This window comes from Pseudomonas sp. 15C (assembly GCF_055484735.1).
The window spans coordinates 1-52,373 of the sequence record NZ_JBUDGD010000041.1; the positions used below are offsets into that span (position 1 = coordinate 1).

Genomic DNA, 52,373 nt, shown 5'->3' on the forward strand with positions numbered 1-52,373 from the left:
CGATTCCGTAACGAAGGAACCCCGAGCCCCAGCGAGGGGCCGAACGCCGGGGCAAAGCCTTTTGGTTCCTTTTTGGCGTCTGAAAAAGGGACTCGCTGTAAGAGCGAAACCGTAAGAAGCCGTTACCGCAGCAACGGATATGCCCCCACTCCCCCCCAAAACCCCCAAACAAAAACGGCCTCTATATAAGAGGCCGTTCCTGACACACCACTAAATCATCAAAACAAGAAGCCCTTACTTACGGTCTTCCAGCTTGATGATGTCACGCGACTCGTAACCCGTGTACAGCTGGCGCGGACGGCCAATCTTGTACGGGCTCGAGAGCATTTCCTTCCAGTGCGAAATCCAGCCAACAGTACGTGCCAGGGCGAAGATCACGGTGAACATGCTGGTTGGAATGCCGATCGCCTTGAGGATGATCCCCGAGTAGAAGTCGACGTTCGGGTACAGCGAGCGTTCGATGAAGTACGGGTCGGTCAGGGCGATCTCTTCCAGGCGCATGGCCAGTTCGAGTTGCGGATCGTTGTTGATGCCCAGTTCCTTCAATACTTCGTCGCAGGTCTGCTTCATTACAGTCGCGCGAGGGTCGCGGTTCTTGTAGACGCGGTGACCGAAGCCCATCAGCTTGAACGGATCGTTCTTGTCCTTGGCCTTGGCGATGAATTTGTCGATGTTCGAGACATCGCCGATTTCATCGAGCATGGTCAGTACGGCTTCGTTCGCACCGCCGTGGGCAGGGCCCCACAGTGCGGCGATACCGGCGGCGATACAGGCGAACGGGTTGGCACCCGAAGAACCGGCCAGACGCACGGTAGAGGTCGACGCGTTCTGCTCGTGGTCGGCGTGGAGGATAAAGATCCGGTCCATGGCCTTGGCGAGCACCGGGCTGATCGGTTTGATCTCGCACGGAGTGTTGAACATCATGTGCAGGAAGTTTTCCGCGTACGTCAGGTCGTTGCGCGGGTACATCATGGGTTGGCCCATGGAGTACTTGTAAACCATCGCTGCCAGGGTCGGCATCTTGGCAACCAGACGGATCGCGGAGATTTCGCGATGCTGCGGGTTATTGATGTCCAGGGAGTCGTGGTAGAAGGCCGAGAGGGCGCCGACTACACCGCACATGACGGCCATCGGGTGGGCGTCGCGACGGAAACCGTTGAAGAAGGTTTTCAGCTGCTCGTGAACCATGGTGTGGTTTTTCACGGTGCTGACGAACTGGGCCTTCTGTTCTGCCGTCGGCAATTCGCCGTTGAGCAGCAGGTAGCAGGTTTCCAGGTAGTCCGACTTTTCAGCCAGCTGTTCGATCGGGTAGCCGCGGTGCAGCAGAATGCCGTTGTCGCCGTCGATATAGGTGATTTTCGACTCGCACGAGGCGGTCGACATGAAACCCGGGTCGAACGTGAAGCGGCCCGTGGCCGTCAGGCTCCGAACATCGATTACATCGGGACCAACGGTGCCGGTTAAAATGGGCAGCTCGACGGGGGCTGCGCCCTCGATGATCAACTGCGCTTTTTTGTCAGCCATGTGGCCTCCTATTTATGCTTGAACCATCAGACAGACCCCCCACGCAGGGCCCGCACCACTATAGTGAGATAAATTCGAATGTCAATTTGCCTAAAGTCTTGCTCCAGAAGGCTTTAAGCGCACTTTTTCCTCGAAATTGACTGCCATTTACGCCTTTTATGCGACTTGTGCAATCCGCTATTGGGGGTAGGTGAACGCGTTGTCATTAGTAGCCTAACTGTCTATACTCGGCCACCGACCGCCAAGGGCTTTTGGGCTTGCTTTCATTGGGGGTCGCATCCCTGGGTGGTGGTTACCTGACCAGTGCACTCCCCAACAACTTTGCCCTGATTGTTAGGGGCTCTTCAGTGTGAAAAAAAAGCCGTGAAAAGCCAACGACCTGTAAACCTAGACCTAAGGACCATCAAACTCCCAGTCACTGCTTACACGTCCATTCTTCACCGTATCTCCGGTGTCATCCTCTTCGTGTGCCTTGCCATCATGCTTTATGCATTGGACAAGTCGCTGAGCTCCGAGGAAGGCTTCGGTCAGGTGAAAGCGTGTCTGACCAGTCCGCTAGCCAAGCTAGTGATTTGGGGCATCCTGTCCGCTCTGCTGTATCACCTGGTAGCCGGTGTGCGCCACTTGATCATGGACATGGGCATCGGTGAGACGCTGGAAGGCGGCAAACTGGGCTCGAAAATCGTTATCGCCGTTTCCGTGGTGGTAATCGTTCTGGCAGGAGTCTGGATATGGTAACTAACGTCACTAACCTGTCGCGTTCGGGCCTCTATGACTGGATGGCGCAACGTGTGTCTGCGGTCGTTCTCGCGGCTTACTTCATCTTTCTGATCGGATACATCGTCGCCAACCCTGGCCTCGAGTATGCCCAGTGGCATGAACTGTTCGCCCACAACGGAATGCGTATTTTCAGCCTGCTGGCCCTTGTTGCTCTGGGCGCTCACGCCTGGGTCGGCATGTGGACCATCGCGACCGACTACCTGACGCCGATGGCGTTCGGCAAGTCCGCAACGGCAATACGTTTCCTTTTCCAGGCAGTTTGCGGCGTTGCGATGTTCGCTTACTTCGTCTGGGGTGTGCAGATTCTCTGGGGTATCTGAGTCATGGCTAACATTCCAACGATTTCTTTCGACGCCATCATTATTGGTGGTGGCGGTGCCGGCATGCGCGCTGCGCTGCAGCTGGCACAGGGCGGGCACAAGACTGCGGTGATCACCAAGGTTTTCCCGACCCGTTCGCACACTGTTTCCGCCCAGGGCGGCATCACTTGCGCCATCGCGTCCGCTGACCCGAACGATGACTGGCGCTGGCACATGTACGATACCGTCAAGGGTTCCGACTACATCGGTGACCAGGACGCGATCGAATACATGTGTCAGGAAGGCCCGGCTGCGGTGTTCGAGCTGGACCACATGGGTCTGCCGTTCTCGCGTACCGAACAAGGCCGTATCTACCAGCGTCCGTTCGGCGGTCAGTCCAAGGACTACGGCAAGGGCGGTCAGGCTGCACGTACTTGCGCCGCTTCCGACCGTACCGGTCACGCGCTGCTGCACACCCTTTATCAGGGCAACCTGAAAGCTGGCACCACGTTCCTCAATGAGTACTACGCTGTCGATCTGGTGAAAAACCAGGAAGGCGAGTTCGTGGGTGTGATCGCGATCTGCATCGAAACCGGCGAAACTTCGTACATCCGCGCCAAGGCCACCGTATTGGCCACTGGCGGTGCAGGCCGTATCTACGCCTCCACCACCAATGCCCTGATCAACACCGGTGACGGCGTTGGCATGGCCCTGCGTGCCGGCGTGCCGGTGCAGGACATCGAAATGTGGCAGTTCCACCCGACCGGCATCGCCGGCGCCGGTGTACTGGTGACCGAAGGTTGCCGTGGTGAAGGTGGATACCTGATCAACAAGCACGGCGAGCGTTTCATGGAGCGTTATGCTCCGAACGCCAAAGACCTTGCCGGTCGTGACGTGGTTGCCCGTTCGATGGTTAAGGAAATCATCGCCGGCAACGGCTGCGGTCCGAATGGCGACCACGTAATGCTCAAACTCGACCACCTGGGCGAGGAAGTGCTGCACAGCCGTCTGCCAGGCATCTGCGAACTGTCGAAGACGTTTGCACACGTTGACCCGGTGGTTGCGCCGGTTCCGGTTGTTCCGACCTGCCACTACATGATGGGCGGCGTTGCCACCAACATTCATGGCCAGGCGATCACCCAGAACGCCGAAGGTCAGGACCAGATCATTCCTGGCCTGTTCGCGGTCGGTGAAGTGGCTTGCGTATCGGTTCACGGTGCCAACCGTCTGGGCGGCAACTCGCTGCTCGACCTGGTGGTATTCGGTCGCGCTGCCGGCCTGCACCTGGAAAAGGCCCTGACCGACGGCATCGAATACGACGACGCTACCGAGTCCGACATCGAAGCTGCCCTGTCGCGCCTGAACGCGCTGAACAACCGTACCGACGGTGAAGACGTTGCGACCCTGCGTCGCGAGCTGCAAAGCTGCATGCAGAACTACTTCGGCGTATTCCGTACCGGCGAGTACATGCAGAAAGGCATCGCTCAGCTTGCTGACCTGCGTGCCCGCATCGCCAACGTGAAGATCAACGACAAGTCGCAGGCGTTCAACACTGCACGAATCGAAGCGCTGGAGCTGCAAAACCTGCTGGAAGTGGCTGAAGCTACCGCCATCGCGGCCGAAGTACGTAAAGAGTCCCGCGGCGCGCACGCCCGTGAAGACTTTGAAGACCGTGACGACGAAAACTGGCTGTGCCACACCCTGTACTTCCCGGGTGACAAGCGCGTCACCAAGCGTGCCGTCAACTTCTCGCCGAAGACTGTTCCGACTTTCGAACCTAAAGTCCGGACTTATTAAGGGGTGACCGCCATGTTGCAAGTCAGTGTTTATCGCTACAACCCTGATCAGGACGCTGCGCCGTTCATGCAGGACTTCCAGGTCGATACCGGTGGTAAAGACCTGATGGTGCTCGACGTGCTGGCCCTGATCAAAGAGCAGGACGAGGGTTTCTCCTATCGTCGCTCTTGCCGTGAAGGCGTCTGCGGCTCCGACGGCATGAACATCAACGGCAAGAACGGCCTGGCGTGCATCACGCCGCTGTCCGCCGTTGTAAAAGGTAACAAGTTGATCGTTCGTCCATTGCCAGGTCTGCCGGTTATCCGTGACCTGGTCGTCGATATGAGCATCTTCTACAAGCAATACGAGAAGGTGAAGCCTTACCTGCAGAACGACACGCCGGCTCCGGCCATCGAACGTCTGCAGTCGCCGGAAGAACGTGAAAAGCTCGACGGTCTGTACGAGTGCATCCTGTGCGCCTGCTGCTCGACTTCTTGCCCATCGTTCTGGTGGAACCCTGACAAGTTCCTCGGTCCTGCTGCACTGCTGCAAGCCTACCGCTTCCTGGCTGACAGCCGTGACACCAAGACCAGCGAGCGTCTGGCTTCGCTCGATGACCCGTTCAGCGTTTTCCGCTGCCGGGGCATCATGAACTGCGTCAACGTATGTCCGAAAGGCCTGAACCCGACTAAGGCCATCGGTCACATCCGTAACATGTTGCTCTCGAGCGGCGTGTGATTCAGCTGCTGTAACGTTGCACCGTAGAGGCTGTGGCGCGGGCTTCAACCCGCGTCATGGCTATAACCAGAGCAGTAGCCACAAGCTGCCGCTCTTATTTTGAAGAAATGAGACAAGCAGGGGCATCCGGGCTGGTACCCGGACTATCAGTGTGATCCTAAGTGGCTTGTTTTAGTCGCTGCATTCGGACTTCTGCAAGTTTGCTCGGTGTCGACGCCGATGGTGTTCCCCTAACCGAGGGTGACCAAGCATGCAAGAAAGCGTGATGCAGCGCATGTGGAACAGCGCCTACCTTTCAGGTGGAAACGCTGCCTATGTGGAAGAGCTTTATGAGCTCTACCTGCACGACCCTAACGCTGTGCCAGAAGAGTGGCGCACCTACTTTCAGAAGTTGCCAGCCGACGGCAACTCTGCCACTGATGTTTCGCACTCCACGATTCGCGATCATTTCGTGCTGCTGGCAAAGAACCAGCGCCGCGCCCAACCGGTTTCCGCCGGCAGCGTGAGCAGTGAGCACGAGAAGAAGCAAGTTGAAGTGTTGCGATTGATCCAGGCCTACCGTATGCGTGGCCACCAGGCAGCCCAGCTTGACCCGCTGGGACTGTGGCAGCGTCCTGCACCTGCAGACCTGTCGATCAATCATTACGGCTTGACCAATGCCGATCTTGATACGACCTTCCGTGCCGGCGACCTGTTCATCGGCAAAGAGGAAGCGAGCCTACGCGAAATTCACGAAGCGTTGCAGCAGACATATTGCCGCACCATCGGCGCTGAATTCACGCACATCACCGATTCCGAGCAGCGCCAGTGGTTCCAGCAGCGTCTGGAAAGCGTGCGTGGTCGTCCGACGTACTCCGCCGACATCAAGAGCCACCTGCTTGAGCGCGTGACCGCCGGTGAAGGCCTGGAAAAATACCTCGGTACCAAATACCCGGGCACCAAGCGTTTCGGTCTGGAAGGCGGCGAAAGCCTGATTCCGATGCTCGACGAACTGATCCAGCGTTCCGGCTCGTACGGCACCAAGGAAGTCGTCATCGGCATGGCCCACCGTGGCCGTCTGAACGTGCTGGTCAACACCTTCGGCAAGAACCCGCGCGAGCTGTTCGACGAGTTCGAAGGCAAGAAGAAGGTCGAGCTGGGTTCCGGTGACGTGAAATACCACCAGGGTTTCTCGTCCAACGTGATGACCGCCGGCGGTGAAGTTCACCTGGCCATGGCGTTCAACCCGTCCCACCTGGAGATCGTTTCTCCGGTGGTCGAAGGTTCGGTGCGTGCCCGTCAGGACCGTCGTAACGACGCGACCGGCGAGAAAGTGCTGCCGATCTCCATCCACGGTGACGCGGCATTCGCCGGTCAGGGCGTGGTCATGGAAACCTTCCAGATGTCGCAGACCCGCGGTTTCAAGACCGGCGGTACCGTGCACATCGTAATCAACAACCAGGTGGGTTTCACCATCAGCAACCCGCTGGACTCGCGCTCCACCGAGTACGCCACCGACGTTGCCAAGATGATCCAGGCGCCGATCCTCCATGTAAATGGCGATGATCCGGAAGCCGTGCTGTTCGTAACCCAGCTCGCCATCGACTACCGCATGCAGTTCAAGCGTGACGTGGTGATCGATCTGGTCTGCTACCGTCGTCGCGGCCACAACGAGGCCGACGAGCCAAGCGGCACCCAGCCACTGATGTATCAGCAGATCACCAAGCAGCGCACCACCCGTGAGCTGTACGCCGATCGTCTGACCCAGGCCGGTGTCCTCGACGCTGAACGTGTTCAGGCCAAGGTCGACGAATACCGCAACGCGCTTGACAACGGTCTGCACGTGGTGAAATCGCTGGTCAAAGAGCCGAACAAAGAGCTGTTCGTCGACTGGCGTCCGTATCTGGGCCACGCCTGGACTGCGCGTCATGACACGCGTTTCGATCTGAAAACCCTGCAAGAGCTGTCCGCCAAGCTGCTGGAAATCCCGGAAGGCTTCGTGGTCCAGCGTCAGGTCGCGAAGATCTACGAAGACCGTCAGAAGATGCAAGCCGGCGGCCTGCCGATCAACTGGGGTTACGCCGAAACCATGGCGTACGCGACCCTGGCGTTCGAAGGTCACCCGATTCGCATGACCGGTCAGGACATCGGCCGCGGTACGTTCTCGCACCGTCACGCTGTGCTGCACAACCAGAAAGACGCGGGCACCTACATTCCGCTGCAGAACCTGTACGACGGTCAGCCACGCTTCGACCTGTACGACTCGTTCCTCTCGGAAGAAGCGGTACTGGCCTTCGAATATGGCTACTCGACCACCACGCCAAACGCGCTGGTGATCTGGGAAGCACAGTTCGGCGACTTCGCCAACGGTGCGCAGGTCGTGATCGACCAGTTCATCACCAGCGGTGAGCACAAGTGGGGCCGTCTCTGCGGTCTGACCATGTTGCTGCCACACGGTTATGAAGGTCAGGGCCCTGAGCACAGCTCGGCACGTCTTGAGCGTTACCTGCAGCTGTGCGCCGAGCACAACATTCAGGTGTGCATGCCGACCACGCCGGCACAGATCTACCACTTGCTGCGCCGCCAGGTGATCCGCCCGCTGCGCAAGCCGCTGGTCGTGCTGACGCCGAAGTCGCTGCTGCGCCACAAGCTGGCCATCTCGACGCTGGAAGATCTGGCCGAAGGTTCGTTCCAGACCGTGATCCCGGAAATCGACGCACTGGACCCGAAAAAGGTCGAGCGCGTGGTTCTGTGCAGCGGCAAGGTCTACTACGACCTGCTGGAAAAACGCCGTGCCGAAGGCCGCGAAGATATCGCCATCGTGCGTATCGAGCAGCTGTATCCGTTCCCTGAGGACGACTTGAAGGAAGTCCTGGCTCCGTACACCAACGTCAAGCATGCCGTGTGGTGCCAGGAAGAGCCGATGAATCAGGGTGCCTGGTACTGCAGCCAGCATCACTTGCGTCGCAGCATCGCAAACCTCGACAGGACTCTCGTACTTGAGTACGCGGGCCGTGAGGCTTCGGCTGCACCTGCTTGTGGTTACGCATCGATGCACGCCGAGCAGCAGGAAAAACTGCTGCAAGACGCGTTTACCGTTTAACGCCTTCGCGCTGACTGAAACCGAATTTTAAGGACCCACAGATAATGGCTATCGAAATCAAAGCCCCGTCATTCCCGGAATCGGTTGCCGATGGCACCGTTGCCACCTGGCACAAGAAACCAGGCGAGGCCGTCAAGCGTGACGACCTGATCGTCGACATCGAGACCGACAAGGTCGTGCTCGAAGTATTGGCCGAAGCCGACGGCGTGCTGGGCGCAATCGTTGCCGAAGAGGGCGCTACCGTTCTGTCGAACCAGGTCCTGGGCTCGATCGAAGAGGGCAGCGCTGCTGCCGCTGCTCCAGCCGCCGCTGCTCCGGCCGCTACTGCCGCTGCCGCACCGGCTGCTGCCGATGGCGAAGACGACCCGATCGCGGCTCCCGCTGCACGCAAGCTGGCTGAAGAGAACGGCATCAACATCGCTTCCGTTGCCGGCACCGGCAAGGGCGGTCGTGTGACCAAGGAAGACGTGGTTGCCGCTGTTGCCGCGAAGAAAGCCGCTCCGGCTGCCGCGCCTGCCAAGGCTGCTGCTCCTTCGGCCGCTGCGCCAGTGTTCGCCGCTGGCGACCGCGTCGAGAAGCGCGTTCCGATGACCCGCGTTCGCGCCACCGTGGCCAAGCGTCTGGTCGAAGCGCAATCGAACATGGCCATGCTGACCACCTTCAACGAAGTCGACATGACCGAAGTCATGGCCCTGCGTTCGAAGTACAAGGACCTGTTCGAGAAGTCCCACAACGGCGTGCGACTGGGCTTCATGTCGTTCTTCGTCAAAGCAGCTACCGAGGCGCTGAAGCGCTTCCCGGCTGTCAACGCTTCGATCGACGGCGGCGACATCGTTTACCACGGCTACGCGGACATCGGCGTTGCCGTTTCCAGCGACCGTGGCCTGGTTGTTCCGGTTCTGCGTAACGCCGAGCTGATGAGCCTGGCGGAAATCGAAGGCGGCATCGCCACGTTCGGCAAGAAAGCCCGTGACGGCAAACTGTCGATGGACGAGATGACCGGTGGTACCTTCACCATCACCAACGGTGGTACCTTCGGTTCGATGATGTCGACGCCGATCGTCAACCCGCCGCAGGCAGCGATTCTGGGCATGCACAACATCATCCAGCGTCCTATGGCCATCAACGGTCAGGTCGTGATCCGTCCGATGATGTACCTGGCACTGTCCTACGATCACCGTCTGATCGATGGCAAAGAAGCTGTGACCTTCCTGGTGACCATCAAGAACCTGCTGGAAGATCCGGCTCGTCTGTTGCTGGATATCTAAGAAACAGCTGCAAGCTTTCAGCTACAAGCCTCAAGCTCAAGACGAGCCGGTGGGCTTGCAGCTTGAAGCTTGCGGCTTGTAGCTTTATTGCTAAAGAGGATTTTTTGAATGTCGCAGAAATTTGACGTAGTAGTGATCGGTGCTGGCCCTGGTGGCTACGTAGCCGCCATCAAGGCCGCGCAACTGGGCCTGAGCACTGCCTGCATCGAGAAGTACACCGACGCTGAAGGCAAGCAAGCCCTGGGCGGCACCTGCCTGAACGTGGGTTGCATTCCGTCCAAGGCACTGCTCGACAGCTCCTGGAAGTACAAGGAAGCGAAAGAAAGCTTCAACGTTCACGGCATCTCGACTGGCGAAGTCAAAATGGACGTCGCTGCGATGGTTGGCCGCAAGGCTGGCATCGTCAAGAACCTGACCGGCGGTGTTGCCACCCTGTTCAAGGCCAACGGCGTTACCTCGATCCAGGGCCACGGCAAGCTGCTGGCTGGCAAGAAAGTCGAAGTCACCAAGCCGGACGGCTCGGTTGAAGTCATCGAAGCGGAAAACGTCATCCTCGCGCCAGGTTCGCGTCCGATCGACATTCCACCGGCTCCGGTTGACCAGAAAGTCATCGTCGATTCGACCGGTGCTCTGGAATTCCAGTCCGTACCTAAACGTCTGGGCGTAATCGGCGCTGGCGTGATCGGTCTCGAGCTGGGTTCGGTATGGTCGCGTCTGGGTGCAGAAGTGACTGTGCTCGAAGCGCTGGATACCTTCCTGATGGCAGCGGACACCGCGGTTTCCAAGGAAGCGCTGAAAACCCTGACCAAACAGGGTCTGGACATCAAGCTGGGCGCTCGCGTGACCGGTTCGAAAGTCAACGGCGAAGAAGTCGTGGTGAACTACACCGACGCCAACGGCGAGCAGACCATTACGTTCGACAAGCTGATCGTAGCCGTTGGTCGCCGTCCAGTGACCACTGATCTGCTCGCAGCCGACAGCGGCGTAGCCCTCGACGAGCGCGGTTTCATCGCCGTCGACGAGCACTGCGTGACCGCCGTACCGGGCGTATTCGCCATCGGTGACGTGGTTCGCGGCATGATGCTGGCGCACAAGGCGTCCGAAGAAGGCATCATGGTCGTCGAGCGCATCAAGGGCCACAAGGCTCAGATGAACTATGATTTGATCCCTTCGGTTATTTATACTCACCCGGAAATCGCGTGGGTTGGCAAAACCGAGCAGGCGCTGAAGGCCGAAGGCGTTGAAGTCAACGTCGGTACCTTCCCGTTCGCAGCTTCCGGCCGTGCCATGGCCGCGAACGATACCGGTGGTTTCGTCAAGGTCATCGCCGATGCCAAGACCGACCGCGTATTGGGCGTGCACGTGATTGGCCCGAGCGCTGCAGAACTGGTTCAGCAGGGCGCGATCGGTATGGAATTCGGCACCAGCGCTGAAGACCTGGGCATGATGGTCTTCTCCCATCCGACCCTGTCAGAAGCCTTGCACGAAGCTGCTCTGGCAGTGAATGGCGGTGCCATCCACGTTGCCAACCGCAAGAAGCGTTAACTGAATAATAAGAAACCACGGCGGTAGCGGCCCGTCGTGAGCCTTGCGAGCAAGACTCACCGCGGAATGTCCGCCGGACGCAGTCTTGCGTAGCGCAGCTACGCAAGCAGCAGTCACAGGTGGCGCGGCACTCAAACGAGCGCAGCGCCGAATGCGCAGTACCTAACGAAGACGGTAAAAAGCATGAATCTTCACGAGTATCAGGGTAAGCAGCTGTTCGCTGAATACGGCCTGCCAGTTTCCACTGGTTATGCAGTAGACACCCCGGAAGCAGCAGCAGAAGCTTGCGACAAAATCGGCGGCAGCGAGTGGGTTGTCAAAGCCCAGGTCCACGCCGGTGGTCGCGGTAAAGCGGGCGGCGTAAAGCTGGTTCGCAGCAAAGAAGACGCCAAAGCCTTCGCACAGCAGTGGCTGGGCAAGCGTCTGGTGACTTACCAGACTGACGCCAACGGCCAGCCAGTCACCAAGATCCTGGTTGAATCGTGCACTGATATCGCTAAAGAGCTGTACCTGGGCGCTGTCGTTGACCGTTCGAGCCGTCGCATCGTGTTCATGGCTTCCACCGAAGGTGGCGTGGACATCGAGAAAATCGCTCACGACACGCCAGAAAAAATTCTCAAGGCCACTATCGATCCACTGGTTGGCGCTCAGCCATCCCAGGGTCGCGAGCTGGCATTCCAGCTGGGTCTGGAAGGCAAGCAGGTCACTCAGTTCGCCAAGATCTTCGTTGGTCTGGCCAAGCTGTTCAAAGACCACGATCTGGCTCTGCTGGAAGTGAACCCGCTGGTGATCAAGGCTGACGGCGATCTGCACTGCCTGGACGCGAAGATCAACATCGACGCCAACGCCATGTACCGTCAGCCTAAGCTGAAGGCTTTCCACGATCCGTCGCAGGACGATCCGCGCGAAGCGCACGCTGCCAAGTTCGAACTGAACTACGTAGCACTGGAAGGCAACATCGGCTGCATGGTCAACGGTGCCGGTCTGGCCATGGGTACCATGGACATCGTCAACCTGCACGGCGGCAAGCCAGCCAACTTCCTCGACGTAGGCGGTGGTGCTACCAAAGAACGCGTGACCGAAGCATTCAAGATCATCCTGTCCGACAGCAATGTCGCTGCAGTACTGGTCAACATCTTCGGCGGCATCGTTCGCTGCGACATGATTGCCGAAGGCATCATCGGCGCTGTGAAAGAAGTCGGCGTGAAAATCCCGGTTGTTGTTCGTCTTGAAGGCAACAACGCTGAACTGGGCGCTAAAGTACTGGCAGAAAGCGGTTTGAACATCATCGCTGCTACCAGCCTGACCGACGCTGCTCAACAAGTCGTTAAAGCTGCGGAGGGCAAGTAATGAGCGTCCTGATCAATAAAGACACCAAAGTCATCTGCCAGGGTTTCACCGGCGCGCAGGGTACTTTCCACTCCGAACAAGCCATTGCCTACGGCACTAAAATGGTTGGCGGCGTGACTCCGGGCAAGGGTGGTACCACTCACCTGAACCTGCCAGTGTTCAACACTGTGAAAGAAGCCGTAGAAGCCACTGGCGCCACCGCCAGCGTGATCTACGTACCGGCTCCTTTCTGCAAGGACTCGATCCTGGAAGCGGCATTCGGCGGCATCAAGCTGATCGTGTGCATCACCGAAGGCATTCCTACCCTGGACATGCTGGATGCCAAAGTTAAGTGCGACGAGCTGGGTGTAGTCCTGATCGGCCCTAACTGCCCAGGCGTGATCACCCCAGGCGAATGCAAGATCGGCATCATGCCAGGTCACATTCACTTGCCAGGCAAGGTCGGTATCGTTTCGCGTTCCGGCACCCTGACCTACGAAGCTGTGAAGCAGACCACTGACGCCGGTTTCGGTCAGTCGACTTGCGTCGGCATCGGTGGTGACCCGATCCCGGGTTCGAACTTCATCGACATCCTGAAGCTGTTCCAGGAAGACCCGCAGACCGAAGCGATCGTGATGATCGGTGAAATCGGCGGTTCGGCTGAAGAAGAAGCGGCTGCCTACATCAAGGCTAACGTGACCAAGCCGGTTGTTTCCTACATCGCAGGTGTGACTGCTCCTCCGGGCAAGCGCATGGGCCATGCTGGCGCAATCATCTCTGGCGGCAAAGGCACTGCAGACGAGAAATTCGCTGCTCTGCAAGACGCAGGCGTGAAAACCGTGCGTTCGCTGGCAGACATCGGCAAGGCCCTGGCCGAGCTGACTGGCTGGGAAGTGAAGAAGTAAGCTTCGGCTGACTTTTTAGCTCCAGCAACAAAGGCCACCTTCGGGTGGCCTTTGTCGTTCAAGAGCAGCGGCAAGCTGCAAGTTTTCAACGGCAAGCGCTCGTCTCGCAGCTGAAAACTTGTAGCTTGCCGCTGCTTTTATTATGTAAATGCGACACGGAAACGTCGCGTATCGGATAGTTCGCCCTCTAACAGTGCGTTTTCGTGCCGGATTCGTTAGGCTGGCGGCCATTTTGCAGTGCGTCGCCCACAAGGCAGCCACGCAGCTTTACAGGTCAGTCCCATACGGATCGACAGCATTTCCCTAATCCCACAGGGCAATCCCCCTCTAAATTCCGATTTCAGTAGTGTGGTATTACCTTAATGAAAGTTTTGAAAGGTCAGGACATCCTGGCACTTGGTTTTATGACGTTTGCCCTGTTCGTAGGGGCCGGTAACATCATCTTCCCGCCGATCGTCGGCTTGCAGGCCGGACCTCACGTCTGGATGGCTGCACTGGGCTTTCTGATCACCGCAGTCGGTCTGCCGGTGATTACTGTTGTTGCGCTGGCCAAGGTCGGTGGTGCGATGGATGCGTTGAGCAGCCCGATCGGCAAGATCGCCGGTGGCATTCTTGCGGCGGCGTGCTATCTGGCCGTCGGCCCACTATTCGCCACGCCGCGTACCGCTACGGTGTCGTTCGAAGTGGGTCTGGCGCCACTGACCGGCGAAAGCCCGTTGGCGCTGTTCCTGTACAGCTCGGTGTACTTCCTGCTGGTGTTCTTCATTTCCCTGTACCCGGGGCGTTTGCTGGACACCGTTGGCCGTTTCCTCGCGCCGCTGAAGATCATTGCGCTCGCGGTACTCGGTATCGCCGCGTTCGCCTTGCCGGCCGGTGATATCGGCCACGGCACGCCCGAGTATGTTGCCGCGCCGTTCTCCCAGGGTTTCATCAATGGTTATCTGACCATGGATACCCTTGGTGCACTGGTGTTCGGCATCGTCATCGTCAACGCGATCCGTTCTCGTGGCGTCGAGTCGCCCAAGCTGATCACCCGTTACGCGATCATCGCCGGGCTGATTGCCGGTGTCGGTCTGGCGCTGGTGTATGTCAGCCTGTTCCGTCTTGGTTCCGGCAGCCATGAAGTAGCGGTCGGTGCGACCAACGGCGCGGCGGTCTTGCACGCTTATGTGCAACACACTTTTGGCTCGCTGGGCAGCGGTTTCCTCGCCGTGCTGATTTCGCTGGCGTGTCTGGTGACTGCGGTCGGCCTGACCTGCGCCTGTGCCGAATACTTCAGCCGCGTGTTGCCGCTGTCGTACAAGACGCTGGTGATCATCCTCGCGGCGTTCTCGCTGCTGGTGTCCAACCTGGGCCTGACCAAACTGATCGCCTTCTCGATCCCGGTACTGACCGCGATCTACCCGCCGTGCATCGTGCTGGTGGCGCTGAGCTTCTGCAAAGACTTCTGGCATGAGCATGGCCGCATTCTTGGCCCGGTGATGTTGGTGTCGTTCGTCTTCGGCAGCATCGACGCGCTGAAAGGCGCCGGTCTGGCTGACTGGCTGCCAACCCAGCTCAGCCACCTGCCGCTGAGCGAGCAGGGGCTGGCCTGGCTGGTGCCGTGCGTGATGACGCTGGTGGTTGCTGTGGTGTGCGATCGCCTGCTGGGCAAGCGCAGCGAAGCGGTTGCCTGACCTGTTCTGATCCGCCACAAGCGGATCCCGCAGGATTAAACGGAAATGCCCCGTATCAATCGATACGGGGCATTTTTTATGCGCAGGAGGCAGTGTCTTTTTGGCTGAGCTAACGTCGAAGGGTTGCGTCGCTTTTATGCAGGAGTGAGCCTGCTCGCGATAGCGGTATGTCAGTCACCGTTAAAGTTGCCTGACATACCGCTATCGCGAGCAGGCTCACTCCTACAGGTACAGCATCTATATTCACAGGGATTTGCATGTCGTTCATCCAAGCCAATCTGATCCATCTGCTCGCCGCGCTCTGGTTTGTCATCTGCTGGGGCGGTTACACCCGTTATGCCACCTGGAAGGCCCGCGACACGGCATGTCTGGCCAGCGTGTTGCACCTGTATCGCGAAGACTGGATGCGCCGCATGCTGCTGCGTGACAACCGTATTGCCGACGCCAGCGTGATTGGCAACCTGGAACGCAACGCCTCGTTCTTCGCCTCCAGCACGTTGATCATCCTCGCCGGTATTCTCACGGTGCTCGGTGCGTCTGACCGGGCTGTGTCGCTGTTGGCGGACATTCCCATGGTCCAGCAGGCGTCGCAGGGCATGTCGGAAATCAAGTTGCTGTGCCTGGCGCTGGTGTTCGTCTATGCCTTTTTCACCTTCAGTTGGTGCATGCGCCAGTACAACTTTGCGGCGATTCTGGTCGGTTCGGCGCCGATGGTCGGTGAGCGGCATGTTTCCGAGCAGGAGCGCAAAGCCTTCGCCTCGCGTGCGGCACGGGTGATTTCGATGGCGGCCAACCAGTTCAACTTCGGTTTGCGCTCGTATTACTTCGGCATGAGCATGCTGGCCTGGTTCGTCAGCCCGTGGCTGTTCATGTTGATGAGCGCGGGTGTGGTGGTGGTGTTGTATCGCCGCGAATTTCATTCCGACGTACTCGACGTCATGGTCTATACCCCTACCGAGGCACCTGTGCCTGACACCAATAAAGAGGCCGCTTGATGAGTATTCCGTTCTGGTGTGTGTTTATCAGCGCATTGCTGATTTATATCGCGCGTTTGCCCGTGGGCAAGGCGATGAAAGAGCAGGGCGGGTATGACAATCACCTGCCGCGCCAGCAACAGGCGCAATTGACCGGTTACGGCGCACGCGCATTGGCGGCGCATCAGAACAGTATCGAAGCGTTCATCCTGTTCGCGGCCGGCGTACTGATGGCGCATACCACGCAAACGGCGGGATGGTTGATCAATGCATTGGCGATCATCTTCGTGATCGCGCGGGTTCTGTACTTGTGGTTCTACCTGGCGGATCTGCCGAAGTTGCGCAGTCTGGTCTGGCTGGTCGGCTTAGTGTCTTCGTTGTTGCTGATGATTAGTCCGACTTTTAGAACGGTTCTGTTGTAAGCGGCCATTGCCCCGAATCCCGGACAAAAGAAAACCCGCACTTGGCGGGTTTTCTTTTACTGCGTCAAAAGCGCTTTATTGCTTCTTGGCAGCTTCGTCTTGTGCGGCAGCGTTCGATTCAGCCTGAGCTTTGGCAGCTTCGGCGTTTTCTTTCGCAGCGTCGTTCACTTTATCCTGAGCTTTGTTCATGTCCTGCTGAGCTTGCTCAGCGTGCTGGTTGGCATCTTGAGCTTTGTCCTCGGATTTTTTATCGCAGGCAGCGAGACCGAGGGAAGCGGTCAACATCAAGGCAATAGCTAAAGTCTTACGCATGGGGTGTTTCTCCTTATGGAAAATAACTACTGGCCTTAAGAACTCGGGGCTGCGGGTTAAGTTCCTCATTTGTTTCAGATATATAAGTTTGTTTTATCACGGAACTTTTGCCGCTTTTCCCACTACTGGCAAAAGGCTTTAACGCGAGTAATGATCAAATGGCTGAAAACAGCGTTTTTGAGCGCGCGACGCGGTTTCTCTCGGCGTTGCGCCACTGTCAGGTGCTGGGGTTAAAGGTGCAGAGCGCCTCCAGCGAAGGCCTGACGGTGATCCTGCCCTACAGTGCGCAGATCGTCGGTAACCCGCAAACCGGGGTGATTCATGGCGGCGCGATTACCTCGCTGATGGACACGGCCTGCGGCATGTCGACCTTGTGCGTGCTGCCGGAATTCGAAGTCTGCCCAACCCTCGATCTGCGCATCGATTACATGCACGCCGCCGAGCCGCATAAAGATGTCTATGGCTTTGCCCAGTGCTACCGAGTCACCACTGACGTGATTTTCGCCCGCGGATTCGCCTACCAGGACGATCCCGAACAACCCATTGCCCACGTTGTCGGCACGTTCATGCGGATGGGCAAGGCGCTCAAAGGCACTCAGGGCTTTGGCGGCGCAATCAAGGGAGTCAAGCCGTGAGCGATGATCTCAAGCAGCAATTGCAGCTGGCCCATGCGCAAGGCGACTATGGGCCGTTGCTGAAGCTGATCCCCTACGCCGGCCTGATCGGCATCGAGTGCTCGCGGGTAGGCGATGAGCTGCTGTTCAAGCTGCCGGCGAACAAGGACAACATTGGTAACCCTTTATTGCCGGCGATCCATGGCGGGGTGATTGCCGGGTTCATGGAGCTGGCGGCCGCCCTGCATCTGCTGATTTTCACTGGCGCCCCGGGCGTGCCGAAGATCATCGACTTTTCCCTCGACTACCTGCGCGCCGGGCAGTTTCGCGACACATGGGCCAAATGCCAGGTCTGCCGGCAGGGGCGTCGGGTTGCCAATGTGGCGATCACCGCCTGGCAAACGACCGAGGCTGAACCGATTGCCACTGCGCGTGCGCACTTCAAAATCGATGAACCCTTGAAATCCTGAACGGCGCCCCAAACTCAGATGACAACCCGCCGCCGACCATTCGGGTCACGGCCACTGCCATCTGATTGGAGTTTGATGACCATGAGTGTGGAAACTCAAAAGGAAACCCTGGGCTTCCAGACCGAGGTAAAGCAGCTGCTGCACCTCATGATCCATTCGCTGTATTCGAACAAGGAAATCTTCCTGCGCGAATTGATCTCGAACGCCTCTGACGCTGTCGACAAGCTGCGCTTCGAAGCGCTGGCCAAGCCAGAGTTGCTCGAGGGCGGCGCTGACCTGAAAATCCGTGTGAGCTTCGACAAGGACGCCAAGACCGTCACTCTCGAAGACAACGGTATCGGCATGAACCGTGACGATGTGATCACCCACCTGGGGACCATCGCCAAGTCCGGCACTGCCGATTTCATGAAAAACCTGTCCGGCGATCAGAAGAAGGATTCGCACCTGATCGGTCAGTTCGGCGTGGGTTTCTACTCCGCGTTCATCGTTGCCGACAAGGTTGACGTCTACAGCCGTCGCGCCGGCACTGCTGCCAGCGAAGGCGTGCACTGGTCGTCGAAAGGCGAGGGCGAGTTCGAAGTCGCCAACATCGACAAGCCAGAGCGCGGTACCCGCATCGTCCTGCATCTGAAATCCGGTGAAGACGAGTTCGCCGATGGCTGGCGTCTGCGCAACATCATCAAAAAGTATTCCGACCACATCGCGCTGCCGATCGAGCTGCCGAAAGAAGTCACCGCGGCTGAAGGCGAAGAGGCTCCTGCCGTCGAGTGGGAAACTGTCAACCGCGCCAGCGCCCTGTGGACCCGTCCGCGCACTGAAGTGAAGGACGAGGAATACCAGGAGTTCTACAAGCACATCGCGCATGACTTCGAGAACCCACTGTCGTGGAGTCACAACAAGGTCGAAGGCAAGCTCGAGTACAGCTCGCTGCTCTACGTGCCGGCCCGCGCCCCGTTCGATCTGTACCAGCGTGAAGCGCCAAAAGGCCTGAAGCTGTACGTGCAGCGTGTGTTTGTCATGGATCAGGCCGAGTCGTTCCTGCCGCTGTACCTGCGCTTCATCAAAGGTGTGGTCGATTCCAACGATCTGTCGCTGAACGTGTCGCGTGAAATCCTGCAGAAAGACCCGATCATCGATTCGATGAAGACTGCGCTGACCAAGCGCGTACTGGACATGCTGGAAAAACTGGCGAAGAACGAGCCAGAGCAATACAAGGGCTTCTGGAAAAACTTCGGTCAGGTCATGAAAGAAGGCCCGGCAGAAGATTTCGCCAACAAAGAGAAAATTGCCGGTCTGCTGCGCTTCGCATCGACTCAGGGTGACGACGGCGAGCAGATCGTCGGTCTGACCGACTACCTGGCCCGCGCCAAGGAAGGTCAGGACAAGATCTACTACCTCACCGGTGAGACCTACGCGCAGGTCAAGAACAGCCCGCACCTGGAAGTCTTCCGCAAGAAAGGCATCGAAGTGCTGCTGCTGACCGACCGCATTGACGAGTGGCTGATGAGCTACCTCAGCGAGTTCGACGGCAAGACCTTCGTCGACGTGGCACGCGGTGACCTCGATCTGGGCAATCTGGACTCGGAAGAGGACAAGAAGGCTGCAGAAGAAGTCGCCAAGTCCAAGGAAGGTCTGGTCGAGCGCCTGAAGACCGCGCTGGGCGAGTCCGTTGCGGAAGTTCGTGTGTCGCATCGCCTGACGGATTCGCCAGCCATTCTGGCCATTGGCGAGCAGGACCTGGGGCTGCAAATGCGCCAGATCCTCGAGGCGAGCGGGCAGAAGGTGCCGGATTCGAAGCCGATCTTCGAATTCAACCCGAACCACCCGCTGATCGAGAAACTCGATGGCGAGCAGAACGAAGAGCGTTTCGGCGACCTGTCGCACATTCTCTTCGATCAGGCCGCGCTGGCTGCTGGCGACAGCTTGAAAGACCCGGCCGCTTATGTGCGCCGTCTGAACAAGCTGCTGGTTGAACTGTCGGTTTGATCACGTTGTAGGAAAAACCCGCTTCGGCGGGTTTTTTCATTCTGGTGTTTAACGAATCAGGAGTCAGAAATGAGCCAAGTCACTGTACGTTCCGTGATCTACCAGATTGACGGCCAGCCTTATGAAGGTCGTTTGGCCTTCGATGCCGAGCACAAGGGTGCGCTGCCGGGTTTGTTGATGGCGCCGAACTGGATGGGCGTCAGCGCCGGTGCCGAAGACATCGCCAAAGCGGTAGCGGCCAAGGGTTATGTGGTATTGATCGCTGACGTCTACGGTCAAAGCGTACGTCCACAGAATGCCGATCAGGCGCTGGCGGCGATGATGCCACTCAAGGACGACCGCGCTCTGCTGCGCAAACGTCTGCAAGTGGCTTTCGAGCAGTTGCAGAGCCAGGGTGAAGCGGCGGTCGATACGTCGAAACTGGCGGTGTTCGGTTTCTGCTTCGGCGGCTGCTGTGCACTGGATCTGGCCCGCACTGGCGCGCCGGTGAAAGCGGCGGTGTCGTTCCACGGCACGCTGGACTCGCCGAACCCGGCGGATGCGCAGAACATAAAGGGCTCAGTGCTGGTGCTGCACGGCGCGTCCGATCCGCTGGTGCCGAAAGAGCAATTGCCAGCGTTTGAAGACGAAATGAACGCCGCCGGCGTGGACTGGCAGTTGCTCAGCTATGGCGGCGCGGTGCACTCGTTTACCGACCCGCATGCGAACGTGCCGGGCAAGATGATGTACGACGAGAAGACCGCGAAGCGGGCGTTCAAAGCGATGCATGATTTGCTGGATGAAGTGTTCAAGGGCTGATTCAGTTGTCAGGCAACCATTCTGTGGTGGCTGATAGGGCCTCATCGCGAGCAGGCTCACTCCTACAGTTGGAATGCGTTCCCCTGTAGGAGTGAGCCTGCTCGCGATAGCAATTTTCCAGGCGATATAAATCTCAGGGTAACTCGATCCGCTCTACTTCCCCCGGCACCGTCGGCCAATCCCCGGCCGCCCATTTGCGCCGTGCTTCATCGATCGCCGCCGGATCACTGGCGACGAAATTCCAGTTGATCCGTCGCGGCCCGTCCAGCGCCGCACCGCCGAATATCACCGCGTGCACATCACTTTCGGCAAACAGACTCATCTCTTCCCCGGCCGGCAGCACCACCAACGCGTGGGCCTCGATGGCTTCGCCGTTCAGTTGCGCATCGCCACTCAGCACATACACCGCCCGCTCTGCATGCTCGCTCGGAATCAGCAGCGTCGTTGCGCTCTGCATCTGTACTTCGGCATACAGCGTAGGAGAAAGCACCGGCACCGGCGATTCGAGGCAAAAGCCTGACCCGGCAATCATGCGGATCTGCACGCCGAGGTTATCGCTGACCGGCAAGCTCGCCGCCGGATGATGGCTGTAGTGTCCCGGCCCCTGTTCGTGTTCCCTGGGCGAGGCCAGCCAGACCTGCAACCCATGCAAAGTAAAGCTTTGCGCCAATAACGGCGCCGGTGTGCGCTCGACATGGGCGATCGCACTGCCGGCAGTCATCCAGCTGACATCACCAGCGCTGACTACTTGATCCGAGCCAAGGCTGTCCTTGTGTTGCAGTTGGCCTTCGAACAGATAGGTCAGGGTCGACAGACCGATGTGCGGATGCTGTCGGATGTCCATGCCTTTGCCGGTCGGATAAACCGTCTCGAGCATGTGGTCGAAAAACACGAAAGGCCCGACGCTGCGGCATTTGGCTGACGGCAGCGGGCGCAGGATCGGCTGGCCTTCGACGTCTTCGGCGCGCGGGCGGATGATCAGGGGTTGCGTATCCATGGGGATATTCCAGGCTGAGCGGGCGATGCCAGAAGCATAACCCGCCGCTGGCCATGGGAGGTTTATTGGCTGTCGAAGCCTTGCGGGGTGTGGGTTTCGATCGTCACGTCACTGGTGGTCATCAGTTTGTGAATCGGGCAACGGTCGGCGACCCGCAACAGTTCGTCGCGTTGCGCGTCGGTGAGTACGCCTTTGAGGGTCAGGGTGACATGCAGGACGTATTTGCCTTTCTGCTCTTCGCTGTTGTCGCGTTTGACGTCGACGCCAACGCCGGTCAGCGGGATGTCCTTCTTCTTCGCATACATCTTCAGCGTCAGCGCTTTGCAGGCGCCAAGTGCGGCATCGAAATAATCGTGTGGCTCAGGCGCCGAACCTTCACCGCCAGCCGTTTTCGGCACGTCGGCAAACAGTTCGTGGTCATCGATTTGTACGGTGTGACGATAGCCTTCAGCGGAGACGGTATTGACGGTAACAGTCATGAGAACCTCACAGGCAGCAGGAAAAATCGTTGGATCAGGCAAGACCTTGCAGTTATAGAACATTCCCACCGGTACGCGTTCCGCTTTCCGTGAGGGCTGAACCCTTGTCCTTCGGGCGGGGTCTAGGCTATGCCCACTTGCCGGAGATTACTTGTGTTTTTGTCTCGTCTGATTGTCGTCTGCCTTCTGGCTCTTGCCGGGACTGCCCATGCCCGCGAATACACCTACAGCGATGCGCACCTGCATTACGTGGATTTTTTCCAGGAAAGCGCCGGCATGGCGAAACTGCTGGCAGCCATGAAGGAAAACTCCATCGAGCATGTGATGATTTCCGGCATTCCCGTGGCGAAGAAGTGGCACGAGGACGAACCCAAGCGCCCGCGCTATTACGCCGGTGATGACGCCGACGCCTACTGGTACAGCGCCACCGACGTGATCATTGCCGATGCGGTGCAAAAGCTGTCGCCGGAACAGCGCCAGTACTTCCATCCGTTCTTGTCAGGTTTCAATCCCAACGACAAAAACTCCGCCGCGCACATCCAGCGCATGCTCGACCTGTATCCGGGGCTGTGGCAGGGCATTGGCGAAGTGTTTACCCGGCACGACGATCTGACAGCGCTCACCGCGGGCGACACCCCGCGAGCCAACAACGAAGCGATGACGAAGATCTATCACCTTGCTGCGGAAAATGATCTGCCAGTGATGCTGCATTCCAACATCACCTCCAAACGTGAGAAAAATCCGCTGTATCTGCAGGAAGTCGAAGAGTCGCTGCGTAATCATCCGCACACTCGCTTCATCTGGGCGCATGCGGGCACCAGTGCGGAAATCCATCGGCATCAGAAGCAGCTGCCGTTTTTGCTGCCGACCCTGACGCGCATGCTTGAGGCTTATCCGAATCTGTTCGTCGATCTGTCGTGGAGCATGCTCACGCCTTACCTGCTGGATGAGCAGGGAAAACCTCGGCCGGAGTGGCTGGCGCTGGTGGAAAAGTACCCTGATCGCTTTATGCTCGGCTCTGACGTGGTAGGACGATTCAACAAACTCGGTCGGGAAATGCACAGCTATCGTCCGTTTCTGGATGCACTGCCGGAGGCGGTGGCCCGGAAGGTTGCGCGGGATAACTTCCTGGCGATACTGCCGCGCGATACGCTCAAAAGCCCTGACCAGCGCTGAAACATTAAGCCCAGCGCTTCGAACTAGCCGCTCGTCTGCCTATCGCCTTTTCGTCTTACGCAATTTCAAGGCAATGCCGATACCTTCTAAAGCAACCCGCTGCAGGCTGATGCAGCGCTTTTGGAAGGAGCCAGTGTCATGAACATCCGTAATTTCAATATCGCCCCGCGCGCCGGCGTGGGGTTTGGCTTGTTGGCGGTGATGGTATTTGCCCTTGGGGCGTTTGCCTTGCTGCAAATGTCGAACATGCGCGCGCAGTCCGATGAGGTCGACAACAACTGGCTGCCGAGCGTGATGGCGGTCGGCGACATGAGTCAGGACATGCTGCGCCTGCGCGCCTTGACCATGCGCCTGCTGCTCAATCGAGACCCCAGGGCGCTTGAGCAGAACGTCGCCAAGCTCAACGAGCTGCGCAATGGTCTGACCGAGACGCAGCGGCGCTATGAGGGGCTTATCGCCCTGCCTGAAGAACGGGCGTTGTTCGATCGCTTCAAGGTCGCCGAACACAAGTACCTTGAGCTTCAGGCGCAGGTTGTGCAGCTGTCGGGGCAGAATCGGGTAGCCGAAGCTTCAACGATTCTCAACGAGCAGATGAGCGCACTGGCCGACGAGATCGCCGTCACCCTGCGCGAACTGGTCGATCTGAACAAGCACAATGCGAATCTGGCCACCGAGGCGGCACGTCAGGTGTTCAACCATTCACGGGTCTGGGTTGCCGCGATGATTGCGTTGACCGCGCTGATCACCATTGGCCTGGCGTGGCTGTTGACCCGCAGCATCGTCGTGCCATTGACTCAGTCGCTCAGCGTGGCTGAAGTCGTCGCCGGCGGTGATTTGACCGGCGATATTCACATCGCTGGCAAAGACGAGCCGGCGCGGCTGTTGCAGGCACTCAAGAGCATGCAGCACAACCTCCGTGACACGATCCGGCGGATCTCCGAGTCGTCTACGCAACTGGCCTCGGCTTCCGAAGAACTGAGCAGCGTCACCGAAGACGCCACCCGCGGCTTGCATCAGCAAAGTCAGGAAATCGAGCAGGCGGCCACGGCGGTCAACCAGATGACCGCGGCGGTGGAGGAGGTGGCGAATAACGCCGTGGCCACGTCCGAAGCGTCGCGTGAATCCGATCGCATCGCCCGCCAGGGTCGCGAGCAAGTGCAGCAGACCGTGACATCCATCGAATTTCTCGCCGGCGACGTGACCCAGAACGCGGCCAAGGTCGAAGATCTGGCGCAGAAGATTCATGGCATCAGCAAGGTGCTGGATGTGATTCGTTCGATTGCCGAGCAGACCAATCTGCTGGCCTTGAACGCCGCGATCGAGGCCGCGCGCGCGGGTGATGCCGGACGTGGCTTTGCGGTGGTCGCCGATGAAGTGCGGGCCTTGGCCCATCGCACCCAGCAATCGACGCAGGAAATCGAACAGATGATTGGCGGGATTCAGCAGGGCACTGATTCGGCGGTCAGTTCGATGCAGCAGAGCAATACGCGGGCGCGTTCGACGCTGGAACTGGCCAAGTCTGCCGGTATGGCGCTGGAAGAGATCGCCTCGGCGTTTACCCTGATCAACGAACGCAACCTGGTGATTGCCAGTGCTTCGGAGGAGCAGGCCGCGGTGGCGCGGGAGGTGGACCGTAACCTGATGAACATTCGCGATCTGGCGATGCAGACGTCGGCCGGGGCCAATCAAACCAGTGCGGCGAGTCAGGAGTTGTCGCGGTTGGCGGTGGATTTGAACGGGATGGTGACGCGGTTTTCGGTTTGAGTGTGTTATTTCGAAAAGCCCCTCACCCTAACCCTCTCCCGGAGGGAGAGGGGACTAATCGTGCGATGCTTTGGAATCCATATTCGACTCGGTTTCTCAGGTCGATGGTTAGCGGCAGACACCTCGGTCGGCTCCCTCTCCCTCGGGAGAGGGCTGGGGTGAGGGGTAGGGCCGCCGCGCAGTATCATCGAACAGATAAACAAAAGCCCCGCATTCCGCGGGGCTCTTTGTTCTGCTATGAATCAGCTGCCTTTGACAGCCTTGCCGTTGACCGTACCGTCCTGGAGCATGATGTTGTACTCCTTGCCGTCGGTCTCGACCTGCTGCAGACGCACCAGCAGATAATCCCAGTCCTTGGCGAACCACAGCACGGTGATGCGCTTGCTTTGTGTCGGGTCGCGCACGCGTTCGACTTTGATCGCGTCGATCTTGCCGGCCTTGGTCTCGACTTTTTCCGAGCCCAGCACGCGGAAGTCATAGGTATCGACTTCGCCATCATCGACCACTTGATAACTCATGGTCTTCTTGCCGGCGGCCACGTCATGCTGCAGCGCCAGTTGATAGGTGGACTTGTCGACCATGCCACGGTTCAGCGGGATCTTCACCGCGTCGCCACGGTCGGTGCCGGTGACCAGTTTGTTGTTCCAGTCGAAATCCAGATCAGCCTTTTTGGCTTTGCCCAGACCACCGCGTTCGAAGTGATAGGACTGTGGCAGCAAGGTGTCCTTGTCCAGCGTCAGGGTGCTTTCTTCAGTCAGGCTGGCGATCATCATCGAGGCCTTGAAGCTGAGCTTCCAGACGCCGTTGGCTTCCTTGGCCAGGCTGCGCTCGGCGGTGCCGCTCATGGGCAGTTGCTTCCAGTCGGCGGTGTAGCTGGCGGAGAACGGTTGAAGGTCCGCTGCCTGCGCGAAGGGCAGGGCGAGCAGAGCGCAAGCGAAGAGCAGGGCGCGACGCATAATATCTCCTAGATTCGAATCAAGTGGCCGCTGGCGGCGAGTAACTGCCCGTCCAGCAAAGCACCGTGCTCCCCGAGTGCCAGCCTGCCTTCGGCAAACCAGCGTACCGCCATCGGGTAAATCCGGTGTTCCTGAACGTGGACGCGCTGCGCCAGACTCTGCGGCGTGTCGTGCAACTCTACCGGTAATACTGCCTGTACGACCAGTGGCCCGCCATCGAGTTCCTCAGTGACAAAGTGCACCGAGCAGCCGTGTTCCGTGTCGCCGGCCTCCAGCGCACGCTGATGAGTGTGTAACCCTTTGTATTTAGGCAGCAACGACGGATGGATATTGAGCAGACGACCCTGGTAATGACGGACGAAATCAGCGCTGAGAATGCGCATGAAGCCGGCCAGTACCACGAGTTTCGGTTGGAATTCGTCGATCAGTTCGATCAGTGCAGCATCGAAGGCCTCGCGGCCTTCGAATGCCTTGTGATCCAGCGAGCGGGTGGCGATACCCGCGTCGCTGGCGCGCTGCAGGCCGTAGGCGTCGGCGCGATTGGAAATCACTGCAGCGATGCGGACCGGGCTGTCGCCGGTCCGCGTGCTGTCGATCAGAGCCTGCAAGTTACTGCCGGTGCCGGACAACAGCACCACGACATCACAGGGTGCGGACATCAATGAGCCTTAAGGTTCTGCAGATCGACCTGGGCAGCGCCTTCGGCAGCCGCGGCGATCTGACCGATGACCCAAGGCTGCTCGCCCGCGTCACGCAGGGTGTTCAGGGCCACTTCAACGTGCTCCTGAGCCACGCAGATGACCATGCCGACGCCGCAGTTCAGCACGCGGTGCATCTCGGTTTCGTCAACGTTGCCTTGCGCTTGCAGCCAGTCGAACACCGCAGGACGGGTCCAGCTGGCGACGTCAACCACCGCTTGAGCGCCTTTTGGCAGCACGCGCGGGATGTTGTCGAGCAGGCCACCACCGGTGATGTGGGCCATGGCCTTGACCGCGCCGGTGTCCTTGATCAGCTTGAGCAGTGGCTTGACGTAGATGCGGGTCGGGGCCATCAGCAGGTCGGTCAGCGGTTTGCCGTCGAGCTGGATGGTTTCGATGTCGGCGCCGGAGACTTCGATGATCTTGCGGATCAGCGAGTAGCCGTTGGAGTGCGGACCGGACGATGGCAGGGCGATCAGCGCGTCACCGGTGGCGACTTTCGAGCCATCGATGATTTCGGCTTTTTCCACGACGCCGACGCAGAAGCCGGCCAGGTCGTAGTCTTCGCCTTCGTACATGCCTGGCATTTCAGCGGTTTCGCCGCCCACCAGCGAGCAACCCGACAGTTCGCAGCCGGCGCCGATACCGGTCACCACCTGGGCTGCGGTGTCGACGTTGAGTTTGCCGGTGGCGTAGTAGTCGAGGAAGAACAGCGGCTCGGCGCCGCACACCACCAGATCGTTGACGCACATGGCGACCAGGTCGATGCCGATGCTGTCGTGCTTGTTCAGGTTCAGCGCCAGACGCAGCTTGGTGCCGACGCCGTCGGTGCCGGACACCAGCACGGGCTGCTTGTAGCCGGCCGGGATTTCGCAGAGGGCGCCGAAACCGCCCAGGCCGCCCATGACTTCCGGGCGCGCAGTGCGCTTGGCGACGCTCTTGATGCGTTCGACCAATGCTTCACCGGCGTCGATGTCTACACCGGCGTCCTTGTAGCTCAGGGAGGGTTGCTTGCTCATGATCCAGGCCTTTAGGGGAGGGGATTCAGGGGGTAACGACCGAGTTCAGCGGGAACATCGAAATCGAGGTGGCGGTGGCCTCACGCGAGTTTCGGGGTGCCCGGCTGTTGCCGGTCTGCGAAGGCGCGCGATTTTATCAGGCTTGAGGGGCAGCGGCCATCCTCGCACCGACGGGCAGGGCCATATCCGCGGAATTTTTTTACAATCCAGCGCCCTGAACGTCTGTATAAGGTGTGGCCATTAACCGTCTATCGTTATCACTGTGCAAAAACTTACCGCCGCCGTGTGAATGTTTTGCGCAGGCCTGGGGTCACAGCCTTGCTCAAACGGTTCACGCGGCCTGTTCCAGCCGCTCCTGTCGACGGGAATTCTCCATGCGTTTTGTAAAATTTTTGTTTGTAGGCTGTCTGTCGCTGCTCAGCCTGGCGAGTCATGCCGAAAATCTCAAAGGTCTTTATCAGGTACGCCAGCCAGTCACCGGCCAGGCGCCGGAAGAGCGCGATCGCGCCACGCAGGCGGCGCTCGACACGCTGGTGCTGCGTCTGACCGGCGACCCGAAAGCCCCGCAAAGTCCTGGTTTGGCGGCGATCCGCAAGGATCCGCAGCAGATCATCAGCCAATTCGGTTTCGATGCCGGGCCGCCGGAAGTGCTGAAGGTCGATTTCGACCCGGGGACCAGCGAGCAGGCGCTGCGTCGCGCCGGGTTATCCTTGTGGGGCGCCAATCGGCCGTCGATTCTCGGTTGGTGGCTGAACGATTCGACCGAAGGCTCGAGTCTGGTCGGCGATGGTCAGGCCGCTGCAGCACCACTGCGCGCGGCGGCGCAACATCGCGGCTTGCCGCTGCGCCTGCCGCTGGCCGACCTGAGCGAGCAGTTGGTCGCCACCGCGCCGACACTCGAGGGCGCCGATGCCGCGCCGTTGCGCAGTGCCTCCGAACGCTACAACGCCGACGCCTTGCTGGCCGTGCATGCCCGTGAAGAAGGCGGGCAGTGGCAGGCCAAGTGGCGTCTGTGGCTGGGCGATCAGAAAGAAGCTGGCAGCGTGCAGGGTGCCGATCAGGCCGCTGTGGCCGATGCGGTGATGCTGGCTGTGGCCGAGCGCCTGGCGCCGCGCTTTGTGGTCAAGCCCGGTGTGTCAGGGCAGCAGACCCTCGAAGTGCAGGGCATGAATCTGGAGCATTACGCGGCGTTGTTGCGGTTACTCGAACCGTTCGGCGTGCGTCTGCAGACTGTTGACGGCGATCGTATCGTCTACCGGGTCAACGGCAGCGCCGAGCAGTTGCGTGCGCAACTCTCGCTGGCGAAGTTGCAGGAGTTGCCGCCAGAAGCGCCGGCTCCGGTGCCTGCGCCGCAGACTGTGGAGGGCGGTGTTGCACCGGTGGCAGCGCCGGCTCCGGTAGCGGCGGCGCCGTCGTTACGCTTTCGTTGGTAAATCTTTCTTTATATAGAAGCAGGAGTGGTAAATGGCCGATACGCGGCGTTGGTTCTGGCTCGGTGGGGTAGTCCTGCTTTGCGCGTTTGTATGGTTGCTGCACCCGATCCTCACGCCGTTCCTGGTTGCGCTGCTACTGGCTTATCTGTTCGATCCGATGGTGGATCGGCTGGAGCGCGCGGGTCTGTCGCGCACCTGGGGAGTCATCGCGGTGTTCGCCTTGTTCACCTTGATCGTTACTGCGCTGTTACTGGTGCTGGTGCCGATGCTCGCCAAGCAGTTGCTGCGTCTGTACGAATTGGCGCCACAGATGCTCGACTGGTTGCAGCACACCGCGGTGCCGTGGGCGCAGGCGAAGCTGGGGCTGTCGGACGGTTTCTGGAAGTTCGACAAGGTCAAGGCGGCAATCAGTGAACACATGGGCCAGACCACCGACATCGTCGGCGTGGTGCTGAGCCAGGCGACGGCGTCGAGTCTGGCGCTGATTGGCTGGCTGGCGAATCTGGTGCTGATTCCGGTGGTGAGCTTTTACCTGCTGCGCGATTGGGACGTGATGATGGCGAAGATCCGCAGCCTGCTGCCGCGTGATCGCGAAGAGCGCGTGGTGGCGCTGGCGGGCGAATGCCATGAAGTGCTCGGCGCGTTCGTGCGCGGGCAGTTGCTGGTGATGCTGGCGCTGGGCGTGATCTACGCGGCGGGGCTGATGATCGTCGGTCTCGAGCTGGGCCTGTTGATCGGCCTGATCGCAGGTCTGGCGGCGATCGTGCCTTATATGGGCTTCGTGATCGGTATCGGCGCGGCGCTGATCGCCGGGTTGTTCCAGTTCGGTGGCGATCTGTACCCGATGGTTGGCATCGTCGCAGTATTCATGGTCGGGCAGGCGCTGGAAGGCATGGTGCTGACACCGCTTTTGGTGGGCGACCGCATCGGCCTGCATCCGGTGGCGGTGATTTTCGCCATTCTCGCCGGTGGCGAGTTGTTCGGTTTTACCGGTGTGCTGCTGGCGCTGCCGGTGGCGGCGGTAATCATGGTCCTGGTGCGCCATGTGCACGACCTGTACAAGGATTCCGACATCTATAGTGGTGTGAACGAGCCGGAGTTGTAAGGGCGAAGGGCGGCCCGGCGAACCGCCGGGTTGCCGCGTTTTCCACAGGCGCTGGCGCCAAAGAATCTGTCAGGAAACCAAGGCGTTAACGCAAACCTTTGATTTTGCTTGGACTCTGTCGCATTGTGCGCTCAGCGTCACGGGTATAAACTTCGCCAACTTTACACAGAGGCCACTAACGGTTCCTTGGTAACCGTTCAGTCAGCATGAAACCGATTCAGCTGCCCCTAGGTGTGCGTCTGCGTGACGACGCCACCTTCATCAACTACTACCCAGGCGCCAATGCCGCTGCACTCGGCTATGTCGAGCGTCTGTGCGAAGCCGACGCCGGCTGGACAGAGAGCCTGATCTACCTGTGGGGCAAACACGGCGTAGGGCGTACGCATCTGTTGCAGGCCGCGTGCTTGCGTTTCGAGCAGATGGGCGAGCCGGCGGTGTACCTGCCGCTGGCCGAGTTGATGGACCGCGGCGTCGAAATCCTCGACAACCTCGAACAATACGAGTTGGTCTGTCTCGACGACTTGCAGGTGATTGCCGGCAAGGCGGACTGGGAAGAGGCGATGTTTCACCTGTTCAATCGTCTGCGTGACAGCGGTCGGCGTCTGCTGATCGCCGCGTCGACGTCCCCGCGCGAACTGCCAGTGAAACTGGCCGACCTGAAATCGCGCCTGACCCTGGCGCTGATCTTCCAGATGCGCCCACTCTCCGATGAAGACAAGTTGCGTGCGCTGCAATTGCGCGCCTCGCGTCGTGGTTTGCACCTGACCGATGAGGTCGGGCACTTCATCCTGACTCGCGGCACGCGCAGCATGAGCGCGTTGTTCGATCTGCTCGAACAGCTCGACCAGGCCTCGTTGCAGGCCCAGCGCAAGCTGACCATTCCATTCCTCAAAGAAACCTTGGGCTGGTAAGCCGAGCCTGTTGTTCTAAAGGTTTCAAGGGGAGGGCGGCATCTTTCAGGCGCCAGAAAATCCGCATTCCTGCAGGGGTTGCAAGTCGCGTATCGGGTCAAATGGGCTTAAGCGCTTAGATGTAAACGCGAAACCGCCAAGTCACATAAAGTTCGATTGAATTTGCAAATGAGGACGATAGCGGGCATAGTCTCGGCTTCTTTACAACTATCAGCCACGGTCGTGCCCATGCTAAAGCGCTTCGCACCCCTCGTGCCTCTCGCACTTGTCACCCTGTTGTACGGTTGTGCTGCTCACTCTCCAGTTCAAGAGCAGCCTCAACAGGTTAAAAATTCCGCCACGGCCCAGTCTTCCGTTATTTACCAGGAAGAGCTGGACACCGAAAAAGAACTCAATGAATTCAACGGCAAGAAGCCTTATCAGCTTCCTGTGCTGGCCGACAGCATTCTCGAACGCGGCATGTCCCTGATCGGGACCCGTTACCGTTTCGGCGGTACCTCTGAAGCCGGTTTCGATTGCAGCGGTTTCATCGGCTACCTGTTTCGCGAAGAAGCCGGTATGAACCTGCCGCGCTCCACCCGCGAAATGATCAACGTTGATGCGCCGCTGGTTGCGCGCAGCAACCTTGAGCCGGGCGATCTGTTGTTCTTCGCCACCAACGGCCGTCGCGGCCGGGTCAGTCACGCCGGGATCTACCTGGGCGACAACCAGTTCATCCACTCCAGCAGTCGTCGCAGCGGCGGTGTTCGCATCGACAGCCTGGGTGACAGCTACTGGAGCAAGACCTTCATCGAAGCGAAACGCGCCCTGGCGAACGCTCCGACCGTGGTCACCGCGCGCAAGTAATTCCCTGATGTCGCTGCTTCGTGGCGACACGCCAGGCTACCGGCAAACAGAGTAGACACAAACTTTACAAGGTGAAGTTAAAGTCTTACTTGAAGTTTGCCGCGTAGCCGCTAGAATCCTGAATCATATTGATGGCAAACCGCCTGCGTACAGACGCAGGCGGTTTTGTTTCTGTCCATTCGGCAGAGAAAGCCGCAGCCTGATCAGGATGTTCCGCTTATGACGATGTCGGCCCGCCTCACCTTGATCCTCTGCGCCGCGCTGCTCAGCGCCTGCGCCAGTCGTACACCGCCGCCAGCCCCCGTGGTTCGCGCGCCGATTGTGTTCGGTCCCTCCCAGGCTTTTTCACCGGTTGCTGAAGACGTGCTTTTTCGCGCGCTCGGCCTCGTCGGCACGCCTTATCGCTGGGGCGGCAACACGCCGGATTCGGGTTTCGATTGCAGCGGCCTGATCGGTTTCGTCTACCGCGATGCCGCGGGAATCTCGCTGCCACGTTCCACCCGCGAAATGATCGTCATGCAGGCACCGAACGTCGGCAAGGAAGGCTTGCAGACCGGCGACCTGATTTTCTTCGCCACCAACGGCGGCTCGCAGGTCAGCCATGCCGGCATTTATGTCGGCGAAGGGCGGTTTGTGCATGCACCGGCAACGGGCGGCACGGTCAAGCTCGACAGTCTGTCAAAGGCGTATTGGCAGAAGGCCTATCTGAGCGCCAAGCGGGTGCTGCAGCCGGGGCAGTTGGCGCATAACCCGTAAATCCAATCGCACACAATCCCTGTAGGAGTGAGCCTGCTCGCGATAGCGGTCTTTCAGTCACCGATGATGTCGACTGACAAGGCGCTATCGCGAGCAGGCTCACTCCTACAGTTGTTTGTGTCAGGTGAAAGTTATTTGGCAGAAGACACGCGCCACACTTTGTTGCCGACATCATCCGCCACCAGCAACCCGCCTTGCGGGTCGATCACCACGCCCACCGGGCGGCCCAGTGCGTTCTCGTCCTTGTCGAGGAAGCCGGTCAGTACATCCACCGGTTGTCCAGTCGGTTTACCGCCACTGAACGGCACGAAAATCACTTTATAGCCACTGTGCGGTTTGCGGTTCCACGAGCCGTGCTGGCCGATGAAGGCACCTTCCTTGAATTGCGCCGGTAGCGTGTTGCCCTCGGCGAAGGTCAGGCCCAGCGAGGCGGTGTGCGGGCCGACCGCGTAATCCGGGACGATGGCCTTGGCCACCAGATCGAGGTTCTGCGGCTTGACTCGCACGTCGACGTGCTGGCCGTAATAGCTGAACGGCCAGCCATAAAAGCCGCCGTCCTTGACCGAGGTGATGTAGTCCGGCACCAGATCGCTGCCGATCTCGTCACGCTCGTTGACCGCCGTCCACAGCGCGCCACTGCTGGGCTCCCACGCCAGGCCATTGGGATTACGGATGCCAGAGGCGAAGATCCGGTGATTACCGGTCGCCCGATCGACTTCCCAGATCGCCGCGCGACCCTCTTCCTGATCCAGGCCGTTTTCGCCGACGTTGCTGTTCGAACCGACGGTGACGTAGAGCTTGCTGCCGTCCTTGCTGGCAATGACGTTCTTGGTCCAGTGATGGTTCAGCGTGCCGCCCGGCAGATCGACGACCTTGATCGGCTGGGTCTTGATCTCGGTGGCGCCGGGCTCGTAGTTGAAGCGCAACAGGCGATCGGTATCGGCCACGTACAGATCGTTGCCGACCAGGGTCATGCCGAACGGCGAGTTGAGGTTTTGTAGAAATACCGTTCGGGTCTCGGCCACACCGTCCTTGTCGGCATCGCGCAGCAAGGTGATGCGATTCGGGCTCGGTACGCCGGCGCCGGCCTTGCCCATGACCTTTTTCATCACCCAGCCACGAATGCCTTTACTGTCATCCGGTTTCGGTGGCGCATTGGTTTCGGCCACCAGCACGTCACCGTTGGGCAGCACGTACAGCCAGCGCGGATGATCGAGGCCTTCGGCGAACGCGGCGACCTGAGTGCCGGCCGCGGCCGTCGGTTTTGCCCCCTCGGGCCAGCCGATCGCGGGGGCGATGTTCACCGTCGGGATCAGGGTCTTGTTCGGTTCCGGCAGTTTCGGCGACGGGCCAGTGCCGTCGGAGACCTGCAGGCTGGAGGTTTCGCCGCAGGCGCTGAGCCCGCCGGCGAGGGCGATGACGAAAACGAGGTGGGGCTTGCGCATTGCTGATCTTCCCTATGAATGCATTCCTAACCATAGAGGAGGGCGCAAGCCCGATGGTTCAACTGCTCAACCGCGGGCTTCCTTGAACAGCACGGCGATGCCCGGGTGATAGTTGCCCGCGTCGCTGTGCAATTTGCGGTAGGCGTAGGGGAAATACCAGGCCACGGCGCAGGTGTGTTCCTTTTGCAGGTCGTCGACCATGTCCTGCAATTCTTCGGGGCTGGCGCTGTGCTGGGCCTTTTGCGGGGCGACGAACAGGCAGCCGAGCTTGAGATCGCTGGCGTAACTGATGCGTTTGGCGTCAGAGGTTATATCGGCCAGGGGTTGGGTCAGGTTGAGGTTGTTCGCCCTTGGCCAGCGTTGTGTGGCCTGAATGAAGGCGCGGTCTTCGCTGCCGGCGATAAACAGATCGGCGCGGGCATTGCGCTCGCCGTCTTCGTTCTGTTTACGGGTGACGGTGTCGTTCAAGGTCACCAGTTCGGCCATCCAGGCGGCGGCCGAGAGCAGGCCGAGGTTGGCTTTCTCATCATGCCAGTACGGCGTATCGCCGTCGCCGCGCACGGTGTTGTAGCGGTCGATACAGTCAAACCAGCGTTCAAGCACCGGGCGCAGGAATTCCAGGCGCGGGTTGCTGATGATCATGCCTTGCATCGTCATCGTCCTTATTGTTGTGGTGTGCTTTTTCGAGAAAAGCATGGCTCTTTGATATCACTTGTCACAGTCTGGCACAAGATTGCCGGCAGATAATTGATTGAGGGCAGTTTCTCGCCCGTTGGCCGCCTCTTTAATTGACGCTCCACCCCCAACCCTCTAACCTTCGCCGCTTGTTTCAGGTGCTCTGTGACCTGCGTCGACAGAGTGAAACAGGGAAGCCGGTGAGGGTGGTCTTCACGCGAAGCCACGACGATCCCGGCGCTGCCCCCGCAACGGTAAATGAGTGAACACTGCGTTCAATGCCACTGCTCAACAGCGGGAAGGCGCGCAGTCTGGCCAACGCCGCTCATGAGCCCGGAGACCGGCCTGATCCATCCAGCGGCATCACGGTGGGCGATGCCAGGCTTTTTGCCGTCTATTCTTGTGCCTGCCCGCCGTTTACCCGTCTCAACGGAGAGCTCCCCCATGACCGATTCCCCCGAGCGCGACGAACGCCATCTGGCGCGCATGCAGCGCAAAAAAGCCGTGATCGACGAACGCATCGCCAATTCGCCCGACGAGTGCGGCCTGGTGCTGGTGCTGACCGGCAATGGCAAAGGCAAAAGCAGCTCGGCCTTCGGCATGCTCGCCCGCGCCATGGGCCACGGCATGCAGTGCGGCGTGGTGCAGTTCATCAAGGGCCGCAACAGCACGGGCGAGGAGCTGTTCTTCCGCCGCTTCCCCGAGCAAGTGCGCTTCCATGTGATGGGCGAAGGTTTCACCTGGGAGACCCAGGACCGTCAGCGCGATATCGCCGCTGCCACGGCGGCGTGGGAAGTTTCTCGCGAACTGCTGCGCGATCCGTCGATCGGGCTGGTGGTGCTCGACGAATTGAACATCGCCCTCAAGCACGGTTATCTGGATCTCGATCAGGTGCTCAGCGATTTGCAGGCGCGGCCACCGATGCAGCATGTGGTGGTGACCGGGCGCGGCGCCAAGCCGGAAATGATCGAGATGGGCGATACGGTCACGGAAATGGGCATGCTCAAGCATGCGTTCCAGGCCGGGATCAAAGCGCAGAAAGGCGTCGAACTTTGAATCAGCCCCGTCACTGCCCGGCCGTCCTGATTGCCGCGCCGGCTTCCGGCCAGGGCAAGACCACGGTCACCGCCGCGCTCGCCCGTTTGCATCGCAATCAGGGGCGCAAGGTCCGCGTGTTCAAATGCGGCCCGGACTTTCTCGACCCGATGATCCTCGAGCGCGCCAGCGGTGCGCCGGTCTATCAACTGGACATGTGGATGGTCGGCGAGCAGGAAAGCCGTCGCCTGTTGTGGGAAGCCGCCGGCGACGCGGACCTGATTCTGATCGAAGGCGTGATGGGCCTGTTTGACGGCACGCCGTCGAGCGCCGACCTGGCGCGGCATTTTGGCGTGCCGGTGCTCGGAGTGATCGACGGCACCGCCATGGCGCAGACCTTCGGCGCACTGGCGCTGGGCCTGGCGAAATATCAGCCTGACCTGCCGTTCGCCGGGGTGCTGGCCAACCGCGTCGGCACCCAGCGTCATGCGCAATTGCTCGAAGGCAGCCTCACCGAAGGCCTGCGCTGGTACGGCGCGTTGTCGCGCGAGACCGGCATCGAGCTGCCGAGTCGCCATCTTGGCCTGGTGCAGGCCAGCGAACTGAATGATCTGGACCTGCGCCTCGACGCTGCCGCCGACGCACTGGCCAGCAGTTGCGAAGTCGCCTTGCCGCCCGTCGTCGAATTCGCAGCGCCGGACGTGACTGCTGCTGAGCCGTTGTTGCACGGCGTGCGGATCGCCGTGGCCCGTGATGAAGCATTCGCCTTCACCTATGGCGCAAGCCTCGATCTGTTGCGGGCGATGGGCGCCGAGTTGAGCTTCTTCTCGCCGATCCGCGACACGCAATTGCCCGAGGCGGACAGCCTGTATCTGCCGGGCGGTTACCCTGAGCTGCACCACGTTGCACTGGCACAGAACACTGCGATGCTCGAGGCGATCCGCGCGCACCATGCGGCAGGCAAGCCGTTGCTGGCCGAGTGCGGTGGCATGCTTTATCTGCTCGATTCGCTGACCGATGTCGAAGGCACCCGCGCTGAACTGGTCGGGTTGTTGCGGGGCGAGGCGGTGATGCAAAAGCGTCTGGCGGCGTTGGCGTTGCAGGCGGTCGATCTGCCGGAAGGCTCGTTGCGCGGGCACACGTATCACCATTCGCTGACGACCACCGAACTGACGCCGATTGCCCGTGGGCTGAGCCCGAACGGTGGGCGAGGGGCCGAGGCGGTCTACCGTGAAGGGCGGATGACGGCTTCTTATGTGCACTTTTATTTTCCGTCGAATCCTGCGGCTGTCGCTGCGCTGTTTGCGCCCGGTCTTGAGACCGCCATCGCTGGCAAGCCAGCTCCCACAGGGGATTACGTTTCGTCAGGTATTGCACCGTCCACTGTGGGAGCTGGCTTGCCAGCGATGGGGCCATGACCGACAACGCATTCTCCGAAGCCGAGCGCCAAGCGGTTTACCGAGCCATCGCCGAACGCCGCGACATGCGTCACTTCAGCGGCGGCACTGTTGAACCGCAACTGTTGCGGCGTTTGCTCGAAGCCGCCCATCAAGCGCCAAGTGTCGGCCTGATGCAGCCCTGGCGTTTCATCCGCATCAGCGACCGCGCCCTGCGCGGGCAGATTCAGCATCTGGTGGAAGCAGAACGCGTGCGCACCGCCGAGGCCCTTGGCGAGCGCAGCGACGAGTTCATGAAACTCAAGGTCGAAGGCATCAACGACTGCGCCGAAGTACTGGTGGCGGCGCTGATGGACGATCGCGAAAAACACATTTTTGGCCGGCGCACGCTGCCGGAGATGGACATGGCTTCGCTGTCCTGCGCGATCCAGAATCTGTGGCTGGCGTCCCGTGCCGAAGGATTGGGCATGGGCTGGGTGTCGCTGTTCGAGCCGCAGGCGCTGGCCGATCTGCTGCACTTGCCGCCGGGTGCCAAGCCGCTGGCCGTGCTGTGTCTGGGCCCGGTCAAAGAGTTCTACCCGGCGCCGATGCTGGTCCTCGAAGGCTGGGCGCAGGCGCGACCGCTGAACGAATTGCTGTACGAAAATTACTGGGGAGTGAGTCAATGAGTGTGGCGTTGTTGAGTGTCGCCGCGGTGGCGCTGGATGCGCTGCTCGGTGAACCGAAACGCTGGCATCCGCTGGTGGCGTTCGGCAATTTTGCCGGGCGCATCGAGCAACGTTTCAACGCCGGTGGCCGCGGCTGGCGCAGCCATGGTGTGACCGCGTGGGTGATCGCGGTGCTGCCGCTGACGCTGCTCGCCACGGCGTTTTCCTGGGCACCCTATGTCGGCTGGATCATCGAGATTCTTGCGCTGTACTGCGCCCTCGGCATGCGCAGTCTCGGCGAACATGTTGCGCCAGTGGCTGCGGCATTGCGCGCCGACGATCTGGCCGAAGCGCGTACTCGCGTCGGCTATCTGGTCAGCCGCCAGACCGACGAGCTCGACAGCAACGCCGTGGCCCGCGCCGCCACCGAATCGGTGCTGGAAAATGGCAGCGATGCGGTCTTTGCTGCGCTGTTCTGGTTTGTCGTCGCCGGTGCGCCGGGCGTGGTGCTCTATCGCTTGAGCAACACGCTGGACGCGATGTGGGGCTATCGCAACGAACGCTTCGAACGCTTCGGCTGGGCGGCGGCGAAAATCGACGACGTGTTGAACTACATTCCTGCACGGCTGGTGGCGCTGACCTACGCGCTGCTCGGCAAAACCCGCCTCGCGCTCAAGTGCTGGCGCACCCAGGCGCCACAATGGGACAGCCCCAACGCCGGCCCGGTGATGGCGGCTGGCGCTGGCGCACTCGGCGTCGAGCTGGGTGGGCCGGCGATTTACCACGGTGAATTGCACGAGCGCCCGCAACTTGGTGAAGGCGCCCCCGCCGATGCCGATTCCATCGACCGCGGCTGGCAATTGGTCCAGCGCGGGGTATGGTTATGGCTGCTGATTCTTTGCGTGGGGGCTGAATTCTATGCTTGAGCACGGTGGCCGACTGCGCAAGGCTGCACACGATTACGGCATTGCCGAAGCCGACTGGCTGGATCTGTCCAGCGGCCTGGCGCCGTGGCCTTTTCCGATCCCGGAAATCCCCTTGCGCGCCTGGGCTCGCCTGCCGGAAACCGACGATGGCCTGGAGCAGGCGGCGTGCGATTACTACGGCGCCGCGCAAGTGCTGCCGGTGGCCGGTTCGCAGATGGCCATCCAGTTGCTGCCACGCTTGCGCCGTGCCGGCAAGGTCGGCGTGTTGTCACCGTGCTATGCCGAACATGCCGAGGCGTGGCGGCGCAGTGGCTACATCGTTCGCGAAGTGCTGGAGCAGGAAGTCGAGTTCTTTCTCGACAGCCTCGACGTACTGGTGGTGGTCAACCCGAATAATCCGACCGGCCTCAGCCTGACCCCGGCGCGCCTGCTCGACTGGCACGCGCGGCTGGCCCAGCGCGGCGGCTGGCTGGTGGTCGACGAAGCGTTCATGGACAACACGCCGCATTTGAGCCTGGCCGCCCATAGCCACCAGATCGGCCTGATCGTGTTGCGCTCGTTCGGCAAGTTTTTCGGTCTGGCCGGGGTGCGTCTGGGCTTCGTGCTGGCTGAGCGCAAGTTGCTCAAACTGCTCGCCGAACAGGTCGGACCGTGGGCGGTCAGCGGGCCGACGCGGGTGCTCGGCCAGGCGTGTCTGCAAGACACCGAAAATCACACGCGCCAGCGGATTCGCAGCGATGAAGCCAGCGAACGGCTGGCGGCGTTGCTCGAGCGCTACGGCTTCAAGCCGCAGGGTGGCTGCGCGCTGTTTCAGTGGCTGGTTACCGAGCACGCCGAAACGCTGCACGACTTCATGGCCCGGCGCGGCATTCTTCTGCGCCTGTTCACCCACAACTGCAGTCTGCGTTTCGGTCTGCCCGGCAATGCCGCCGATGAGCTGCGACTCGCACACGCCCTCGACGCCTACCGTAAGGAACACCCATGACCACGCTGATGGTGCAGGGCACCACGTCGGATGCCGGTAAAAGTACGCTGGTGACGGCGCTCTGTCGTTGGGCGACCCGTCAGGGCGTCGCGGTGGTGCCGTTCAAACCGCAGAACATGGCGCTCAACAGCGCGGTGACGGCGGACGGCGGCGAGATCGGCCGCGCGCAAGCGGTGCAGGCGCAGGCTGCTCATCTCGAACCGCACACCGACATGAACCCGGTGCTGCTCAAGCCCAACAGCGACACCGGCGCGCAAGTGATCATTCACGGCCGAGCGGTGACGACGATGAACGCCGTCGCCTATCACGACTACAAAGCCATCGCCATGCAAGCGGTGCTGGCCTCGCACGAACGCCTCAGCGCCGCCTATCCACTGGTGATGGTCGAGGGCGCCGGCTCACCGGCCGAGATCAATCTGCGTGCCGGCGACATCGCCAACATGGGCTTTGCCGAAGCGGTGGATTGCCCGGTGCTGCTGATCGCCGACATCAATCGTGGCGGGGTCTTCGCTCATCTGGTCGGTACTTTGGAGTTGCTGTCGCCGAGCGAACAGGCGCGGGTCAAAGGCTTCATCATCAACCGCTTTCGCGGTGACATCGCCTTGCTGCAACCGGGCCTCGACTGGCTGGAACAGCGCACCGGCAAACCGGTGGTTGGCGTATTGCCGTATGTGCTGGATCTGCATCTTGAGGCTGAAGACGGCATCGACCAGCGCCAGACCGACAAGGCTGAGCAAGTACTGAAAGTCGTGGTGCCGGTGCTGCCGCGCATCAGCAACCACACCGATTTCGATCCGCTGCGTTTGCATCCGCAGGTCGATCTGCAATTTATCGGGCCGGGACAGGTGATTCCGCCTGCGGACCTGATCATCCTGCCCGGCTCGAAAAGCGTGCGTAGCGACCTCGCGTATCTGCGCGCCAATGGCTGGGAAACCGCTATCAACCGGCATTTGCGTTACGGCGGCAAAGTGCTGGGCATTTGCGGCGGCCTGCAGATGCTTGGCGAGCAGGTCCACGACCCGTTGGGCCTGGAAGGCGCAGCGGGTTCCAGCGCCGGGCTGGGGTTGCTCGCGTTTGAAACGACGCTCGAAGCCGAGAAGCAATTGCGCAACGTGCGCGGGCGGCTGGCGCTGGAAAACGCGGCGGTCAGTGGTTATGAAATCCATGCTGGCGTCACCCGCGGGCCGGCGCTGGAGAACGCAGCAGTGTTTCTCGATGACGGTCGTTGCGACGGCGCGCAGAGTGATGACGGCCAGGTGTTCGGCACCTATCTGCATGGCTTGTTCGAATCGCCAGAGGCGAGTGTGGCGATGCTGCGCTGGGCCGGGTTGAGCGATGTGCAGACGGTGGATTACCACGGCCTGCGCGAGCGCGATATCGAACGCCTGGCGGATCTGGTGGAGCAGCATCTGGATACCGGGTTGTTGCGTGAGCTCTGTGGGATCTGAGGTGAATGCATCGCTAGCAGGCTAGCTCCCACAGGGTTTCGCGTCGTATACAAAGTTCATGAACAACCGCTGTCCACTGTGGGAGCACAGCTAGCCTGCTAGCGATGACTGCAGCCGCCTCAATAAATAACTTTCAGGATGTTCCGATGCTCCAACTGATCCTAGGCGGCGCCCGCTCCGGCAAAAGTCGCCTGGCAGAAAAACTCGCCAGCGATAGCCATCTGGCGGTGACCTACATCGCCACCAGCCAACCACTCGATGGCGAAATGAACGCGCGCGTCGCTCACCATCGTGCCCGCCGTCCGGCTGAATGGGCGCTCATCGAAGAACCCCTCGAACTGGCCCGGGTTCTGCGCGAGTCCGCCAGCGCCGAGCGGTGCCTGCTGGTCGATTGCCTGACGTTGTGGCTGACCAATCTGCTGATGCTCGACGACGCCGAACGCCTCGTCGCCGAGCGTGAGGCGCTGCTCGATGGCCTGGCATCGTTGCCGGGTGAAATCATTTTTGTCAGCAACGAGACCGGTATGGGTGTCGTGCCGCTGGGCGAATTGACTCGCCGCTATGTCGATGAAGCCGGTTGGCTGCATCAAGCTCTGGCCGAGCGTTGTCAGCGTGTTGTCCTGACCGTTGCCGGCCTGCCCCTGACTCTGAAAGGACCTGCGTTATGACTCAAGCCTGGTGGCTCAACCCGTGCCAATCGGTCGACAACAACGCCGTTGAACAAGCGGCGGCGCGGCAGCAGCAACTGACCAAGCCGGCCGGTTCGCTCGGTCGGCTGGAAAGGATCGCGGTGCAACTGGCCGGCCTGCAAGGGCAGGTCAAACCGACGCTGGAGCAGATCTGGATCGCGATTTTTGCCGGCGATCACGGCGTGGTAGCGGAGGGCGTTTCGGCGTTCCCGCAGGAAGTCACCGGGCAGATGCTGCTCAACTTCGTCAGCGGCGGCGCGGCGATCAGCGTGTTGGCGCGACAGCTCGGCGCTCAGCTGGAAGTGGTCGATCTGGGCACCGTGAATCCGGCGCTGAATCTGCCGGGCGTGCGGCATGTAAACATCGGCGCGGGCACGGCGAACTTCGCCCACGGCGCAGCAATGTCCCAGGCCCAGGGCGAGTCAGCCTTGCAGGCCGGTCGTGACAGCCTGTTGCGGGCAAAAGCGGCAGGCACGCAGTTGTTTATCGGCGGCGAAATGGGCATCGGCAACACCACGGCGGCCAGCGCCCTGGCCTGCGCCTTGCTCGATTGCCCGGTCGCGCACCTGACCGGCCCCGGCACCGGGCTGAATGCCGCAGGCGTCAGCCATAAGGCGCAGGTGATCGAGCGCGCCCTGGCCTTGCACGCGGCACAGCGCGGCGATGCGTTGCAGACGCTGTTCAACCTCGGTGGGTTCGAAATCGCCGCGCTGGTCGGCGCTTATCTGGCTGCGGCGCAGGAGGGTGTTGCGGTGCTGGTCGACGGCTTTATCTGCACAGTCGCTGCGCTGGTCGCGGTGCGCCTGAACCCGGCCTGCCGCGAGTGGCTGCTGTTCGGCCATCGCGGTGCCGAGCCGGGCCATCGGCATGTTCTCGAAACGCTGCAGGCCGAGCCGTTGCTGGAACTCGGTCTGCGCCTGGGTGAGGGCAGCGGCGCGGCGCTGGCGGTGCCGCTGTTGCGCCTGGCCTGCGACCTGCACGGGCAAATGGCAACGTTCGCTGAAGCGGCGGTGGCGGATCGTCCGGCATGACCTTGCATCTTCATCTGCTGCGTCATGGCGAAACCGAACTGGGCGGCGGCCTGCGCGGCAGCCTCGATGATGCGCTGACCGAGTTGGGCTGGGCGCAAATGCGCGCAGCGGTGGTCGCGGGTCGGCCGTGGGATCGAATCGTCAGCTCGCCGTTGCAGCGTTGCGCGCGGTTCGCCGCCGAACTCGGCGAACAACTGAACCTCAGCGTGCATCTGGACAAGGATTTGCAGGAACTGCATTTCGGCGCCTGGGAAGGACAAAGTGCGGCGGCGCTGATGGAGACTGACGCCGAGGCGTTGGGGCTGTTCTGGGCCGATCCGTATGCCTTTACGCCACCGGATGGAGAAGCGGTCAGCGACTTTTCCGCGCGAGTATTGGCGGCCATTGAACGGCTGTACGCAACGTACGCAGGCGAGCGAGTTCTGCTGGTCAGCCATGGCGGCGTGATGCGTCTGCTGCTGGCGCGGGCGCGCGGTTTGCCACGCGAGCAACTGCTGAATGTCGAGGTGGGTCATGGCGCACTATTTGCGCTGACGGTCGCGGCCGACGGCTCGCTCAAGGAAGGTCACTGAGATGTTGCCGCTGTGGATCGCCTTGCAGTTTCTCAGCAGTCTGCCGATTCGGCTGCCGGGCATGCCCGAGCCAGAACAGCTCGGTCGCTCATTGCTGTTCTATCCGCTGGTGGGTTTGCTGTTTGGCCTGATCCTTTGGGCTATGAATATGCTGTTGGCCGGTGCGCCTTTGCTGCTGCACGCGGCACTGTTGCTGACGGTCTGGGTGCTGCTCAGCGGGGCGCTACATCTCGATGGTCTGGCCGACAGCGCCGATGCCTGGCTCGGCGGTTTCGGTGATCGCGAGCGCACGCTGACGATCATGAAAGACCCGCGCAGCGGGCCGATTGCCGTGGTGACGCTGGTGCTGGTGATGCTGCTCAAGTTCGCCGCGTTGCTGGCGCTGATCGAGCAAGGGCAGGGGCTGGTGTTGCTCATCGTGCCGGTGCTGGGCCGGGCGGCGTTGCTGGGGTTGTTTCTGACCACGCCGTATGTACGTGCCGGTGGATTGGGGCAGGCGTTGGCTGATCACCTGCCGCGCAGGGCGGGCTGGTGGGTGCTGGGTGTGAGTGCGCTTGCTTGCGCGTTGATGGCCGGGATCGTTGTGGTGGTGATTTGCGTCGTCATGTTTGTCTGGCTGCGTCAGGTGATGATGCGGCGGTTGGGCGGAACGACCGGGGATACGGCGGGGGCGTTGCTGGAGTTGCTCGAGATGGGGGTGTTGGTTGGGCTGGTCCTCGTCTGAAAGATTCGCGTTGATGATGCCGGCCTCTTCGCGAGCAGGCTCACTCCTGCAATTGGAATGCGTTCCCCTGTAGGAGTGAGCCTGCTCGCGATAGCGATATTCCAGCCACTACAAATGTTCCGGCCAAAATCCATCTGTAACTTGATTTAACACAGTCGCGGGTATATACACGCACCATGCTTCCTTCTCAGTGTTTGTGCATCAACCTGCGTCGCGCCGCGCGTGGCGTCAGCAGGCATTACGACGGCGCCCTCGACGGCTTCGGGATCAACGTTGCCCAGTATTCTCTGCTGTGCAACCTGCAGCGTCTGGATCAGCCGAGCATTTCCGAACTGGCCGAAGCCATGGGCCTGGACCGCAGCACCCTCGGGCGCAATTTGCGGGTGCTGGAAGGCGAGGGGTTGGTGGCGCTGGCTGAAGGCGAGGACATGCGCAACCGCATCGTTCGTCTGACTGAAATCGGTGCGCAGCGCCTGGAAGCGGCGCTGCCGGCCTGGGAAGCGGCGCAGGAGCGGTTGATCGACCGGCTCGGCGCGGAAAAACGCGAGACCTTGCTCAAATTGCTGGATGAACTGGCCTGAGGCCGGTTTTTTCCGAACTCAAGCGGGTATATACCCGCGACCGGAGAATAATAATGACATCGATGTGGCGTACGTGCGGTTGGGTGTTGCTGGGGAGTGCGCTGATCCTGGCGTTGTCATTGGGCGTGCGCCACGGTTTCGGTCTGTTTCTGTCGCCGATGAGCGCGCAGTTCGGCTGGGGGCGCGAGGTGTTCGCCTTCGCCATCGCCTTGCAGAACCTGATCTGGGGCCTGGCGCAGCCGTTCACCGGTGCGCTGGCCGACCGTTTTGGCGCTGCGAAGGTGGTGCTGATCGGCGGCGTGCTGTATGCGCTCGGGCTGGTCTGCATGGGTTTGTCCGATTCGCCGATGACGCTGTCGCTCAGTGCCGGGCTGCTGATCGGTATCGGCCTGTCCGGTACCTCATTCTCGGTGATTCTCGGTGTGGTCGGGCGCGCCGTGCCGGCGGATAAACGCAGCATGGGCATGGGCATTGCCAGCGCTGCCGGGTCTTTCGGGCAGTTTGCGATGTTGCCGGGCACCCTCGGTTTGATCGGCTGGCTCGGCTGGTCGGCAGCGCTGCTGGTGCTGGGCCTGCTGGTGGCGATGATCGTGCCGCTGGTGAGCATGCTCAAGGACAAACCATTGCCGGTGCTCGGCCATGAGCAAACCCTGTCCGAAGCCCTGCGCGAAGCCTGCTCGCATTCCGGCTTCTGGCTGTTGGCGTTCGGCTTTTTCGTCTGCGGTTTCCAGGTGGTGTTCATCGGCGTGCACCTGCCGGCCTATCTGGTCGACCAGCACCTGCCGGCCACAGTCGGCACCACGGTGCTGGCGCTGATCGGCTTGTTCAATATCTTCGGCACCTATACCGCCGGCTGGCTCGGCGGGCGCATGTCCAAGCCGCGCTTGTTGACCGGGCTGTATCTATTGCGGGCGGTGGTGATCGTGTTGTTTCTGTGGCTGCCGGTCACCACCACATCGGCGTACCTGTTCGGCATGGCGATGGGCTTTTTGTGGCTGTCGACGGTGCCGCTGACCAACGGTACGGTGGCGACCTTGTTCGGCGTGCGCAACCTGTCCATGCTCGGTGGCATCGTGTTCCTGTTCCATCAGCTTGGCTCGTTCCTCGGCGGCTGGCTGGGCGGGGTGGTGTACGACCGCACCGGGAGTTATGACTTGATCTGGCAAGTGGCGATTCTTCTCAGCCTGTTGGCCGCGGCGTTGAACTGGCCGGTGCGCGAGCGCCCGGTCGCACGCCTGCAAGCCAGTGCGAGCGCCGCGTGAATCGCCTCTGGCCGCGACTGGCCATCAGCGCACTCGGCGCCGCGCTGCTGGCGCTGGCGTGGTGGGGCTGGCAGCAGGGCGGTCTGGCCCTGATGCAGTTGGGCATGAGCATTTGCTAGAAGCCAACATGGCGAGTAACGTCGAGGCCTGACAACTGCTCAAGGATGTTCAACATGTTGATGCGTTGGTGTGCTGTTCCCGCATTGCTGCTGGCGATCACTGGCCTCGCCCAGGCCGCGGATTGCCCGGAGCTGCTTCAAGGTTCGCTGCCCAAGTTGCGGGCCAAGGAATCCATCGATCTGTGCAAGCAGTACGCGGACAAACCGCTGGTGGTGGTCAACACGGCCAGCTTCTGCGGTTTCGCGCCGCAGTTCGAAGGCCTTGAAGCGGTCAATCAGCGCTTCAAGCCGCAGGGCCTGGAAATGCTCGGCGTGCCGTCCAACGACTTCAAGCAGGAATCCAAGGACAGCGCGGAAACCGCCAAGGTCTGTTACGCCAATTACGGCGTTACCTTCAACATGACCGAACCGCAAAAGGTCCGTGGCGACGATGCCACGCACCTGTTTCAAGTGCTGGCCGCGCAGAGCAATGCGCCGAAATGGAATTTCTATAAATACGTGGTCGATCGTCAGGGCAAGGTCGTCGCCAGTTTCTCCAGCCTGACCAAGCCGGATGATCCGGAGTTCATTGCGGCGATCGAGAAGGCGATTGCCTCGAAGCCGTTGGCCAACTGACTCATCCTGTTCCCACATTTGGATCTGCATGAAAAAGCCCCGCCTCTGACAAGAGAGTGGGGCTTTTTCGTGGGCGAGGGGTCAACCTCGCCAGCGTGCATCAGAAGCGGTACGTCGCGCCGACACCGAAACCGTTCGCCGAGTTTTCATACTTGGAGTCGTAGCTCTGGCCACGTGCGTTTTCGTTGCGGATGTTGACCGACTCTTCCTTCAGGTACGAGTAGGCAACGTCGATGGTCAGGTCATCGGTCGGGCTCCAGCCGGCACCGATGCTGAAGATGGTCCGGTCGCCGGTCGGGATACGTGGCGAGCGGTCTTCGTTGTTGGTCGGCGACTGGTCGAAGGTCAGGCCGGTACGCAACACCCATTCCTTGTTCAACTGATACGACGTGCCCACCGCGTAAGCCCAGGTGTCGTGCCAGTTCTGGTCTTCGTTGATCGAACCGAACTGGCCGGCCAGCAGTGGCTGCACCCCGGAGTTCTTCACGGTGATCTTGTCCAGTTGGCTCCAGCGGGTCCAGGTGGTGCCGGCGTAGACGTTCCAGCGATCGTTGATCGCCTGGGTGACCGACAGGTCCACGGATTCCGGGGTGGTGATCTTCAACGAAGCGTCGTATTTCTGGTTGGCGCCCAGACCTGCCAGCGCCAGTGCGCCGTACTTGACCTTGGTGTCGCCTTCGAGCTTGTAATCGACCTTGGAGTGGTAGGTCAGGCCCACGCGGGTGGTGTCGGTGGCTTGTACCAGCACGCCGATGTTGTAGCCCAGTGCGGTGTCGTCACCCTTGATCTTGACCTTGCCGTCCGGCAGCGCCTGGGTGATCGACAGGTTCGATTCCAGCGAACCGTCGATGCGGTTGATGGTCGGACCGAAACCGATCGACACCTTGTCGTTGAAGGCGTAGCTGACGGTTGGCTGGAAGGTGATGACCTGCACTTCGGACTTGCTGCCGAAGTAACGGCCGGCAAAGCCGTTTTCGTAATCGGTGATCAGGCCGAACGGCACGTACACGCCCAGACCGAAGGCCCAGTGATCGTCGATCGGCTTGACATAAAAGCCCATCGGCACGGCGGTGAGAGGCACCATGTCACCGTCGTTGCTGCCGCGGTTGGGGCTGGAGCTGGCGTCGCTGATATCGGTATGTGCGTCAACCAGGGCTACACCGCCGGTGACTTGTTCGCGCTTGATGCGCGACATGCCGGCCGGGTTGCCATAAACAGTGCTTGCGTCGTCGGCAGAAGAAGATCGCCCGGCAAAACCCGTCCCCATCCCGCTGATGCTTTGTTCGTTAAGGGCAAAACCTGCCGCGAAAATCTGGGTGGAGGCAAGGGTAACGGCGAGGCTAAGGGTGGTTTTGAGCATGACTTTTTTCATTATTAGAACTCCTGGTGATCACCGGGGCGAAAATTACCAACATTTTCGCCGCAGCGCTATAGCCCGTATGCCTTGATTTAGAGCGGTTTTGTAGGACAATCCGACCAGAATGACGGCCTGTTGCGAGAACTTGCAAAACCGCTCGGTCAGCAGGCGACCTGCTTCAGCGGTGAAACGCAGGTTTGCCAGGCAAATGTGAAGTCGCGCAGGCGACCCTGGGGCTGGAAGGTCTGACGCCAGATGCGCGCCATGGCCAACAGATCGTTCGGGGCGGGGAGGGTGGGGTTTTGTTCTTCAACCAGCAGCCAGGCGATGGCAGTGGCGTAACGCAGATTGACGGTCAATTCGACATGTGGACCGCTGAGGAATGCATGCTGACTGGCGAGGCCGCGTACCAGGCTGGCACGCTCCGGGTCGAGCGCCAGGTAGTCATCCCAGAGCGCTTGATGGCGCTGCTCGGCGATGCGGTAGAGGCCGTGGCCACGTCGGTCGTGCAGGGCGGATCCGAGGGCTGACTGGCTGGCGGCGATGCCCAGCAGCAGTGATTCGGCAGTGGCGCAGTGACGGCCCAGATAGATCAGCGTGGGGCGAATCACATATCGACACAGTTCACTGGCAGCGATACCCATAAATCCCTCGGTTCTTATAATGGGTGGCGAGTCCTGAAGGAGGCTTGGCAGCAGTGGATCGGTTCAGGCTCGCCGTGAGCGAATCATGTCGCCCGAGTTGAAGTGTAGTGTCATATTCGCGACGTAAAGGCCTGTTTTTAAATTCTTTTCGGCTCCGAGTTATAACCGTTATATCAGTTGGTACTTAGGGTTGAGGCGTAAAAAGAGAAACGTCGGGCAATAAAAAGCCCCGCATTTTCATGCAGGGCTTGTGCTTTTGCAGCCTTTTCGGCTCTCAGGCGATCAACGCCTGACGTGTACGATCGATCACGGCCTGCAGCGGTTCGGCGCTGGAGTACTGATCGGGGTACAGACGCTCGCTGTGGCGAGCGATCCCGTGTTCATTGACCACGGTGAAGCTGAAGCAGCCTTTGCGAGCGGCCATGATCATGCAGTTCATGGGGGCAAAAGCGTTGGTTAGGGTGCGAATGGCATCCTGAGTGTGGATTTGAGTAGACATAGTTATTAGGTGTTCCTACAAATGACACGGTTAAGAACCGTGCAACGTTAAAACGTTCCAGTAACGTCGATCACCATTGATCGAACGAAGAACCCGACTGGAACAAAGCAGCCAGTTTGCAGCGCTATTAAGTTGGCGCGCTTTGGGCTGGCAGGTAGGTACTTAGGAGGACAGGCATCACAACGAGGGCAGAGGTTCTGGGCCCAGGGTGAAGATCCTGATCAATTTGCAGGTTGGTTCGGTCAGAGTAAGTGTTCTTCGCAACACCCTTCGCATCAGTGGAAGGCTGTGTTGGCGCAAGATTTACCTGGAAACCATCGAGGGGTCGTTCCCGCTTTTTTCGGTTGAGCTTCTTTAAAAGAGGCTGACCGTGGGGATGTGTTCGACCGGAATTGACTTTCAGCTTGGTACTAACGCCGCGGATAGTAACGGATCGAAATCGCTAAAGCAAATGGCCGGCGAAAAAAACATTGCAGTCCAGCGCAGGGTTTGCTTGGCGTGAAAACGTGGTCGCCCGTAAACGGGCATTTTTCGACCGTCGGTCGGCGAGGATACGTTGATCAACCGCGCTGGCAAGCGGCTTATCTGCGGATCAGCAGCCGAAACGACCCGAAAAAGCGCACCGATATAACCGGGTAACAGGTACTTGTGCACATTAGTTGCGCGGCCTGTCACAGCACTGTCATATCAATCCTGACACCGGTGGCTGCCTGCATCGAAAGTTTAAGTCAATGAAAAACATCGCTTTTTTTTGTTGGTGAAAAAATCGTCAGTTTGACTGCGAGCCCCGTTCCATAAGGCTTTGCGCGAGTTGCAGGACGGTTGTCCACTGAGTTATCCACAGCTTCTGTGGATTGTCCCGAGCGCTTGCTCTAGCACGGGCGTGCCGGGTTGTTTTTAGACTTTACCTGTAAGAAAAAAAGAGTAGAGTGGCGCGCCTTCCGATTCGTCCCACAGTGCTATATGAAGTTTCGCTCAGTATCAGACTCTGTTACCTCAGACCTTCCTGCTGTTACCCCGCCCAAGCGATTTTCCGTACGTGTTGCGGAATGGCTGCTCGACAGCCCGCGCCTGAGCGCCAGCCATAACGCCAAGCACCTCGCCGGCCGCCTGCTCAAGCAACCGGCGCGCGAAGGCGTGGTCACGGCGCAAAGCCGCCTCGGTCAGTTGATGTGCCGCGAGTGCGGTAACGCACGGGATCGACGCATTGGCCAGGAGCTGCTGCGCCAGGCCGCCCGCGCCGGCGACCGTCGTGCACAAAGGGAACTCGGCCAGCTCGAAGACTGAGCTGTCCAAGACCTGACACCTTGGTTAACCTTCAGGCTTTATCGGACCGGCAGGAGTCGCTATGGCTATGGACTTGACCAGCATATTGCTCGGTCTCGCAGCGGCAGGGCTGCCCTTGTTGGCGCTTGCCTGGCAGCTGCAACGCCGGGCGAGCAGCGGGCAAGCCGCGCAGGCCTTGCTGGAAGAACGGCTGACCATGGCGCAACTGGCCCAGGACGGCCTCAATGCGCAGCTCGAGGCCAGTCGCGATGAAGTCGCCGATCTCGGCCAGGCCAACGCTGCAAAACAGGCTGAGCTGGCGGCCCTGCGTCGCGAAGTCGAACTGCTGCAGATCGAGCGCGACGATGCTCGCGACGCCGCCCACGCCTGGAACCTTGAACGCGCCAACAAGGAAGCCGAACTGCGCCGCCTCGACGCCCAAGCCGCGTCGCTGAATGCCGAGCTGCGTGAGCAACAGGAAAGCCATCAACAACGTCTCAACGACCTGCAAGGCTCGCGCGATGAACTGCGCGCGCAGTTTGCCGAGCTGGCCGGGAAGATTTTCGATGAGCGCGAACAGCGCTTCGCCGAAACCAGTCAGCAACGGCTCGGCCAGTTGCTCGATCCGCTGAAGGAACGCATCCAGTCCTTCGAAAAACGCGTCGAGGAGAGTTATCAGGCCGAGGCCCGTGAGCGTTTTTCGTTGGCCAAGGAGCTCGAGCGTTTGCAGGCGCTGAACCTGCGTCTGAGCGACGAAGCGACCAATCTCACCCGTGCCCTGAAAGGGCAGAAGACCCAAGGCAACTGGGGCGAACTGATTCTCGAGCGAGTGCTTGAACACGCGGGTCTGGAGAAGGGCCGCGAGTACCAGACCCAGGTCAATCTCAAAGGCCCGGACGGCGAGCGCTTCCAGCCGGACGTGATCATTTACCTGCCCGGCGACAAGCAGGTGGTGGTCGACTCCAAGGTCAGCCTTACCGCCTACCAGCAATACGTGGCCGCCGACGATGACACCCTCGGGCAGATCGCGATCAAGCAGCACGTGCTGTCGCTGCGCAATCACGTCAAGGGCCTGGCCGGCAAGGATTACAAGCGTCTGGAGGGGCTGCACAGCCTCGATTTCGTTTTGCTGTTCGTGCCGATCGAGGCGGCGTTCTCGGCAGCGTTGCAGGCCGAGCCGACGCTGTTTCAGGAGGCGTTTGACCGCAATATCGTGATTGTCAGTCCGACCACCTTGCTTGCCACGTTACGGGTGATTGACAGCCTCTGGAAGCAGGAGCGCCAGAGTCAGAATGCGCGGGAAATCGCTGAGCGTGCGGGGTGGCTGTATGACAAGTTCGTGTTGTTCATTCAGGATCTGGACGAGGTGGGCAATCGCTTGCAGCAGTTGGACAAGGCTTACAGTTCGGCGCGTAACAAGCTCACGGAAGGGCGGGGCAATCTGGTCAGTCGCAGTGAGCAGTTGAAGTTGCTGGGCGCGCGGGCGAGCAAGAGTCTGCCGGCTGATTTGCTGGAGCGGGCGATGACGGATGTTGATGGGCTCGTTGAGTTGCCTGACTGATTTTTGAAGCTTCGGGTACAGGCTCGGTTCTTGGGTACATATCCGTTGCTGCGGTAACGGCTGCTTAGGGTTTCGCCCTTACGGCGAGTCCCTTTTTCAGACGCCAAAAAGGAACCAAAAGGCTTTGCTCCTACGTACGGCCCTCGCAGGCTCGGGTTCCTTCGCTCCGGGATCGATCCGGGCGCAGCGGCTACGGTTTGCTTCGCTGCACCTACTTCCGCTGTGTCTGGCTGCGCCAGACGGTCGCTGCGCTCCCA

At 60.3% G+C, this 52,373-nt stretch carries 51 protein-coding genes, 1 pseudogene and 1 riboswitch; of the genes and pseudogenes, 40 read left to right on the forward strand and 12 right to left on the reverse strand.

Annotated elements, in window-relative coordinates; genetic code table 11:
* Window positions 1-234: 234 nt before the first annotated feature.
* Window positions 235-1,524 carry a citrate synthase gene (gene gltA / locus ACYYKW_RS19095; protein ID WP_093103347.1) on the reverse strand — a complete coding sequence of 430 codons (1,290 nt, stop codon included), beginning with the start codon at window positions 1,522-1,524 and terminating at the stop codon, window positions 235-237.
* Between the two features lie 363 nt (window positions 1,525-1,887).
* Here gltA and sdhC point away from each other — a divergent pair, with 363 nt between their 5' ends.
* The 12 genes from sdhC (at window position 1,888) to ACYYKW_RS19155 (ending at window position 16,318) form a co-directional block, all read left to right on the forward strand.
* Complete coding sequence (gene sdhC, locus ACYYKW_RS19100) at window positions 1,888-2,262, forward strand: succinate dehydrogenase, cytochrome b556 subunit (RefSeq protein ID WP_016773673.1); 375 nt, start codon at window positions 1,888-1,890, stop codon at window positions 2,260-2,262.
* Entirely contained in the window at window positions 2,256-2,624 is a 369-nt protein-coding gene (gene sdhD, locus ACYYKW_RS19105) for a succinate dehydrogenase, hydrophobic membrane anchor protein (protein ID WP_008049683.1), read from the forward strand. The genes sdhC and sdhD overlap by 7 nt, the downstream gene beginning before the upstream one ends.
* 3 nt (window positions 2,625-2,627) lie before the next feature.
* On the forward strand, window positions 2,628-4,400 hold the full coding sequence (sdhA, locus tag ACYYKW_RS19110) for a succinate dehydrogenase flavoprotein subunit (RefSeq protein ID WP_042607585.1): 1,773 nt from the start codon (window positions 2,628-2,630) through the stop codon (window positions 4,398-4,400).
* 12 nt (window positions 4,401-4,412) lie between these two features.
* Window positions 4,413-5,117 carry a succinate dehydrogenase iron-sulfur subunit gene (locus tag ACYYKW_RS19115; RefSeq protein WP_016773675.1) on the forward strand — a complete coding sequence of 235 codons (705 nt, stop codon included), beginning with the start codon at window positions 4,413-4,415 and terminating at the stop codon, window positions 5,115-5,117.
* A 250-nt stretch (window positions 5,118-5,367) separates the two neighbouring features.
* Window positions 5,368-8,199: a 2-oxoglutarate dehydrogenase E1 component gene (locus ACYYKW_RS19120; RefSeq protein ID WP_206414946.1), complete on the forward strand. Its 2,832-nt coding sequence runs from the start codon at window positions 5,368-5,370 to the stop codon at window positions 8,197-8,199.
* A gap of 44 nt (window positions 8,200-8,243) precedes the next feature.
* On the forward strand, window positions 8,244-9,467 hold the full coding sequence (gene odhB / locus ACYYKW_RS19125) for a 2-oxoglutarate dehydrogenase complex dihydrolipoyllysine-residue succinyltransferase (protein WP_464990844.1): 1,224 nt from the start codon (window positions 8,244-8,246) through the stop codon (window positions 9,465-9,467).
* A gap of 108 nt (window positions 9,468-9,575) precedes the next feature.
* The gene (gene lpdA, locus ACYYKW_RS19130) at window positions 9,576-11,012 is read left to right on the forward strand and encodes a dihydrolipoyl dehydrogenase (protein WP_090282416.1); all 1,437 of its coding nucleotides are present in this window, start codon (window positions 9,576-9,578) and stop codon (window positions 11,010-11,012) included.
* A gap of 183 nt (window positions 11,013-11,195) precedes the next feature.
* On the forward strand, window positions 11,196-12,362 hold the full coding sequence (gene sucC, locus ACYYKW_RS19135; RefSeq protein WP_090282417.1) for an ADP-forming succinate--CoA ligase subunit beta: 1,167 nt from the start codon (window positions 11,196-11,198) through the stop codon (window positions 12,360-12,362).
* Complete coding sequence (gene sucD / locus ACYYKW_RS19140) at window positions 12,362-13,246, forward strand: succinate--CoA ligase subunit alpha (protein ID WP_090282418.1); 885 nt, start codon at window positions 12,362-12,364, stop codon at window positions 13,244-13,246. The genes sucC and sucD overlap by 1 nt, the downstream gene beginning before the upstream one ends.
* Before the next feature lie 362 nt (window positions 13,247-13,608).
* On the forward strand, window positions 13,609-14,922 hold the full coding sequence (gene brnQ / locus ACYYKW_RS19145) for a branched-chain amino acid transport system II carrier protein (protein WP_090282419.1): 1,314 nt from the start codon (window positions 13,609-13,611) through the stop codon (window positions 14,920-14,922).
* Between the two features lie 257 nt (window positions 14,923-15,179).
* Window positions 15,180-15,917, forward strand: a complete 738-nt coding sequence (locus ACYYKW_RS19150; protein ID WP_093103341.1) for a DUF599 domain-containing protein — start codon at window positions 15,180-15,182, stop codon at window positions 15,915-15,917.
* Entirely contained in the window at window positions 15,917-16,318 is a 402-nt protein-coding gene (locus ACYYKW_RS19155; RefSeq protein WP_464990845.1) for an MAPEG family protein, read from the forward strand. Before ACYYKW_RS19150 ends, ACYYKW_RS19155 begins: the two co-directional genes overlap by 1 nt.
* A 75-nt stretch (window positions 16,319-16,393) precedes the next feature.
* On the opposite strand, the gene ACYYKW_RS19160 is transcribed toward ACYYKW_RS19155, so the two are convergent.
* A complete protein-coding gene (locus ACYYKW_RS19160) occupies window positions 16,394-16,630 on the reverse strand; it encodes a hypothetical protein (protein ID WP_008082962.1) in 237 nt (78 codons plus the stop codon).
* A gap of 158 nt (window positions 16,631-16,788) precedes the next feature.
* On the opposite strand from ACYYKW_RS19160, the gene ACYYKW_RS19165 reads away from it, so the two are divergent.
* The 4 genes from ACYYKW_RS19165 to ACYYKW_RS19180 all read left to right on the forward strand — a co-directional run bounded on the left by ACYYKW_RS19165 (window position 16,789) and on the right by ACYYKW_RS19180 (window position 20,498).
* Window positions 16,789-17,265: a PaaI family thioesterase gene (locus tag ACYYKW_RS19165; RefSeq protein ID WP_090282422.1), complete on the forward strand. Its 477-nt coding sequence runs from the start codon at window positions 16,789-16,791 to the stop codon at window positions 17,263-17,265.
* Window positions 17,262-17,714, forward strand: a complete 453-nt coding sequence (locus ACYYKW_RS19170; RefSeq protein WP_464990846.1) for a PaaI family thioesterase — start codon at window positions 17,262-17,264, stop codon at window positions 17,712-17,714. The genes ACYYKW_RS19165 and ACYYKW_RS19170 overlap by 4 nt, the downstream gene beginning before the upstream one ends.
* An 81-nt stretch (window positions 17,715-17,795) precedes the next feature.
* Window positions 17,796-19,700, forward strand: coding sequence for a molecular chaperone HtpG (htpG, locus tag ACYYKW_RS19175; RefSeq protein WP_464990847.1), 1,905 nt, complete (start codon window positions 17,796-17,798; stop codon window positions 19,698-19,700).
* A gap of 69 nt (window positions 19,701-19,769) precedes the next feature.
* Window positions 19,770-20,498, forward strand: coding sequence for a dienelactone hydrolase family protein (locus ACYYKW_RS19180; RefSeq protein WP_090282424.1), 729 nt, complete (start codon window positions 19,770-19,772; stop codon window positions 20,496-20,498).
* 133 nt (window positions 20,499-20,631) lie between these two features.
* On the opposite strand, the gene ACYYKW_RS19185 is transcribed toward ACYYKW_RS19180, so the two are convergent.
* Window positions 20,632-21,495, reverse strand: coding sequence for a pirin family protein (locus tag ACYYKW_RS19185; protein ID WP_336357141.1), 864 nt, complete (start codon window positions 21,493-21,495; stop codon window positions 20,632-20,634).
* A 62-nt stretch (window positions 21,496-21,557) separates the two neighbouring features.
* Window positions 21,558-21,974 (reverse strand): OsmC family protein, encoded by a 417-nt coding sequence (locus ACYYKW_RS19190; protein ID WP_090282426.1) that lies wholly within the window; start codon window positions 21,972-21,974, stop codon window positions 21,558-21,560.
* 129 nt (window positions 21,975-22,103) lie between these two features.
* Between ACYYKW_RS19190 and ACYYKW_RS19195 the strand changes: the two genes are divergently transcribed.
* From ACYYKW_RS19195 to ACYYKW_RS19205, 3 genes and pseudogenes are all read left to right on the forward strand, one after another.
* Entirely contained in the window at window positions 22,104-23,150 is a 1,047-nt protein-coding gene (locus tag ACYYKW_RS19195; protein ID WP_464990848.1) for an amidohydrolase family protein, read from the forward strand.
* 138 nt (window positions 23,151-23,288) lie between these two features.
* Window positions 23,289-24,059: pseudogene (locus tag ACYYKW_RS19200) on the forward strand (MCP four helix bundle domain-containing protein); the annotation flags it as partial.
* A complete protein-coding gene (locus ACYYKW_RS19205) occupies window positions 24,051-24,914 on the forward strand; it encodes a methyl-accepting chemotaxis protein (protein ID WP_464990860.1) in 864 nt (287 codons plus the stop codon). The pseudogene ACYYKW_RS19200 and the gene ACYYKW_RS19205, both read left to right, overlap by 9 nt.
* A 242-nt stretch (window positions 24,915-25,156) precedes the next feature.
* Here ACYYKW_RS19205 and ACYYKW_RS19210 read toward each other — a convergent pair whose 3' ends face one another.
* The 3 genes from ACYYKW_RS19210 to purM are packed head-to-tail and all read right to left on the reverse strand — an operon-like array spanning window position 25,157 to window position 27,587.
* On the reverse strand, window positions 25,157-25,870 hold the full coding sequence (locus ACYYKW_RS19210) for a DUF3108 domain-containing protein (protein WP_090282429.1): 714 nt from the start codon (window positions 25,868-25,870) through the stop codon (window positions 25,157-25,159).
* Between the two features lie 8 nt (window positions 25,871-25,878).
* A complete protein-coding gene (gene purN, locus ACYYKW_RS19215) occupies window positions 25,879-26,529 on the reverse strand; it encodes a phosphoribosylglycinamide formyltransferase (protein ID WP_090282430.1) in 651 nt (216 codons plus the stop codon).
* Entirely contained in the window at window positions 26,529-27,587 is a 1,059-nt protein-coding gene (purM, locus tag ACYYKW_RS19220; protein WP_093103321.1) for a phosphoribosylformylglycinamidine cyclo-ligase, read from the reverse strand. The genes purN and purM overlap by 1 nt, the downstream gene beginning before the upstream one ends.
* A 374-nt stretch (window positions 27,588-27,961) precedes the next feature.
* On the opposite strand from purM, the gene ACYYKW_RS19225 reads away from it, so the two are divergent.
* The 5 genes from ACYYKW_RS19225 to ACYYKW_RS19245 all read left to right on the forward strand — a co-directional run bounded on the left by ACYYKW_RS19225 (window position 27,962) and on the right by ACYYKW_RS19245 (window position 32,638).
* Window positions 27,962-29,020, forward strand: a complete 1,059-nt coding sequence (locus tag ACYYKW_RS19225) for a DUF2066 domain-containing protein (protein WP_464990849.1) — start codon at window positions 27,962-27,964, stop codon at window positions 29,018-29,020.
* 31 nt (window positions 29,021-29,051) lie between these two features.
* Window positions 29,052-30,125, forward strand: a complete 1,074-nt coding sequence (locus tag ACYYKW_RS19230; RefSeq protein WP_464990850.1) for an AI-2E family transporter — start codon at window positions 29,052-29,054, stop codon at window positions 30,123-30,125.
* A gap of 206 nt (window positions 30,126-30,331) precedes the next feature.
* Window positions 30,332-31,036, forward strand: a complete 705-nt coding sequence (hda, locus tag ACYYKW_RS19235; RefSeq protein ID WP_007919828.1) for a DnaA regulatory inactivator Hda — start codon at window positions 30,332-30,334, stop codon at window positions 31,034-31,036.
* Between the two features lie 228 nt (window positions 31,037-31,264).
* Window positions 31,265-31,882, forward strand: coding sequence for a C40 family peptidase (locus ACYYKW_RS19240; RefSeq protein WP_090282434.1), 618 nt, complete (start codon window positions 31,265-31,267; stop codon window positions 31,880-31,882).
* A 219-nt stretch (window positions 31,883-32,101) separates the two neighbouring features.
* Window positions 32,102-32,638 (forward strand): C40 family peptidase, encoded by a 537-nt coding sequence (locus ACYYKW_RS19245; RefSeq protein WP_016773700.1) that lies wholly within the window; start codon window positions 32,102-32,104, stop codon window positions 32,636-32,638.
* Between the two features lie 131 nt (window positions 32,639-32,769).
* Here the strand turns inward: ACYYKW_RS19245 and ACYYKW_RS19250 are convergent, their stop codons facing one another.
* Together ACYYKW_RS19250 and ACYYKW_RS19255 are read right to left on the reverse strand one after the other, a co-directional pair.
* Window positions 32,770-34,083, reverse strand: a complete 1,314-nt coding sequence (locus ACYYKW_RS19250; protein WP_093103314.1) for a PQQ-dependent sugar dehydrogenase — start codon at window positions 34,081-34,083, stop codon at window positions 32,770-32,772.
* Window positions 34,084-34,149: 66 nt separating this feature from the next.
* Complete coding sequence (locus tag ACYYKW_RS19255; protein ID WP_093103312.1) at window positions 34,150-34,734, reverse strand: hypothetical protein; 585 nt, start codon at window positions 34,732-34,734, stop codon at window positions 34,150-34,152.
* A 163-nt stretch (window positions 34,735-34,897) separates the two neighbouring features.
* A riboswitch (cobalamin riboswitch) is annotated at window positions 34,898-35,121 on the forward strand.
* Window positions 35,122-35,202: 81 nt separating this feature from the next.
* On the opposite strand from ACYYKW_RS19255, the gene cobO reads away from it, so the two are divergent.
* The 14 genes from cobO to ACYYKW_RS19325 all read left to right on the forward strand — a co-directional run bounded on the left by cobO (window position 35,203) and on the right by ACYYKW_RS19325 (window position 46,789).
* On the forward strand, window positions 35,203-35,814 hold the full coding sequence (gene cobO, locus ACYYKW_RS19260; RefSeq protein WP_016773703.1) for a cob(I)yrinic acid a,c-diamide adenosyltransferase: 612 nt from the start codon (window positions 35,203-35,205) through the stop codon (window positions 35,812-35,814).
* A complete protein-coding gene (locus tag ACYYKW_RS19265; protein WP_464990851.1) occupies window positions 35,811-37,211 on the forward strand; it encodes a cobyrinate a,c-diamide synthase in 1,401 nt (466 codons plus the stop codon). The genes cobO and ACYYKW_RS19265 overlap by 4 nt, the downstream gene beginning before the upstream one ends.
* Window positions 37,208-37,858, forward strand: a complete 651-nt coding sequence (gene bluB, locus ACYYKW_RS19270; RefSeq protein ID WP_336357134.1) for a 5,6-dimethylbenzimidazole synthase — start codon at window positions 37,208-37,210, stop codon at window positions 37,856-37,858. The genes ACYYKW_RS19265 and bluB overlap by 4 nt, the downstream gene beginning before the upstream one ends.
* Window positions 37,855-38,763 carry an adenosylcobinamide-phosphate synthase CbiB gene (gene cbiB, locus ACYYKW_RS19275; protein ID WP_464990852.1) on the forward strand — a complete coding sequence of 303 codons (909 nt, stop codon included), beginning with the start codon at window positions 37,855-37,857 and terminating at the stop codon, window positions 38,761-38,763. Before bluB ends, cbiB begins: the two co-directional genes overlap by 4 nt.
* Window positions 38,756-39,748 carry a threonine-phosphate decarboxylase CobD gene (cobD, locus tag ACYYKW_RS19280; protein WP_464990853.1) on the forward strand — a complete coding sequence of 331 codons (993 nt, stop codon included), beginning with the start codon at window positions 38,756-38,758 and terminating at the stop codon, window positions 39,746-39,748. Before cbiB ends, cobD begins: the two co-directional genes overlap by 8 nt.
* Window positions 39,745-41,196 (forward strand): cobyric acid synthase, encoded by a 1,452-nt coding sequence (locus ACYYKW_RS19285; RefSeq protein ID WP_464990854.1) that lies wholly within the window; start codon window positions 39,745-39,747, stop codon window positions 41,194-41,196. The genes cobD and ACYYKW_RS19285 overlap by 4 nt, the downstream gene beginning before the upstream one ends.
* Before the next feature lie 146 nt (window positions 41,197-41,342).
* The gene (gene cobU / locus ACYYKW_RS19290) at window positions 41,343-41,864 is read left to right on the forward strand and encodes a bifunctional adenosylcobinamide kinase/adenosylcobinamide-phosphate guanylyltransferase (protein ID WP_090282442.1); all 522 of its coding nucleotides are present in this window, start codon (window positions 41,343-41,345) and stop codon (window positions 41,862-41,864) included.
* Window positions 41,861-42,916: a nicotinate-nucleotide--dimethylbenzimidazole phosphoribosyltransferase gene (cobT, locus tag ACYYKW_RS19295; RefSeq protein ID WP_464990855.1), complete on the forward strand. Its 1,056-nt coding sequence runs from the start codon at window positions 41,861-41,863 to the stop codon at window positions 42,914-42,916. Before cobU ends, cobT begins: the two co-directional genes overlap by 4 nt.
* Window positions 42,913-43,488 (forward strand): alpha-ribazole phosphatase family protein, encoded by a 576-nt coding sequence (gene cobC / locus ACYYKW_RS19300; RefSeq protein ID WP_464990856.1) that lies wholly within the window; start codon window positions 42,913-42,915, stop codon window positions 43,486-43,488. Before cobT ends, cobC begins: the two co-directional genes overlap by 4 nt.
* A gap of 1 nt (window position 43,489) precedes the next feature.
* A complete protein-coding gene (locus tag ACYYKW_RS19305; RefSeq protein ID WP_464990857.1) occupies window positions 43,490-44,212 on the forward strand; it encodes an adenosylcobinamide-GDP ribazoletransferase in 723 nt (240 codons plus the stop codon).
* Window positions 44,213-44,388: 176 nt separating this feature from the next.
* Window positions 44,389-44,793 (forward strand): MarR family winged helix-turn-helix transcriptional regulator, encoded by a 405-nt coding sequence (locus tag ACYYKW_RS19310; protein WP_464990858.1) that lies wholly within the window; start codon window positions 44,389-44,391, stop codon window positions 44,791-44,793.
* A 53-nt stretch (window positions 44,794-44,846) separates the two neighbouring features.
* Window positions 44,847-46,055, forward strand: a complete 1,209-nt coding sequence (locus tag ACYYKW_RS19315; RefSeq protein WP_093103293.1) for an MFS transporter — start codon at window positions 44,847-44,849, stop codon at window positions 46,053-46,055.
* Window positions 46,052-46,174: a hypothetical protein gene (locus ACYYKW_RS19320; RefSeq protein WP_269458358.1), complete on the forward strand. Its 123-nt coding sequence runs from the start codon at window positions 46,052-46,054 to the stop codon at window positions 46,172-46,174. The genes ACYYKW_RS19315 and ACYYKW_RS19320 overlap by 4 nt, the downstream gene beginning before the upstream one ends.
* A 54-nt stretch (window positions 46,175-46,228) precedes the next feature.
* Window positions 46,229-46,789: a glutathione peroxidase gene (locus ACYYKW_RS19325; RefSeq protein WP_464990859.1), complete on the forward strand. Its 561-nt coding sequence runs from the start codon at window positions 46,229-46,231 to the stop codon at window positions 46,787-46,789.
* Between the two features lie 100 nt (window positions 46,790-46,889).
* On the opposite strand, the gene ACYYKW_RS19330 is transcribed toward ACYYKW_RS19325, so the two are convergent.
* The 3 genes from ACYYKW_RS19330 to ACYYKW_RS19340 form a co-directional block, all read right to left on the reverse strand.
* Window positions 46,890-48,161, reverse strand: a complete 1,272-nt coding sequence (locus ACYYKW_RS19330) for an OmpP1/FadL family transporter (protein ID WP_093103288.1) — start codon at window positions 48,159-48,161, stop codon at window positions 46,890-46,892.
* A 146-nt stretch (window positions 48,162-48,307) separates the two neighbouring features.
* Entirely contained in the window at window positions 48,308-48,790 is a 483-nt protein-coding gene (locus ACYYKW_RS19335) for a hypothetical protein (protein WP_090282450.1), read from the reverse strand.
* Between the two features lie 274 nt (window positions 48,791-49,064).
* A complete protein-coding gene (locus tag ACYYKW_RS19340; protein ID WP_093103287.1) occupies window positions 49,065-49,289 on the reverse strand; it encodes a hypothetical protein in 225 nt (74 codons plus the stop codon).
* 963 nt (window positions 49,290-50,252) lie between these two features.
* On the opposite strand from ACYYKW_RS19340, the gene ACYYKW_RS19345 reads away from it, so the two are divergent.
* Both ACYYKW_RS19345 and ACYYKW_RS19350 read left to right on the forward strand, forming a co-directional pair.
* Window positions 50,253-50,576, forward strand: coding sequence for an SEL1-like repeat protein (locus ACYYKW_RS19345; RefSeq protein ID WP_090282452.1), 324 nt, complete (start codon window positions 50,253-50,255; stop codon window positions 50,574-50,576).
* 175 nt (window positions 50,577-50,751) lie between these two features.
* On the forward strand, window positions 50,752-52,116 hold the full coding sequence (locus tag ACYYKW_RS19350) for a DNA recombination protein RmuC (protein ID WP_172833344.1): 1,365 nt from the start codon (window positions 50,752-50,754) through the stop codon (window positions 52,114-52,116).
* Window positions 52,117-52,373: the final 257 nt, after the last annotated feature.

Bases quoted from the DNA above. Each gene is read 5' to 3' on its own strand.
- gltA (WP_093103347.1), bottom strand. From the start codon at position 1,524: ATGGCTGACAAAAAAGCGCAGTTGATCATCGAGGGCGCAGCCCCCGTC.
- ACYYKW_RS19190 (WP_090282426.1), bottom strand. From the start codon at position 21,974: ATGACTGTTACCGTCAATACCGTCTCCGCTGAAGGCTATCGTCACACC.
- purN (WP_090282430.1), bottom strand. From the start codon at position 26,529: ATGTCCGCACCCTGTGATGTCGTGGTGCTGTTGTCCGGCACCGGCAGT.
- cobD (WP_464990853.1), top strand. From the start codon at position 38,756: ATGCTTGAGCACGGTGGCCGACTGCGCAAGGCTGCACACGATTACGGC.
- ACYYKW_RS19335 (WP_090282450.1), bottom strand. From the start codon at position 48,790: ATGGGTATCGCTGCCAGTGAACTGTGTCGATATGTGATTCGCCCCACG.
- lpdA (WP_090282416.1), top strand. From the start codon at position 9,576: ATGTCGCAGAAATTTGACGTAGTAGTGATCGGTGCTGGCCCTGGTGGC.
- bluB (WP_336357134.1), top strand. From the start codon at position 37,208: ATGACCGACAACGCATTCTCCGAAGCCGAGCGCCAAGCGGTTTACCGA.
- cobO (WP_016773703.1), top strand. From the start codon at position 35,203: ATGACCGATTCCCCCGAGCGCGACGAACGCCATCTGGCGCGCATGCAG.
- cobC (WP_464990856.1), top strand. From the start codon at position 42,913: ATGACCTTGCATCTTCATCTGCTGCGTCATGGCGAAACCGAACTGGGC.
- ACYYKW_RS19225 (WP_464990849.1), top strand. From the start codon at position 27,962: ATGCGTTTTGTAAAATTTTTGTTTGTAGGCTGTCTGTCGCTGCTCAGC.
- ACYYKW_RS19160 (WP_008082962.1), bottom strand. From the start codon at position 16,630: ATGCGTAAGACTTTAGCTATTGCCTTGATGTTGACCGCTTCCCTCGGT.
- ACYYKW_RS19330 (WP_093103288.1), bottom strand. From the start codon at position 48,161: ATGAAAAAAGTCATGCTCAAAACCACCCTTAGCCTCGCCGTTACCCTT.
- ACYYKW_RS19165 (WP_090282422.1), top strand. From the start codon at position 16,789: ATGGCTGAAAACAGCGTTTTTGAGCGCGCGACGCGGTTTCTCTCGGCG.
- purM (WP_093103321.1), bottom strand. From the start codon at position 27,587: ATGAGCAAGCAACCCTCCCTGAGCTACAAGGACGCCGGTGTAGACATC.
- ACYYKW_RS19155 (WP_464990845.1), top strand. From the start codon at position 15,917: ATGAGTATTCCGTTCTGGTGTGTGTTTATCAGCGCATTGCTGATTTAT.
- ACYYKW_RS19250 (WP_093103314.1), bottom strand. From the start codon at position 34,083: ATGCGCAAGCCCCACCTCGTTTTCGTCATCGCCCTCGCCGGCGGGCTC.
- ACYYKW_RS19240 (WP_090282434.1), top strand. From the start codon at position 31,265: ATGCTAAAGCGCTTCGCACCCCTCGTGCCTCTCGCACTTGTCACCCTG.
- ACYYKW_RS19180 (WP_090282424.1), top strand. From the start codon at position 19,770: ATGAGCCAAGTCACTGTACGTTCCGTGATCTACCAGATTGACGGCCAG.
- ACYYKW_RS19205 (WP_464990860.1), top strand. From the start codon at position 24,051: ATGCAGCACAACCTCCGTGACACGATCCGGCGGATCTCCGAGTCGTCT.
- ACYYKW_RS19315 (WP_093103293.1), top strand. From the start codon at position 44,847: ATGACATCGATGTGGCGTACGTGCGGTTGGGTGTTGCTGGGGAGTGCG.
- ACYYKW_RS19210 (WP_090282429.1), bottom strand. From the start codon at position 25,870: ATGCGTCGCGCCCTGCTCTTCGCTTGCGCTCTGCTCGCCCTGCCCTTC.
- cobU (WP_090282442.1), top strand. From the start codon at position 41,343: ATGCTCCAACTGATCCTAGGCGGCGCCCGCTCCGGCAAAAGTCGCCTG.
- ACYYKW_RS19310 (WP_464990858.1), top strand. From the start codon at position 44,389: ATGCTTCCTTCTCAGTGTTTGTGCATCAACCTGCGTCGCGCCGCGCGT.
- ACYYKW_RS19255 (WP_093103312.1), bottom strand. From the start codon at position 34,734: ATGCAAGGCATGATCATCAGCAACCCGCGCCTGGAATTCCTGCGCCCG.
- ACYYKW_RS19185 (WP_336357141.1), bottom strand. From the start codon at position 21,495: ATGGATACGCAACCCCTGATCATCCGCCCGCGCGCCGAAGACGTCGAA.
- ACYYKW_RS19230 (WP_464990850.1), top strand. From the start codon at position 29,052: ATGGCCGATACGCGGCGTTGGTTCTGGCTCGGTGGGGTAGTCCTGCTT.
- odhB (WP_464990844.1), top strand. From the start codon at position 8,244: ATGGCTATCGAAATCAAAGCCCCGTCATTCCCGGAATCGGTTGCCGAT.
- sucC (WP_090282417.1), top strand. From the start codon at position 11,196: ATGAATCTTCACGAGTATCAGGGTAAGCAGCTGTTCGCTGAATACGGC.
- brnQ (WP_090282419.1), top strand. From the start codon at position 13,609: ATGAAAGTTTTGAAAGGTCAGGACATCCTGGCACTTGGTTTTATGACG.
- ACYYKW_RS19245 (WP_016773700.1), top strand. From the start codon at position 32,102: ATGACGATGTCGGCCCGCCTCACCTTGATCCTCTGCGCCGCGCTGCTC.
- cbiB (WP_464990852.1), top strand. From the start codon at position 37,855: ATGAGTGTGGCGTTGTTGAGTGTCGCCGCGGTGGCGCTGGATGCGCTG.
- sucD (WP_090282418.1), top strand. From the start codon at position 12,362: ATGAGCGTCCTGATCAATAAAGACACCAAAGTCATCTGCCAGGGTTTC.
- ACYYKW_RS19305 (WP_464990857.1), top strand. From the start codon at position 43,490: ATGTTGCCGCTGTGGATCGCCTTGCAGTTTCTCAGCAGTCTGCCGATT.
- ACYYKW_RS19195 (WP_464990848.1), top strand. From the start codon at position 22,104: ATGCCCACTTGCCGGAGATTACTTGTGTTTTTGTCTCGTCTGATTGTC.
- cobT (WP_464990855.1), top strand. From the start codon at position 41,861: ATGACTCAAGCCTGGTGGCTCAACCCGTGCCAATCGGTCGACAACAAC.
- ACYYKW_RS19345 (WP_090282452.1), top strand. From the start codon at position 50,253: ATGAAGTTTCGCTCAGTATCAGACTCTGTTACCTCAGACCTTCCTGCT.
- ACYYKW_RS19150 (WP_093103341.1), top strand. From the start codon at position 15,180: ATGTCGTTCATCCAAGCCAATCTGATCCATCTGCTCGCCGCGCTCTGG.
- ACYYKW_RS19340 (WP_093103287.1), bottom strand. From the start codon at position 49,289: ATGTCTACTCAAATCCACACTCAGGATGCCATTCGCACCCTAACCAAC.
- htpG (WP_464990847.1), top strand. From the start codon at position 17,796: ATGAGTGTGGAAACTCAAAAGGAAACCCTGGGCTTCCAGACCGAGGTA.
- ACYYKW_RS19285 (WP_464990854.1), top strand. From the start codon at position 39,745: ATGACCACGCTGATGGTGCAGGGCACCACGTCGGATGCCGGTAAAAGT.
- hda (WP_007919828.1), top strand. From the start codon at position 30,332: ATGAAACCGATTCAGCTGCCCCTAGGTGTGCGTCTGCGTGACGACGCC.
- ACYYKW_RS19325 (WP_464990859.1), top strand. From the start codon at position 46,229: ATGTTGATGCGTTGGTGTGCTGTTCCCGCATTGCTGCTGGCGATCACT.
- sdhD (WP_008049683.1), top strand. From the start codon at position 2,256: ATGGTAACTAACGTCACTAACCTGTCGCGTTCGGGCCTCTATGACTGG.
- ACYYKW_RS19115 (WP_016773675.1), top strand. From the start codon at position 4,413: ATGTTGCAAGTCAGTGTTTATCGCTACAACCCTGATCAGGACGCTGCG.
- sdhA (WP_042607585.1), top strand. From the start codon at position 2,628: ATGGCTAACATTCCAACGATTTCTTTCGACGCCATCATTATTGGTGGT.
- ACYYKW_RS19120 (WP_206414946.1), top strand. From the start codon at position 5,368: ATGCAAGAAAGCGTGATGCAGCGCATGTGGAACAGCGCCTACCTTTCA.